A 55,935-nucleotide genomic window follows, 5' to 3' on the forward strand; every position below is an offset into this window, starting at 1 on the left:
GTGCTGCGGGCTGGGATCGAGTGCTGGCGTCTGTTGGCGGCCGGTGACGGTTCCTGCTCGGGGGCGCCGATGTGCAGACGACGGCCGCGGCAAGGAGCTTGCGGTGGGAGTGGGACGTCATGGGAGCCTCCTCGCGGATTCCCCGAAGCTCCCACCAGGGTCGCCCCCCGCGCGCGTGGCCGCTACTTCTCGTCAGGAAGCGCCCTTCATCAGCTGCTCCATGTCGACGACCTGGTCGGCCGGCGGGGGCGTGGCGGTGACCGGCTTGTCGTAGTCGCTCAGGGTGACCGTGCCGGGCTCCTTGCCGCCGGTCTCGACGACGCGGAGGACGTACGGCTTGGCGGCGTCCTTGGCCACGTACATGGTGGTGGTCTCGCCCTTCTCCCCCTTCTTCGTCAGCACGGCGGCCGGCTTGCCGTCGACGTCGGCGTCGGCGCCGCGGGTCATGCCCTTGCGCGGGGTCTCCTCGTCCATGTCCTTGACGATGGTCTTGAGGTCGCAGAAGGCGGCGGGGTCGTCCTCGCCGGTCCCGGCGGGCATCTTCAGCCAGCGGCCCTTGAGCAGCACGGACATGGCGCCACTCTCCTCCGCCGACGCGCCGTCCTCGCCGCCGGTGGCGCGCCAGAAGGCGTCGTCGCCCTTCATGTAGCTGACGCCGCCGGTGCCGACGACCTCGGCCTTGCCGCCCTTGGCGGCCTGCATCGTGCCCTTGCACGAGCCCTTGGCGTCGACGGAGAAGTCGATCGTCATCTGCTCGCCGTCGGTCGTGCCGGTGCTGTTCATCCGGAAGGCGGTGGCCGCCTTCGTCGTCTCGACAGCCTTGTCCGCGATGGCGTCGGCCGTGAGACCCGCGAAGGGGTCGGCGGCCTTGTCGTCGCCCGTGGAACAGCCCGTGACACCGGCGACCACGGCCACACAGACCGTCGCCGCCGCCCAGAGCTTCCTGTTGGCCCTCATCCGCGTACTCCTCAGCGTCATTCACAGCTTGTCTTCACGCCGCCCTTACAGGGACGACGCGAGAGAGTGACCAGGAAGGACGGGCAAAGGATGTACGAAAAGGAACGTGAGCCTCCCCACACCGCGCACCGCACGGGCGGCGGAGGTGTCAGTCGACGACCTGGCGGCCCTCGGGCCGGGCGCTGCACGAGGCCCGGAAGGAGCAGGTCGTGCAGTGCTGGCCCGTGGTGGGCGTGAAGCGTTCGTCGAGGACCCGGCCGGCGGCGTTGGCGAGCAGCTCACCGACCCACTCCCCGGCCAGCGGCTGCTGCGCCTGGACCTTCGGGAGGGCGTCCCCGCCCTCCTTCTGCGGGGCGGCCTGCCGCAGCTGTACGAGTTCGGCGCCGCCCGGCTCCGGCCGGTGGCCGTCGAAGACCTCGTCGAGGGCGCCCTCCCGGACGGCGAGCTGGTAGACGGCGAGCTGCGGGTGGTGGGCGACCTCGTCCTTGGTGGGGGCCGACTTGCCGGTCTTGAAGTCGACGACGTACGCGCGCCCGTGTTCGTCGGTCTCGACGCGGTCCATGGAGCCCCGGATGCGGACCTCGTACTCCCCCGCCTCCAGGGTCACGTCGAAGGCGTGCTCCGAGGCGGCGGGGGTGCGGCCGCCTCGGTCCATGACGTGCCAGCTGAGGAAGCGTTCCAGGGCCACGCGCGCGTGGCTCTTCTCCTGGGCCGACTTCCAGGGGGCGTCGAAGGCGAGGGCGTCCCAGACGGAGTCCAGGCGTGCCATGAGGACGTCGAGGTCGGCGGGGGTACGGCCGGAGGCGACCTCGTCGGCGAGGACGTGGACGACGTTGCCGAAGCCCTGGGCGGCGGTGGCGGGGGCCGCGGCCTTGACCTCGCGGCCCAGGAACCACTGGAGGGAACAGGTCGAGACCAGGTTCTCGAGGGAGCTCGGCGAGAGGGCCACGGGCAGGTCGCGGTCGCGCAGCGGGACCGTGCTCCGTGTCGGCTCGAACAGGCCCCACCAGCGGTCCGGGTGCGCGGCCGGGACCAGTGGATGTCCGTCCTCGTCGGTGAGCGCGGCGAGCCGGGCCAGGCGGTGGGCGGCCGCGTCGCGGAGCGCGGGCGAGGCCGCCGGGTCGACGGTGGTGGCGCGCAGCTCGGCGACGAGGGCGGAGACGGCGAGGGGGCGGCGGGGGCGGCCGGGCACGTCCTTCGGCTCGGCGCCGAACTCGGTGAGGAAACGGGACGGCTGGTCGCCGTCCTCGGCGGGGGCCTTCACCGCGGTGACGACGAGCCGCTCACGCGCGCGCGTGGCGGCGACGTAGAAGAGACGGCGTTCCTCCGCGAGGAGGGCGCCGGGGGTGAGGGGCTCGGCGAGGCCGTCGCGGCCGATGCGGTCGGCCTCCAGGAGGGAGCCGCGGCGGCGCAGGTCGGGCCAGAGGCGCTCCTGGACGCCGGCGACGACGACGAGGCTCCATTCGAGGCCCTTGGAGCGGTGGGCGGTCATCAGGCGGACGGCGTCGGGGCGGGTGTGGCGGCGGGTGAGGGTGTCGGCGGCGATGTCCTGGGCGTCGAGTTCTTCGAGGAAGTTGAGGACACCGCGGCCGCCGACGCGTTCCTCGGCGCGGGCGGCGGTCTCGAACAGGGCGCAGACGGCGTCGAGGTCGCGGTCGGCGTTGCGGCCGGCGGGACCGCCGCGGAGGGCGGCGCGTTCGAGGCGGCCGGGCCAGGGGGTGCCGCTCCAGAGCACCCAGAGGGCCTCCTCGGCGGTGCCGCCGGCGGCGAGCCGGGTGCGGGTCTCACGGAGCAGGTCGCCGAGCCTCTTCGCGCCGCGGGCGTACGCGGGGTCGTGGGCGACGAGGCGTTCGGGCTCGGCGAGGGCGCGGGCGAGGAGGACGTCGGAGGGGGGCGGGACCTTGTTGCCTGCGGCGCGTTCCTCGTCGCGGAGGGCCCGCCCGAGGCGGCGCAGATCGGCCGGGTCCACGCCGGCGAGGGGGGAGGCGAGGAGTTCCAGGGCGGTCTCGGTGGGGAGCCAGGCGGTGGGGTCCGGACCGTGTTCCGAAGGTGCGGCTTCGTCGGGGGTTGTGCCCACCCGTTCCGCCCCGGCGGAACGCATGCCCACAACGGGGTCCGCGCCCGACACCGCTCGCAGCGCCAGCAGCAGGGGGGCTACCGCCGGTTCGTGGCGTAGCGGTGTGTCCGCCGCGTCCGTCTCCACCGGGACGCCCGCCGAGGTGAGGGCTCGGCGGAGGGGCGGGAGGGAGGAGGCGGCGCGGGTGAGGACGGCCATGTCCTGCCAGGGGACGCCGTCCTCCAGGTGGGCGCGGCGCAGCAGGTCGGCGATGTTCTCGGCCTCCGCCGACGCCGTCGGGTACGTGTACGCCTCCGCCCCGCCCCCGTCCCGTACCGCCGTCAGGTCGCGGTGGGCGCGGACCTTGTCGGCGGGGAGCCGGGGCATCGGCATGCGCTGGGCGAGCAGCCGGGTCGCGCCGAGGAGGCCTGCTCCGGAGCGGCGGGCGGTGCGCAGGACACGGACGTCCGCGCCGCCGAAGGAGGAGGGGAAGTCGAGGATGCCGTTCACGTCGGCGCCCCGGAAGGCGTAGATGGACTGGTCCGGGTCGCCGAAGGCGACCACCGTGCGGGGCCCGCCGCCGGCGAGCGCGTGCAGGAGCCGGACCTGGGCCGGGTCGGTGTCCTGGTACTCGTCGACGTAGATCGCGTCGTACGCGGGCAGGCTGACGTTCCCGGCGAGCAGCACGGCCCGGTGGACGAGCTCCGTGTAGTCGAGGACGCCCTGGAGGTCGAGGACGTCGAGGTACTCGGCGAGGAAGCCGGCCGCCGCCTTCCAGTCCGGGCGGCCGACCCGCTCGGCGAAGCGGGCGAGCGCGTCCGGTCCGAGGCCCAGCTCGCGGGAGCGGGCGAGGACGGCCCGTACCTCGTCGGCGAAGCCGCGGGTGGTGAGGCAGGCGCGGAGTTCGTCGGGCCAGCGGATGTTTCCGAGGCCGTTCTTCTCCAGGTCGATGTGGCCGGCGAGCAGCTCTCGTACGGCGAGGTCCTGCTCGGGCCCGGAGAGCAGCCGCAGCGGTTCGGCGAAGAGTTCCGCGTCCTGGTGGGCGCGGATCAGGGCGTAGCAGTACGAGTGGAAGGTGGTGGCCTGCGGCGGGCGGCGGCCGCCGAGCCGGGCGGCCATGCGGTCGCGGAGTTCGACGGCGGCCTTGCGGCTGAAGGTGAGGACGAGGAGGCGTTCGAGGTCGGCGCCGTTCTCCATGCGGGCGGCGACGGCCTCGACGAGGGTCGTCGTCTTGCCGGTGCCGGGTCCGGCGAGGACGAGAAGCGGTCCGCCGGAGTGGTCAACCACTTCCCGTTGGGCTGCGTCCAGCTGAGGGGGATCCATCGGGGCCGGCGTGGTACGCACCAGTCGGTACGCGCCCGGGGTCCGCTGCCGTCCCGAACCCGGGTACGGCTGTCCCTGGTGCGACGGCGTACGCCGGGTGGTGGAGGAGGTACTCACGTGGGTCGCCGGTCCTGGTGGGAGTGGTGGTGCGGGTGAGACGGCCGTCCGCCGCGGCCGGCCTCCGCGTGCGGCGGCCCGGCGCCTCGGGAGACGCGCACGTCGACGTTACGCGAAACGGGCCGTCGCCGAGCCGTACTCCGTGCCCCGATCCGTACCGCACGGCCTCCGTCGGGCGCGGCGCGTGCCCCGTCCGGCCCGTGCTCCCCGGGACGGGGCGCTCAGGTGTGAGTTCCGTCCCAGCGGGCCCGCCGCATGTCGATCCTCGGGACGTGCCCCTCGGTCGCCGGGCCGGCCTCGCGCAGCGGGGTGCCCTCCTCGCGGTAGTGGCCGAGGGCCCTCAGTTCGTGCCCGGGCAGCAGCGTGCCGTCCGCGCGGACCACCCGCCACCAGGGCGCGGTCCCGCCGTACAGGGCCATCACCCGGCCCACCTGGCGCGGCCCGCCCTCGCCCAGCCACTCGGCGACGTCGCCGTAGGTCATCACGCGGCCGGGCGGGATCCCGTCGGCGACGTCGAGTACCCGCTCCGCGTACTCGGGCAGTTCCCCAGTCTCCCCCACAGGCACCTCCATGCTCATCCGCCCCATCGTGCCTCACCCCACCGACATGGCCCTGATGCCTCCGCGCGGCGGCTCTTCGTGCCACCATCGTGCGGGCGGTGACTGGTGATACGAGATCAAGAGCGACAAATACAAGAACGAGAACGACAAGACGCGCATGCAGAGACGGACATGGTGATGGGCCAGGACATCCAGCCTCCGGAGGAGGCTCAGCCCGACGTGCCCGAGCGGGTCTCCGGCGACGAGCCGCTGCTCGCCGCCCGCGTCCACCGGCCCTCCGACCTGATGCGGCTGCTCTCCGGTCTCCTCGCCATCGGGCTCGTCATCGCCGTCGCCGCGTTCGCCCACGCGACGACCTCGGGCCTGGAGCAGGACATCAACGAGGGCGCCGGTGGCGCCCCGGACGTCTTCGTCAAGATCGCCGGTCTCGTCTCCTCCATCGCGGTCCTGCTCGTCCCCGTCGCCTTCGCCATCGAGCGGCTGATCAAACGCGACGGACTGCGCATCGCGGACGGCGTCCTCGCGGCCGTCCTCGCGCACGGCGTCACCCTCGCCACCGACCTCTGGGTCGCCCAGGCCGCGCCCGGCACCATCCGGGACGCGCTGACCCAGCCCCAGTCCGGCGGCGGGCTCACCGACCCGGTGCACAACTACCTGGCCCCGGTCATCGCGTACATGACCGCCGTCGGCATGGCCCGCCGACCACGCTGGCGGGTGTCGCTCTGGGTGGTGCTGCTGCTCGACGCGTTCACGATGCTGGTGGCCGGCTACACCACCGCGCTCTCGATCATCCTGACCGTCCTGATCGGCTGGACGGTGGCGTACGGCACGCTGTACGCGGTCGGCTCCCCCAACGTCCGGCCCACCGGCCAGACCCTCCTCGCCGGCCTGCGCCGGGTCGGCTTCCGGCCGGTGACGGCGCTGCGCGCGGAGGGCGTGCCCGACTCGGCGGACAGCGCGGACCGGGGCCGCCGGTACATCGTGACCCTGGAGGACGGACCACCGCTCGACGTCACCGTCGTCGACCGGGAACAGCAGGCGCACGGCTTCTTCTACCGCGCGTGGCGGCGGATCACCCTGCGGACGATCACCACCCGCCGCTCGATCGTGTCGCTGCGGCAGGCCCTGGAGCAGGAGGCGCTCCTCGCGTACGCGGCGATCGCCGCCGGGGCGAACGCGCCGAAGCTGATCGCCACCTCGGAGCTCGGCCCGGACGCCGTGATGCTCGTGTACGAGCACATCGGCGGCCGGAGCCTGGACTCGCTCGACGACCACGAGATCACCGACGAGCTGGTCCGCAGCGCGTTCCGGCAGGTGCGGGCGCTCCAGTCGCGCCGGATCGCGCACCGCAGGCTCACGGGCGACGCGATCCTGGTGGATCGTTCCGGCAGGGTGATCCTGACCGATCTGCGCGGCGGCGAGATCGCCGCCGGCGACCTGGTCCTGCGGATGGACATCGCGCAGCTGCTGACCACCCTCGGGCTGCGGGTCGGAGCCGAGCGGGCGGTCGCCGCGGCCGTCGCGGTACTCGGCCCCGACACCGTCGCCGACTGTCTGCCGCTGCTCCAGCCCATCGCGCTGAGCCGCTCCACGCGCGCGACGCTCCGGAAACTGGCCAGGGAGAGGTCGGCCAGGGAGCGGGAGGCCGTGGTCGCCGCCTCGGAGGCGGCCAAGCACGAGCGGGAGCTGGCGAAGGCGCACCCCGCGGAGGCCGCCGCGGATCCCACGGTCGTACGCGCCGAGATCAAGGCCGGGACCAAGGCCGGGTCCAAGACCGAGCCCAAGGGTGGGACCAAGGCCGAGAAGAAGGCGGACAAGAAGGCCGAGAAGCGGGCCCTCGACACGGCGCTCGACGAGGCCCGCGAGGAGGACCTGCTGGCCCAGATCCGCCAGCAGGTGCTGCTCATCCGCCCGCAGGCGCCCGTGGAACCGGTCCGCCTGGAGCGGATCAAGCCGCGGACCCTGGTCAGCCTCATCGCCGGCGCCGTCGCCGCGTACTTCCTGCTCTCGCAGGTCGCCAGTACACCCCTGTCGACGGTCAGCGAGGCGGACTGGCGGTGGGTGGCGGCCGCCGTGCTGTTCTCCGCCGTCAGCTATGTGGCGGCGGCGATGAGCCTGCTCGGCTTCGTCCCGGAGCGGGTCGGGTTCTGGCGGACGGTGGTGGCGCAGGTCGCCGGCTCGTTCGTGAAGATCGTCGCCCCGGCGGCGGTCGGCGGCGTCGCCCTGAACACCCGCTTCCTCCAGCGGGCGGGCGTACGGCCGGGGCTCGCGGTGGCGAGCGTCGGCGCCTCGCAGCTGTTCGGTCTCGGGGCGCACATCCTGCTCCTCCTCTCCTTCGGCTATCTGACGGGCACGGAGAAGTCGCAGTCGTTCACCCCGTCGAGGACGGTCATCGCCGGTCTGCTCACGGTCGCGGTGCTCGTCCTGGTGGTGACGGCGATCCCGTTCATGCGGAAGTTCGTGTCGACGCGGCTGCGGTCGCTCTTCGCCGGTGTGGTGCCGCGCATGCTGGACGTGCTCCAGCGGCCGATGAAGCTGATCACGGGCATCGGCGGGATGCTGCTGCTCACCGGCGCGTTCGTGCTCTGCCTCGACGCCTCGATCCGGGCCTTCGGCCACGGCCACCCGTCGATCAGCTACGCGAGCGTGGCGGTCGTCTTCCTCGCGGGCAACGCCCTCGGCTCGGCGGCGCCGACGCCGGGCGGTGTCGGCGCGGTCGAGGGCGCGCTGACCCTCGGTCTGGTGGCGGTGGGCCTGCCGATCGAGGTCGCGACCCCGGCGGTCCTGCTGTACCGCCTGCTGACGCTGTGGATCCCGGTGCTGCCGGGCTGGATCTGCTTCAACTGGCTGACGAAGCGCGAGGCGCTGTAGCCGGCCGAGGACCAGCAAAGGCGTGGTGACCAGTCGCCATGCTGACGCTGCCGTCCCGCTCGCCACCCGCATGGCCCCCCGTCCCGCGCGGGGGCCGTGGCGGCGGCCCACGATGGTCCCATGCCCCTCTCCGCCGCCCAGCGCGCCGCTCTGCTGACCGCCACCACCGTGCTGCTCGCCGCCGGGTGCTCGGACGGGGGAGACGAGGGGGCGGATACGACGAGGCCGAGCGGCTCGGCGGGGCTCGCGGCCCTGACGGCGCAGCGACTGGACTGGGCGCCGTGCCCGCCGCCCTCCGTCGCCGAGGGCGGCGGTGAGGCGCCCTCCCCGCTCCCCGGCGGCGCCGCCTGGGAGTGCTCCTTCCTCCAGACGCCGCTGGACTGGTCGGCGCCGGAGGGCGAGACCATCGAGCTCGCCCTCATCCGGGCCCGTGCCCGTGACAAGGACCGGCGGATCGGTTCGCTCGTCTTCAACTTCGGCGGGCCCGGCGGCTCCGGCCTCACCGGCCTTCCCGGCTTCGCCAAGCAGTACGAGACCCTGCGCGGCCGCTACGACCTGGTCTCCTTCGACCCGCGCGGGGTGGGCCGCAGCGACCCCGTCGAGTGCGCGACCGACAAGGAGCTCGACGCCTACTACGCCCTGGACTTCACGCCCGACGACGAGGCCGAGGAGCGGACGCTCTCCGACGCGCAGAAGAAGTACACGGCCGGCTGCGAGAAGGACTCCGGCCGAGCCCTGCCGCACGTCGGCACCGAGAACGCCGCCCGGGACATGGACCTGATGCGCCAGGTCCTCGGGGACGACAAGCTCCACTACGTCGGCATCTCGTACGGCACGGAACTCGGCGGTGTCTACGCCCATCTGTTCCCCGACAACGTCGGCCGGGCCGTCTTCGACGCCGTGGTCGACCCGGACGCCGGCGTCGAGGACGGCGCGCTCGGCCAGGCGAAGGGCTTCCAGCTCGCCCTGGACAACTTCGCCCGGGACTGTGTGGACCGCGGCGACGAGTGCGCCCTGCCCGGCACGAGCGTCGCCCAGATCGAGTCCTTCGTCACGGACCTCCTCGCGGCGCTCGACAAGGACCCGATCCCCGGCATCGGCGACCGCGAACTCACCCAGACGCAGGCCACCAACGGCATCGCGCAGGCCCTGTACTCGAAGGAGCTCTGGACCTATCTGGAGCAGGGGCTCGAAGCGGCCGACGGCGGCGACGGGGCGTTGCTCCTCTCGCTCTCCGACTCCATGAACGGGCGCCGCCAGAACGGCTCGTACAGCAACATCCAGGCCGCCAACGCCGCCATCAACTGCGTGGACTTCAAGGAGCGCTACACCCTCGGCCAGGCGAAGGAGCGGCTCGGCCAGTTCCGCGAGGCCTCCCCCGTCTTCGGCGACTTCATGGGCTGGGCCCTGTCCAGCTGCTCGCAGTGGCCGGTGGCCGGGACCTGGGAGCACCCGGACGTCTCCGCGCCCGGTTCGGCGCCGATCCTGGTCGTCGGCAACACCGGCGACCCCGCCACCCCGTACGAGGGCGCCCGGTCGATGGTGAACGCGCTGGGCCAGGGTGTCGGTGTGGAGCTGACGTACGAGGGCGAGGGCCACGGCGCCTACACCAGCGGCAGCGCGTGCGTGAAGAAGGCGGTCGACGCGTACCTCCTGGACGGCAAGGTCCCGGCCTCGGGGACGGTCTGCAAGTAGGACACCCGGCCCGCCTAGGATGGCCGCCTTGCCGGGATTCTGGGGGGTACACATGTCCATACGCGTACGCATGACGGTGCTGGCCGTGACCGGGGTGCTGGTGGCGGGCTGCACGAGCACAGAGGGCGGGGAGAGCGGGGACGCCAAGCCGCCGACCACCGCCCCCGGCTCCCCCTCGCCCTCCGCCCCCGCCACGGCCACCGCGAAGGCCCTGCCCACGGTCCCGGGCCCCCTCACCGGCCAGCGCCTCACCTGGAAGCGCTGCCCGGCCCCCGAGGGCGGGCAGAAGCCGGGCGCGCAGTGGCGCTGCGCCACGGTGACGGTGCCGGTGGACTACGCGAAGCCGGACGGCGCCACCCTCCCGGTCGCGCTGATCCGCAAGGAGGCCACCGACGAGCGGGGCCGCATCGGTTCGCTCCTCTTCAACTTCGGCGGCCCCGGCGGCTCCGGGGTGGAGACGCTGCCGCAGCTGGAGGACGAGTACCGGAAGCTCGGTGAGCGGTACGACCTGGTCGGCTTCGACCCGCGGGGCGTGGGCCGCAGCGCCGGCGTGGTCTGCCGGACCGACGCCGAACAGGCCGCCGCCGAGGCCGTCGCCGACCTCACCCCGGACTCGGCCGCCGAGGAAGCCGCGTACCTGAAGGACAGCGCCGACTTCGGGGCCGGCTGCGCCCGCCGCTCCGCCCCGCTCCTCCCCCACACCACGACCACCGCCACCGCCCGCGACATGGATGTGATCCGGCAGGTCCTCGGGGACGAGAAGCTCCACTACTTCGGCATCTCGTACGGGACCCAGCTCGGCGGCACGTACGCCCACCTCTTCCCGGGGAACGTGGGCCGGCTCGTCCTCGACGCGGTCGTCGACCCGACCGCCGACTCCGTCGGGCACGCCCGGCACCAGACGGTCGGCTTCCAGCGGGCCCTGGACAACTACCTGAAGAGCACCGGCCAGGACCCGAAGGCCGGCACCGAGCGGATCGCAGGGCTGCTGCGGAAGCTCGACCGCGCGCCGCTGACGGTCGGCGAGCGGCGGCTCACCGAGAGCCTGGCGCTCACGGGCATCGCGGTCACGCTGTACGGCCAGGCCAACTGGCCCCTGCTGACCGAGGCCCTGGCCGAGGCCGAACAGGGGCGCGGCGACGCCCTGCTCCAGCTCGCGGACGCCTACAACGACCGGGACGAGAAGGGCCGTTACTCGACCCAGTCGCACTCCCAGCGGGCCATCTCCTGCGCCGACTCCAGCGAACGCCCGACCGCGGCGCAGGCGAAGGCGCTGCTGCCCGAGTTCCGCCGGCTCTCCCCCGTGTTCGGCGCGATGCTCGCCTGGGACACGGCGGGCTGGTGCGCGGACTGGCCGGTGAAGGGCGAGCGGGCCACCCCGGAGGCGAGCGCACCGGGCGCGGCGCCGGTCCTGGTCGTCGGGACGACGGGCGACCCGGCCACGCCGTACGAGGGCGCGGAGAAGATGGCGAAGGAGCTCGGGGACGGGGTCGGTGTCCTGCTCACCAACAAGGGTGAGGGCCACGGCGCCTACGGCACCTCGGCGTGCGTGACGCGGACGGTCGACGCGTACCTCCTGAAGGGCACGGTCCCGAAGTACGGCACGACCTGTTCGTGACGGGAACGCGGAAGGGCCCGGACCTCGCGCCGAGGTCCGGGCCCTTCCGTGAGTCGTCCGGCGGGTCTAGTAGACCGGCTTCTCGGGCTCGATCTGGTGGACCCAGCCGATCACGCCGCCGCCGACGTGCACCGCGTCCGCGAAGCCCGCGGACTTGAGCACCGCGAGGACTTCCGCACTGCGGACACCCGTCTTGCAGTGCAGGACGATCCGCTTGTCCTGCGGGAGGTCCTGGAGGGCGGTGCCCATCAGGAACTCGTTCTTCGGGATCAGGCGCGCGCCGGGGATCGAGACGATCTCGTACTCGTTGACCTCGCGGACATCGATGATGTCGATGTTCTCGCCCTCGTCGATCCACTCCTTGAGCTGCTTCGGAGTGATCGTGGAGCCGAGGGCCGCCTCCTGGGCCTCCTCGGACACGACGCCGCAGAAGGCCTCGTAGTCGATGAGCTCGGTGACGGTCGGGTTCTCGCCGCAGACCGCGCAGTTCGGGTCCTTGCGGACCTTGACCTGGCGGTACTGCATCTCCAGGGCGTCGTAGATCATCAGCCGGCCGACCAGCGGGTCGCCCACGCCGGCCAGGAGCTTGATGGCCTCGGTGACCTGGATGGAGCCGATGGACGCGCAGAGCACGCCGAGGACGCCGCCCTCGGCGCAGGACGGGACCATGCCCGGCGGCGGGGGCTCCGGGTAGAGGCAGCGGTAGCAGGGACCGTGCTCGGACCAGAAGACGGACGCCTGGCCGTCGAAGCGGTAGATCGAACCCCAGACGTACGGCTTGTTGAGCAGCACGGCCGCGTCGTTCACCAGGTAGCGGGTGGCGAAGTTGTCCGTGCCGTCGACGATCAGGTCGTACTGGCTGAAGATGTCCATCACGTTCTCGGCCTCGAGCCGCTCTTCGTGGAGGATCACGTTCACGTACGGGTTGATGCCGAGCACGCTGTCGCGCGCCGAGGCGGCCTTGGAACGGCCGATGTCGGCCTGGCTGTGGATGATCTGGCGCTGGAGGTTCGACTCGTCGACCTCGTCGAACTCCACGATGCCGAGCGTGCCCACGCCGGCGGCGGCCAGGTACATCAGCGCCGGCGAGCCGAGGCCACCGGCGCCGACACACAGCACCTTGGCGTTCTTCAGCCGCTTCTGCCCGTCCATCCCGACGTCCGGGATGATCAGGTGGCGGGAGTACCTGCGGACCTCGTCTACGGTGAGCTCGGCAGCCGGCTCGACCAGGGGTGGCAGCGACACGGGGGCTCCGGTGGTCGGTATGTCAGTACGGTTGTTCTCCCCGTAACACTGCCACGCCCCTTCTCATTCCGAGACACCCGGTCCGATCCGCGAGACGATTTCGTCCCAGTAGCCGGGCAGCGAGTGGAATGGTGCGGTTTGTCCCGGGGCCCCTGTCCGGTCGGTGAAGAAGATCGTCCCGGCCCCCTGCCAGCGGGCGATCCGCAGGGCCTCGTCGAGGTGGGTGCGCGGGACCCCGTGGACGAGGTGGACGAACTTCGTCTCCGTGTACTCGGCGGTCCACTCGGCCACCTGCGACCAGCGGTAGTCCACCCAGGCGCCGGAGAAGGTCACCAGCTGGTCGGCGGTCTCGGCGTACCCCGGGTGGGGATGGGTGCCGTGGCCGAGGACGAGGTGGGCCTCGCCGCCGAGGACCGCCTCCAGGGTCGCGGTGACCCGCCGCACCCCGGCCAGGTCCGCCCGGTCGGCGGGGCAGCGGTCCAGGTAGTAGCCGTCGACCTTGTACCAGTCGAGGAAGCGGTGGGCGTCGGAGACGAGCTCCCCGAACGGCCGGGAGCCGTAGGCCGCGTCCAGGTGTCCGAGGACCCTGACCCCGGCGTTGCGGAGCTTCCCCGCCGCCTCCAGGCAGTGCGGGTCGGGCCGGCTGCCCGGGCCCTCCGCCACGTTGAGCACCGCCCAGTGCAGCGGGGTCCCGGGGCGGGTCAGCTCGCCCCACTCGACGGGGGCGAGCAGCGGGTGGGCGTAGCCGGGGACGCCCACCCCCACGGCCTGGACCGCCCCGGTCGCCGTGCTCGTCGTCAGATGCGACACGCCGCCTCCATCCAGATGTCGGCGAGGGACTCCTCCAGGTTGATCCGGGGCCGCCAGCCGAGCCGGTCGCGGGCGGTGCGGACGTCGGCCTGCTGCCAGGGGCCGCAGCCGTCGGGGTACGGGTAGGGGGCGGAGGCCAGCTGGTCGGCGATGGTCCCCTCGGAGCGGGGGGCGCCGATCATCGGGCGCTGCGGCATGCCGTGCGGGGCGTCCAGCTCGTGCAGGTTGCCGGAGTAGCCCGCGACCCTGGCGAGGACGGCGGCGGCGTCGCGGAGCCGGACGGCGCGGCCGGTGCCGATGTTGACGACGCCCTGGGCGGCGGAGAGCGAGGCCGCGTGGACGGCCCGCGCCACGTCCCGTACGTCGACGAAGTCCCGCTGCACCCCGAGGCCGCTGAGCTTGAGCTCACCGTCCCCGGCCTGCATGGCCCGGCGCATCGCCTCGGCGAGCCGGCCGAGGGGCGAACCCGCGGGCGTGCCGGGGCCCACGGGCGAGAACACCCGGAGCACCACGGCGTCGAGCCCCGAACCCAGGACGAGTTCGGTCGCCGCCAGCTTCGACACCCCGTAGGGGCCGCCGGGGCGCGGCACGGCGTCCTCGGCGGTGGAGGCGCCGGGCTGGCTCGGCCCGTACTCCGAGGCGCAGCCGACCTGGACGAGCCGGGCGCCGCAGCCGCTGCGGCGCAGGGCCTCGCAGACGGTGGCGACGGCGACGGTGTTGTGCCGGGTCAGGTCGCGGGCGCCGCCGCGGGTGGCGCCGGCGCAGTTGACGACGACCCCGGGGTGGACGGCGTCGAGGAAGCGGGTCAGCGCGCCGGGGCTGCCGGAGGCGAGGTCGAAACGCACGTCGGCGTCGTCGCCCCGGCCGAGCGCGGTGAGGTGCACGGCCGGGTCGGCGAGCAGTCGGTCGGCGACGAAGCGCCCGATGAAGCCGTTGGCTCCGAGCAGTAGCACCCTCATCGTGCGGCCCCTTCGTGCCGACCGGCCGTTCCTTGGGGTTGCGGGGTCATGGTCTTCGGTCTCCTTGCGGGGTGGTGGGAGAGGTGACGGGGCACGCCCGCGGCGTCGGCTCCGCGGGTGTGCGGGGGATTCACGGGGCGGTGTGGGCCGAGGCCCGGACGAGGGCGCCGGACGCGTGGGCCAGCAGGCCGAGCGCGGCGGCGCCGCAGACGAGGGTGGGTACGGCCCCGGGGCCCCAGGCGTCGACGACGGCACGCACGGGTGCGGCGAGCGCGTCGAAGCCGGGGACGGGGACGCGGGCGGCGAGGACGCTCGCGAGGGCGAGGGCCTCGGCCGCGCCGGCGGCGGCGAGGGCGGCCGTGGCCGTCTCGGGGAAGCCGTGGACGGTGAGGAGCCGGGCGAACAGCAGGAGCGCGCCGAGGGCCAGGGCCCCGGAGCTGAACCCGGTGAGCCCGAGCAGGACGGTGAGGGCGAGGAGCTGGAGGGTCACGGTGCCGAGGAGCAGCGGCCGGGTGCCGGCGGCGAAGTCGGCGAGTCCCCGGCTGTCGGCGATCCTGCGGCGCGCCCGGTTCGCGAAGAGCTGGGCGCACCAGGCGGCGGGGGCGACGGCGAGGGCGAGGCCGAGGAGGGGGCCCGGGGCCAGGTCCCAAGGGCCTTCGGGGCCGCCGCTGAGCACCTGCGCCAGGAGCCCGTCGCCGCAGACGGCGTACGCCAGCAGCCAGAGGGTCCAGAGACGCGCGGCGGGCACGGCGGCGCCGTCGGGGGCGCGCAGGGGGCCGCGCCGGACGGCGAACAGGAGGGCGCCCGCGAGCAGGAGGGCGCCGGTCGCGCCGACCGCGAGACGTACGGGCCCGTGGGTGACGGCGAGCCCGATGCCGGTGAGCGCGGCGGCGGCGCCGGGGGTGAGGACGGCGAGCACCCACGCGTCGGTACGGGGTGCCACCGGCGCCGGGGGCGGCGCGGACTCGCCGCCGCGGGGCACGCGCGCGTACAGCTCCTCGGCGAGCGAGAAGACGTCCCGGTGCCGGAACCGGGCGGCGGTCCGGTCGGTGAACCCCTGGGCTTCGAGCCCTGCGGCGATCTCCAGCGGGTCGACGGCCCGCGCGCAGAGCTCCCGGTGCCGGTGCATGAGCACCTTCACGGGGTCGGCGTTCCCGCGCCGGGCGCGGGGAGCGGCGGGGGCCGGGTCCGGGGGTAGGTCCGGGTCCGGGGGCAGGGCCGTGTCCGGGGCGGGGGTCGGAGGCGGGGCTATCCCGGAGGGTGGCGGGTCCTCGGGGGCGTGCGGGGCGGGAGTCTCGGTGGCGAGGGGGGTCAGGGCGGGGGTGCCGAGGAGGGCTTCGGAGCGGGCGTCCCAGGCTCCGGGGCTCGTCGGGGCGGCGGAGCCGCGCATGGGGGTGTCTCCTTCAGGCATCGGGGGCTCCTGTCCCGGCGGCCACGGCCTTGGGCGCCCAGCTGCCCGGTACGTGCGCCTCTGCGGGGTGGGCGAAGAGCACGCCGTCCCCGGCGCGGTGGCGTACCGGCGCGTGGGAGAGGAGCTCCAGGTAGATGCCGCGGAACGCGGCGAGGTTCTGTTCGACGGTGAAGAGTTCGAGCGCGCGGGCGCGGGCGGCGGCGCCCAGGCGGTGCCGGCGGTCGGGGTCGCGGAGCAGCGCGAGGCAGGCGTCGGCGAGCGCCCGGGGGTTGCGCGGGGGGACGACGAGGCCGGTGCCGCCGATGATCTCGACGACCGCGCCGACATCGGTCGAGACGGTGGCCCGCGCGCAGAACATCGCTTCGACGAGGCTGGCGGGGAAGCCCTCGACGACGCTGGACAGGACGACGACCGCGCCGGAGGCGTAGGTGTCCTCCAGGGTGGGCGCCTCGGGGCCGCCGAGCTCCTCGAAGGTGACCGGGTTCTCGCCGACGGCGTGCGCCCCGGCGGCCTCGTCGGGGAAGAGCTGCGCCGCGAGCCCCTTGCAGTGCGCGAGGTACGCGCCGGCTCCGGGTTCCCGTACGGGCACGGCGACGATCCTCAGCCGGGCGTCGGGCTGCCGGGCGCGGATCTCCGTGAAGGCGTGCAGCAGGGCGATGAGGTCCTTGGCGGGTTCCACCCGGCCGACCCAGACCAGGGTGGTGGGGTCGCCGCTCTCCTCGTCCTCGCCGACCTCGGCGAAGCGGTCCGCCGCCATGCCGGGGTGGACGGTGCGGATCCGGGCCCGGTCGGCGCCGCACTTCTCCTGCCAGCGGCGGGTGTGGGCGTTGCCGGGGGTGAGGAGCGCGGCCTGCTGGTAGACCTCGGCGGCGAGTCGGCCGTGGAGGGCGGCGAGCAGGGTGCGCAGCGGGGCGGAGCGGTCGGCGCCGGCGGCCGAGAGGTAGTGGGAGCGGAGCGGTACGCCGTACTCGGTGACGAGCAGCGGGGTCCCGAAGAAGCGCCTGGCCAGGAGGCCCGGGAGGGCGGTGGTGCCGCCCGCGGCGGCGTGGCAGAGGTCGGCGGCGCCGAGTGCGTCGTCCGTGTACCAGTCGAGGGAGAGCGGGCGCAGGGCGCGGGCCAGGTGCTCGGCGAAGGCGAGGTGGTCGGGGAGCCCCGCGGCGGCCGCGCCCCGGCGTGCGCCGGGCGCGCGGGAGGCGGATTCGAGGACGCGGACGGCGTCGTCGGAGCGGAGCGCGCCGGTCAGTCCGCCGCGTTCGCGGGCGAGTTCGGCGAGGGCGTAGAGCCCGGTGGCGAAGGCGCTCTCGGCGCGAACCCCGTCCGCGTCCTCCGCGCAGAGGCCGATCGCCAGTTGGTGGAAGGCCTCGGTGAAGCGGCGGCGGTCACGCCGGCCGTAGGCGCGGCGGGTGGCGCGGTCGCCGAAGGCGGTCCGTTCAAGGAGGTTCCTGCCCGCGGGGGACGCGTCGGCGCTCCCGAGGTCCGCGGCCCGCGCGACGCGGGTGTTCGGGGGGAGCGGGCGCGGAGTGCCGGAGCCGCCGAGGGCGTACAGGTCGAACTGGTGCTGCCCGAGTCCGCGCACGAGGCGGTCGCACCAGACTCCGGTCTCACCGTCGGCGTACGGGTAGCCACCCTCGGTGAGCAGTCCGATCCGCACGAGTTCACCCCCGATCTCCCTTGACGGCGGCCACCGTTGGTCCGGCGACTCGCAGCGGGACGAACGTAAGCGGTGACACCGGGGGTGCGACGGACGGTTGTCCGTCGCACCACTGGAAGGGGTGAATGCACGTAACTTTCCCACCCCGGTTGCGTTCTGTCGCGCTAAGCGGCGGAACGGTCACGGAGCGTCAAGCATCGGCCGACGATGCCCGCCGGCCTCAACTTCCCGGATACACCCACGGGTTGGGCCGGCACTTGATCCCTCTGATGTTCAGGGACTTCGTCTGCTGCTGCATCACGGGGGCGAGCGCGCCGGGGGTGTCGCAGTTCACGTGGCCGTGGCCGAGCCGGTGCCCGACCTCGTGGTTGATGAGCATCTGGCGATAGGCGAGCATCGCCTTGGGGCCGAAGGTCTCGGAGCCCTGGGCCCAGCGGAAGGCGTTGATCATCACGCGGTCCGTGGCGGCCGAGTCGCAGGACACGTTGTCGACCGTGGTGTCGAGGCCGGACTTCGCGCACCAGGCACCGGTGGTGCCGGGGCTCGCGAGCGTCAGGACGAAGTCGGTCTCCCCGCCGGAGACGCGCTCGAAGGTCATCGCACCCCGGCCGGCCCAGCTGCGCGGGTCGTTGAGGGTCTTGAACACGGTCGCGGTGAAGAGCTCCTGGTCGAGACCGAGGCCCTTCTCGATGTCGATCCGGTAGCGGACCAGACGCCCCTTGCCCGGTGCCTTCTGGAGACCCGGCACGGCCTCGAACTCGCCGGAGCCCTTCAGCTTCGGGTCGATCGGGTACTGGCGGGTGATCAGCTGCTCGTACGTCGGCGGCGCGGGGGCCACGGGCGCCGGCTTCGCCGGGGCGGCCCGCTCCTCGGAACGGGAGGCGGAGCTGTCCTCCACGGACCGGTCGGCCGGCTGTTCGGCGGCGCGCGGGGCGGCCGGTACCTCTCCCGCGTCGGTGACCTGCCCGGTGACGACGACGGCGAGGACGGTGGCGACGGCGGCGGCCGCGACCCCGGTGAGGGTGCGGCCCATGCCCCCGATGCCGGTCGGCGCGTCCGCGTCGGGCACGTCCTCGTGACGGGGCCCGGGGATGAACGGCGCCTCGGAAGCGCCCTGTTCGGGCTGGGTGGCGCGGCGGTGCGAGCCGCGCCGGGGGCCGTACCGCTCGGGCCCCGGCGCGGAGCCCTCGTCGTGCTGCGGATGCCCGCCCCGTACGGGTGACCCGAAGACGGGCACGCCGTGCGCCGGGGTGCCCGGCGTCCCGTGGGCGGGGGTGTCGCGGACCCCACCGGCGTACGAGGAAGCGGAGGCGGCAGCGCCCCGGGGCGGGGTCCCGTACGTCGGGGTCCCGTGCGCGGGAGTTCCGTACACCGGGGTCCCGTGCGCGGGTGTCCCGTACACCGGAGTCCCGGCCGTCTCCTGGTCGCCGCCCGTCGTCCTGCGGCGGCGCCCGGTCCCCGGCGCGCGCCCGGCCGCCGGGCCGGACACGCCCGCCGGGCCTGCCGGGCCCGATGCGCCCGCTGGCCCCGCCGCTCCCGCCGTGCCCTGTGTCCCCGCCGTCCGTCCGGCCGGCGCCTGCTGCCCGGTGTCGGCCATCGGGGGCGCGGCCCCCTTGCGACTATGTCGTCCCACGCCCCGGTTCAGCTCCCGCCGTGATCGACGATCAGGTCCCGGGCGGCCTGGGCGACCGTCTCGGGGTACTCCATCATCGCCACATGTCCCGCGTCCGGAAGCGTCAGGAGGCGCGAACCGTGGAAGGCGGCGGCCGCCTTCCTGGCCGTACGGAACGATACGAGCTGGTCGCGCCCGCCGTACACGAGCAGTGTCGGCGCGAGGACCCGCTCGGCCTGCCGCCACAACCCGTGCTGGCCGCCGAGCGTGTACGCGTCGACGATGCCGCGCGAGGAGCGGGCCATCGCGTCCCAGAAGTACGGGAGCTCCAGGCGCCGCTCCATCTCCTCGACGGCGTGCTGGAGGCCTTCGTCGGTGACCCGTCCGGGGTCGCCGTAACAGAGTGCGAGGACCCCGCGGACCCGCTGCTCGGCCGTCCAGTCCTTGGTGAGCTTGGCGAAGAACGAGGCGACGCCGGGCACCGCGAGCAGCGCCGTGGGCCAGGCCGAGCGCTGGGCCCGCAGATCGGGCAGGGCCGGCGAGACCAGGGTGAGGGTGCGGACCAGGTCGGGCCGGACGGCGGCGACGCGGGTGGCGACGGCGCCGCCGAGCGAGTTGCCGAAGAGGTGGACCGGGCCGCGCGCCGCCGAGTCCAGGAGCCGGATGACCGCGCGGGCGTGCCCGGTGACCGAGTAGTTGCCGTCGTCGGGCGGCGGCGAGTCGCCGAAGCCGGGCAGGTCGACGGCCTCGCCGTCGACCAGGTCCGCGAGCAGCGGCATGAGGGCGGACCAGTTCAGCGAGGAGCCGCCGAGGCCGTGGACGTACAGCGCGGGCGGGAGACCGGCCCTCGTGCCCGGCCGGGCGCGCACGGTCAGCGTGAGTCCGGGCAGCGACACGGAGCGGAGCTCCTCGCCGTCGGCGATCCGCACGGCGCGGGTGACGCGCGGTTCGGACGGCTCGGCGGCGGGCCGGGTTTCCGGCAGCTCGGTCGACGACATGGCCGCAATATTACGAGACGATCACGCGCCGAGGCGTGTGGGTGCGGTCACACGTGCGTGTGCGGCGGGACGCATGAACTCCTAGGCTCGGGAGAGAGGGCCATCGAGAGGACCGCGACTCGCATGCCGGGAGGCAACGCATGACCGTCGATCCGACCGAGCCGGACACGTTCACCGAGGAAGAGGTCGAGGTGCTGGACGAGGAGATTCCGGAGGCGGACGCCGCCGAACAACACACCGACCTGCAGCAACGCGAGGACGAGCCGCTCACCCATGTCGAGCGCGATTCGGCGAACGAGGCCGACTCGTCCGAACAGGCGCGTGTGGTCGCCCTGGACGAGGACGACTACCGCTGATTTGTTCGGTTTAATCTTGAAGCGACTGTCGACCTGGGCGTCCGGTCCGTGAAATTCTGCGTTCGCACCGCGCACAGCCGGGTTACCCAAAAGTACGATGGCCACGCGCGCGACAGCGCGTATTGATCGAATTTTGGGAGGCCGCGTGAGCGCCATCGAGCAGACAGAGGCAGCACGCCCTCGTGGCACGCGCCTGCCGCGACGTGCCCGACGGAACCAGCTCCTCGGCGCGGCCCAGGAGGTGTTCGTCGCCCAGGGGTACCACTCCGCCGCGATGGACGACATCGCCGAGCGCGCGGGCGTCAGCAAGCCGGTGCTCTACCAGCACTTCCCCGGCAAGCTGGAGCTCTACCTGGCCCTGCTCGACCAGCACTGCGAGTCCCTCCTCCTCGCGGTGCGCACGGCCCTCGCCTCCACCACCGACAACAAGCTGCGCGTCGCGGCCACGATGGACGCCTACTTCGCCTACGTCGAGGACGAGGGCGGCGCCTTCCGGCTGGTCTTCGAGTCCGACCTGACGAACGAGCCGGCCGTACGCGAGCGCGTGGACCGGGTGAGCCTGCAGTGCGCCGAGGCGATCTCCGACGTGATCGCCGAGGACACCGGCCTGTCCAAGGACGAGTCGATGCTGCTCGCCGTGGGCCTCGGCGGCGTCTCCCAGGTCGTCGCCCGCTACTGGCTGTCGAGCGAGTCCGCCATCCCCCGCGACAAGGCGGTCGGACTGCTCACCTCGCTCGCCTGGCGCGGCATCGCCGGCTTCCCGCTCCACCCGGTGGACGGCCAGCTGAGCGCCGAGGGCCACTGAGCGTTCCCGTCGGCTGTTCGCTCCTGGCGTGCGCCCACTGAACCGTGCGGGTCCCCTCACCGGGCTAATGTGTGCAGCGTACGGCGCGGGTATTCGCGCAACGCTGACCGTTCGGAGGGACATAGCCGTGGAGGTCAAGATCGGCGTGCAGCACGCACCCCGGGAGATCGTTCTGGAGAGCGGGCAGTCCGCCGAGGAGGTGGAGCGCGCCGTGGCCGACGCGCTGGCCGGCAAGGCGCAGCTGCTCAGCCTCTCGGACGAGAAGGGCCGCAAGGTCCTGGTCCCGGCCGAGAAGATCGCGTACGTGGAGCTCGGCGAGCCCACCGTGCGCCGGGTGGGCTTCGGCACGCTCTGAGCCCAGGATCTACGGGGAAGGCCCGGCGGACCGTCTCGGTCCACCGGGCCTTTCGCATGCCCGCGGGGGGGGCACGGAGGGACCTACGGGAGGGTTGCGTTCCGGTCGCCACGGGTAGGTAGGGGGCGACCGCACCACCCGCCCCGCAGCCCCCGCGAGGTGATTCGTCTTGTTCCTGGAAGCCCTCGGTTCCGCCCTGCTCGGTTTCGCCCTGGCCTGGGCCGCCGTGCACCGGCTGCCCGACCGCCTCCCCGTCCGGGTGGTCGTCCTCGCCACCGGCACGCTGGGCGGCGTCTTCGGCGCGCTCGTCACCCATGGGGCGCTCGGCCCCGGTCACTTCCTCGCCACCCTCATCGGCGCGGTGGCGGTGGCGGCGGTGCTGCTCTCGCTGCTGATCCGCCCGGCTTCGCGTCGCCGGCTGCGCCGATCAGCGGCGGCGTGAACAGCGCCGCACACCTTCTCCGTACGAACGGGTTCTCCGCTCGGACGGGCCTCAGGCGGCCAGACCGAGCGCGGCCATGCGCTTCGTGTGCGCCTCGGTGATCCGGGAGAACATCCGGCCGACCTCCGCGAGGTCGAATCCGTCCGCCACACCGCCGACCAGCATCGTCGACAGCGCGTCGCGCTCGGCGACCACGCGCTGGGCCTGCGAGAGCGCCTCGCCCATCAGCCGGCGCGCCCAGAGCGCGAGCCGTCCGCCGACCCGCGGGTCCGCGTCGATCGCGGCGCGGACCTTCTCGACGGCGAAGTTGCCGTGGCCGGTGTCGTCGAGCACGGAGAGGACGAGCCCCCGGGTGTCCGAGTCGAGGCGGGCCGCGACCTCCCGGTAGAAGTCACTGGCGATCGAGTCGCCGACGTACGCCTTGACCAGGCCTTCGAGCCAGTCCGACGGCGCGGTCAGACGGTGGAAGTCGTCGAGCGCCTTGGCGAAGGGCTCCATGGCGGCGGTCGGCTCCGCGTCCACGGCCGCGAGGCGGTCCCGCAGCTGCTCGAAGTGGTGGAACTCGGCGGAGGCCATCTTCGCCAGCTCCGCCTTGTCCCCGAGGGTCGGCGCCAGCTTGGCGTCCTCGGCGAGCCGCTCGAAGGCCGCGAGCTCCCCGTAGGCGAGGGCGCCGAGGAGGTCGATCACGGCGGCGCGGTACTGCGGCTCGGCGGCTGCCGTCGCCCAGTCCTTGGCGGCGATCCCGGTGGGCGTGGCGTTGTCAGGCGTCTCCATGGAGCGCAGAATAGCCCGCTCGCGTACCCGGCGAAGGTGCTGGTCAGTCAGTGTGACCGTGCCCTCATCACCATTTCTCCCAACACACATGCGCGATTCCGGGGTACAGTGATAAAGCGCCTGCTGAGTATGCGGACATGCTTTCGCACGTTCGGACGTATCCGGTGGGCCGACGCATGAATGAGGATGCCCGGTCGGTGGCCCGATCGGCTCCGGCCCGACAACCCTTCCGGCGGACCCCCCGCGGAAGGGTCACCCTCAGCGGTTCGACGCTCGAGCGACGGCAGTGGTCCCGTGCCACCCGGCAGTGATCTTCCCGATCCCACCGGAAGTGTCCCGGCACGGTACGACCCCCTTCGTTCGCCTCGCGCCGCGTCTCACAGAAGAGGCAGCACCCTGACTACGACTTTCCGAGACCTCGGAATCCTTCCCGAGACGGCCGAGGCCCTTGAGGCCGTCGGCATCGTCAACCCCTTCCCCATCCAGGAGATGACCCTCCCGGTCGCCCTCACCGGCACCGACGTCATCGGCCAGGCCAAGACCGGCACGGGCAAGACCCTCGGTTTCGGTCTGCCGATCCTGGAGCGCGTGACGGTCCCCTCCGACGTCGAGGCGGGCCGGGCGAAGCCCGAGCAGCTGACCGACGCCCCGCAGGCGCTCGTCGTCGTCCCCACCCGCGAGCTGTGCCAGCAGGTCACCAACGACCTGCTGACCGCCGGCAAGGTGCGTAACGTCCGCGTGCTCGCCATCTACGGCGGCCGGGCGTACGAGCCCCAGGTCGAGGCGCTCAAGAAGGGCGTCGACGTCGTCGTCGGCACCCCCGGCCGCCTGCTCGACCTGGCCGGCCAGCGCAAGCTCGACCTCTCCCACGTCAAGGTCCTCGTCCTGGACGAGGCCGACGAGATGCTCGACCTGGGCTTCCTGCCCGACGTCGAGAAGATCATGAACATGCTGCCGCCGAAGCGTCAGACCATGCTGTTCTCGGCGACCATGCCGGGCGCGGTCATCGGCCTGGCCCGCCGCTACATGTCGCAGCCGACGCACATCCGCGCCACCTCGCCCGACGGCGAGGGCGTGACCGTCGCCAACATCAAGCAGCACGTCTACCGCGCGCACAACATGGACAAGCCGGAGATGGTCTCCCGCATCCTCCAGGCCAACGGCCGCGGGCTCGCGATGATCTTCTGCCGCACGAAGCGCACGGCGGCCGACATCGCCGAGCAGCTGGAGCGTCGCGGCTTCGCCTCCGGCGCGGTCCACGGCGACCTCGGCCAGGGCGCCCGCGAGCAGGCGCTGCGCGCCTTCCGCAACGGCAAGGTCGACGTGCTCGTCTGCACCGACGTCGCCGCCCGCGGCATCGACGTCGAGGGCGTCACCCACGTCATCAACTACCAGTCGCCGGAGGACGAGAAGACGTTCCTCCACCGCGTGGGCCGCACCGGCCGCGCGGGTGCCAAGGGCACGGCCGTGACGCTGGTCGACTGGGACGACATCCCGCGCTGGCAGCTCATCAACAAGGCCCTCGAACTGGACTTCAACGACCCGGTCGAGACGTACTCCTCGTCGCCGCACCTCTACGAGGAGCTGGACATCCCGGCGGGCACCAAGGGCATCCTGCCCCGCGCCGACCGGACCCGTGCGGGTCTGGGCGCGGAGGAGCTGGAGGACCTGGGCGAGCCCGGCGGACGCCGTGCGCGCGGCCCGAAGCCCGACCGCGCCGAGCAGCGGACCGAGGAGCGCCCGGAGCGGACGCGGACCCCGCGTCAGCGCCGGCGCACCCGTGGCGGCGAGTCCGGCGACGCCCCGGCGTCGGCGGCCCCGGCGGTCGAGACGGTGGCGGACGAGGCGCAGGCCGAGTCCGGCCCGCGCACCCCGCGCCGCCGCCGCCGCACCCGCGTCGGTGCCCCTGGCTCGGCGCCGATGCCGCAGGGCGTGCCGGTGGCGCAGGGCGTCCCCGCGGCTCAGTCGGCCCCGGCGACCCAGGCGGCTCCGGCCGCGCAGGTCGCGCAGTCGGCCCCTGCGGCTCCGGTCGCGCAGCCCACTCGGGTCAGCACGTCGGCTCCGGCCGCGCGGTCGGGTCGGGCGGCCAAGGTTGCTCCGGTCGCCTTCGTCGCCCCGGTCGAGGCCGCTCAGGCACCCGCCGCTCAGGCACCCGCCGCTCAGGCACCGGCCGCTCAGGCGCCCGCCGCCGACGCCCCGGTGGCCGAGTCGAAGGCCCCGCGCCGTCGCAGCCGTACCGCCGCCCGTCCGGAGGCCGTGAAGGCCGCGCCCGTCTCCCCGGCCCCCGTGGCCCAGGAGCCGGCTCCGGCCCCGCGCCGCCGTAAGCCGCGGGTGGCCCGGGTCGAGGACACCGTGTCCTTCCAGACGCCCGAGACGGCCGCGGCCGCCCTGCGCGCCGCGTCGGCGTCGGCCGCTCCGGTGGCGGAGGCCGCTCCGGCCGCCGTCGCCGAGGCCCCGGTGGAGGAGCCGAAGAGGGCTCCCCGTCGCCGTACGGCCAAGAAGGACGTCTCCGTCTCCGTCGCGGAGCCGGTCGCCGAGACCGTCGCCACCGCCGCCCCGGTCGTGGCCGAGCCCGTCGCGCCCGTCGTCGTGCCCGCCGCCGAGGTCACCGCCGAGGTGCCCGCGCCGCGCCGTCGCCGGGTGGTGCGGAAGGCCGCCGGTTCGCCGACGGTCAGCGCCCCCGCCGAGACGGTGATCGTCGAGACCGCGCCCGCGCCGGTCGTCGAGGAGGAGCCGAAGAAGACGACCCGTCGCCGGGTGGTCCGCAAGGCCGCCGGTTCGCCGGCCGTCTCCACCGCGGCCGCCGAGACGCTGGTCATCGAGACCCCGGTCGCCGTCGCTCCGGTCGTGGAGGCCGCTCCGGCCCCCGCCGCCGAGGCCCCGGTCGCCGAGGCCCCGGTGGAGGAGCCGAAGAAGGCTCCCCGTCGCCGTACGGCCAAGAAGGCCGCCGCCGAGCCGGTCGCCGAGGCCGTCGCTCAGCCGGTCGCCGAGGCCGTCGCTCAGCCGGTCGCCGAGACCGTCGAGGCTCCGGCCGCCGAGGAGGCCCCCAAGGCTCCCCGTCGCCGCGCGGCCAAGAAGGCCGTCACCGCCGAGGCGCCCGACGCTTCCGAGCCGAAGACGCCGAAGGCTCCGACGCGCCGCCGTACGACGAAGAAGGCCGCCGCCGAGCCGGTCGCCGAGGCCGCCGAGGCCGAGGCTCCGAAGGCCCCGCGCCGTCGCACCACGAAGAAGGCGGCGGCTCAGCCGGAGAGCTGATCCCGTCCGTCCCCACCGCTGCGGCCCGGCCCCTCACCAGGGGCCGGGCCGCAGCGGCGTTCCACCGGCCGCCCGGCGCGCGCCCCTCCGGTTACAGTCCAGATATGAGCAAGCCCCGGTCCCTCGTGCTGCCGCCCCGTACCCGCGCCCGCCCGCTGGTGACCGCGCGCGGTGACTTCGCCGTGCTCGACACGGAGCCGCTGGGCGAGCGGCGCGGGACGGTGCTGCTGCTGCCCGGGTACACCGGCAGCAAGGAGGACTTCCTGGCCCTCCTTGAGCCGCTCAGCGAGGCCGGCTACCGGGCCGTGGCGGTGGACGGGCGCGGTCAGTACGCGTCCCCAGGGCCCCGGGGCCGGGCCGCCTACCGGCGCCGGGCCCTCGCGCTCGACGCGGTGGCGCAGGCGTCGGCGCTCGGAGACGGCCCCGTCCATCTGCTCGGTCACTCGTTCGGCGGCCTGGTGGCCCGAGGGGCCGCGTCGCTCGCCCCGGCCGCCTTCCGTACCCTCACCCTGCTCTCCTCGGGCACCGGCCGGGTCTCCCGGCCGCAGCGGATCCGGATCCGGGTGCTGCGGGTCGCGCTCGCGCTGCTGCCGAAGGAGCGGGTGTGGCAGGCGATGTGCTGGCTGGACAGCCGAGGCGAGGAGCCGGACACGGACGACGCACCGGAGCTCGCGGGCTTCCTGCGGCGGCGCTGGATGCGGACCCGCACCCCCCAACTCGCGTGCGCGGGGCGGCTCCTGCTCGACCGCCGGGACGGTACGGCGGAGCTGACCGCGCTCCGGATGCCGCTGCACATCGCCTACGGCTCGGACGAGATGGTCTGGCCCGTCGGGGACCTCGCCAGGGCGGCCGCCCGTACCGGCGCGCACCACACCGTGGTGGCGGGCGCCGGCCACTCCCCCAACGTGTCGCACCCGCGCGAGCTGACGGACCGGCTGACCGGCTTCTGGGAGCGGCAGGCCGCCCCCGTCGAGGTCAGAACTGCGCCTTGAGGTGCTGCCAGAAACCGTCCCGCAGGGCCCGCCGGAGTGCGGCGTGGCCGCGCAGGGAGCGGCTGAGGAGCCGTTCCGCCTCGACGAGCAGGTCCTGGTCGACGGTCCCGGGGAGGTAGGGCGCGCCCGGCAGGAGTTCGGCGAGCCGGTCGCGTCCTCGCTCTCCGAGCCAGGTCGCCGCGATCTGGGCGCCGACGAAGCGCACCTCCTCGCGGGAGGGCGGCGGCTCGCCCTCGTTCTCGTACGTGGTGACGGGGCGGCGGGTGACGTACGGGCGGCAGAAGTCCAGCTCGAAGGTGCGCTGGCTGTCGACCTCCCAGAGGAGCGCCTCGGCCTGGTTGCGGCCTTCGGCGGCCTCGATGCCCCAGAGGTGGACGCGGGCCCCGTAGCCCTGGGCGGCCTCGACGGCCGAGACGAGGTCCTCGTCGCCGCCGACGAGGGCTGCGTCGCTGATGGCGCGGTGGCGGGCGAGGGACTCCAGGTCCGTGCGGATGAGGGAGTCGACGCCCTTCTGCTGGTTGTTGGCGTTGAGGTTGCCGAGGCGGACCTTGACGTCGGGGAGTTCGGCGATGGCCTGCTGCTCGGGGGTGTGGATACGGCGTCTGGCCCCGTCGTACCAGTAGACGCGGAGGAGTCTGCTGTCGGCGAAGATCGTGCGGGCCTTGTCGATGAAGGCCTCGATGAGGCCTTCCGCGTCGAGGTCGAAGGAGCGCCGGTCCTCGGTTCCCGCAACCAGCAACCCCGCCGCAGCATGGACGTAACCTGCGTCGACGAAGATGGCGTGGGTAGAGGGAGTCTTGGCGACCTCGGCCAGCATCCGCTGGAGGAGCTCGTTGGTGCGCTCCACGCGCGCGTCGAGGGCGCGGAGGCGGGCGTCGGTCTCGGTCACCTGTGGGGTGTCTGCGTCGTTCATACGGGGCTCATTGTCCGCCGTGGGAACCGTGGCCGCCACATCCTCCTACCGGTTAGTAGTTAGCCATCCGAAAATTTTCCTTAGCGTAAGGAATGTTTGCAGGATGCACGTCGTTGGACCAGTACGTAACGCAGTTCTCCACCAGGAGGATCAACTCAGACGAAGGGAGAAGCCCATGCGCTTCGAAATCCTGCGACTCGACGACATCGACGGCACGCCCGTCGACCGCACCGTCGTGGACGCCTCCTCCGTCAATCGGATCGTGCAGCAGGCCGCCTCGATCGGCCAGCGCATCTGGATCCGCCCCGCCGAGACCTCGGCCTCGTAACAGGTCAGGTCCACCCCACGCACCGCGCCCCCGCACGGACTTCGCAAGAGCGGAATCCGTACGGGGGCGCAGTGGCGTCCGGGGGGTGTCCGGGCGGCGGCTCAGGCGTTCTGGATCACCTGGGTGACGCCGTTGATGATCTGCTGCACCGCGATGGCGGAGAGCATCATGCCGGCGAGCCGGGTGACCAGGACCACGCCGCCGTCCTTGATGACCCGGATGATGAGCAGCGAGTACCGCATGGTCAGCCAGAGCACGACGTGCATGGCGACGATGGCGGCCCAGACGGAGACCTGCGCGGCCGCGCCGTCGGCGTTCTGCACGGCGAGGATGACCGAGACGATCGCGCCGGGGCCGGCGAGCAGGGGCATGCCCAGCGGGACGAGGGCGACGTTCACGTCCTTGGTCTGCTTGGGCTCGTCGGTCTTGCCGGTGAGCAGGTCGAGCGCGATGAGCAGCAGCAGGAGACCGCCCGCGATCATCAGCGCCGGGACGGAGACGTGCAGGTAGGCGAGGATCTGCTGGCCCAGGATGCCGAAGACGGTGATGACACCGAAGGCCACGGCGACGGCCTGCCAGGCCATCCGGCGCTGCACCTTGGCGGCGCGGCCGGAGGTGAGCGCGAGGAAGATCGGGGTGATCCCGGGGGGATCCATGATCACGAAGAGGGTCAGGAACAGCGAGCCGAAGACGGCGACGTCGAACACGGTGGGGTGCCTTGCGGGAGAGGTGGAACGGCGGGGTGTCGCCCACACCGCCGGAATACGGGATTCCGGCGACAGGGCAGGGGGCGCGCCGCCGCCGTACGGCAGGGAGCCGTACGCGGGCGCGTGAGGGGTATGCGGGGCGGGCGGACGCACGTCGCACGGGCGGGGCGGCGGGCGCGGTGGCCTGCCGCCGGAGCGGTGGGGCGGCGGGGTACGGGCGATGGGCCCGGCCCGGGACTAGGCGGAGGTTCCCCCGGCGCCGGGGACCGGGAAGGCCCCCGACGCGCGGCGGGTGATCTCGCCGTAGATCTCGGGGTCGGTCGTGTACTCGCCGAGGCGGCAGGTCTTGCGGCTGCCGTGGTAGTCGCTGGAGCCGGTGGTCAGCAGACCGAGTTCCTTCGCGAGTCCGCGCAGCCGCGCGCGGGTCGCCTCGTCGTGGTCCATGTGGTCGACCTCGATGCCGTCGAGTCCGGCCTCGGCGAGCCGGGCTATCGAGGCCTCGGGCAGCACCTGGCCGCGCTTGACGGCGAGCGGGTGCGCGAAGACGGTGACTCCGCCGGCTGCCTTGACCAGGCGGATCGCCTCGACCGGGTCCAGCTCGTGCTTGCCGACGTACGCCCGGCCGCCGTCGGCGAGCCACTCGGGCGTGAACGCCCCCGACACGTCCGGTACGACTCCGAGCGCGACGAGCGCCTCGGCGACGTGCGGGCGGCCCACGGAGCCGTCTCCGGCGATCCGGGCGACCTGCTCCCAGGTGACCGGGACGCCCAGCTCCTGGAGCTTGCCGACCATGGCACGCGCGCGCGGCACCCGGTCGTCCCGGACGAGCTCGCGCTCGGCGAGGAGCGCGGGCTCCAGGGGGTCGAAGAGGTACGCGAGCATGTGCAGGCCGATGCCGTCGACCCGGCAGGACAGCTCGGCCCCGGTGACGAGGGTCAGCCCCTCGGGCAGCGCCGCGATCGCCTCGGCGTGGCCGCGGGTGGTGTCGTGGTCCGTGAGCGCGACGACGTCCAGTCCGGCCGCGGCCGCGTTCCGTACGAGGTCGGCGGGGGTGTCCGTACCGTCGGACGCCGTGGAGTGGGTGTGCAGATCGATGCGCACGACGCGGTACTCCGGGGGCTCGGCACGGACGAGGGACGCTCCAGCATAACGGGCGATTCGAACACGCTTGTACGGGTCCACCGGGCCGACCGCCCCTGACCGGCGGGGCCGTCCGCCCGCCGGACACGCCCTAGCCGAGCAGTCTCGGCGTCAGCGCCCCGCACGGCAGCAGCTCGACCTCGGCGCCCGCGTCCCGCAGGTCCGTGAGGACCAGTTCGTCGTACATCAGGAGGCCGGACTGCTCGGGCCAGACGATGGCCCACAGCCAGAGGCCCCGCGCCTCGCCCGCGAAGACCGCGCGGTCGTGGGGGGTGCCCTTGACGTGCCAGAGCGGGGTGGGCCGTCCGGCGGCGAGCACCTTCGTCTGCGGGGGTTTGTCGATGGCCATGCCGGGGCCGGGGTCGGGGCCGTCGATGCCGGCGTACCGGGCGCCGAGGCCGACTCCGAGTTCCTCCGCGATGAGCAGCAGCTCGCCGAGGCCGCCGAGCGGTCCCGGTCCCGAACAGGCGACGGCGGTCGCGCGTCCGCCGCTGCGGTCGTCACCGGCGTACGCGACTCCGGTGAAGAGCCAGCCGACGGGCAGGGGCCACGGCATCCACACCGGCACCTGGGACCTGTGCACCACGACGCCGAGGGCCTCGACGCTGGGCGGGATCACGGGCTGGAGCGGGTGCACCGGGCCGTGCACGTCGCACTGCCAGGAGTCGGCGAACAGCCCGGGCGCCCTGACCCGGCCACCACACTTCGGACAACTGGGTTCGCCCCTCATAGGGCTCAACGGTCCTACCCCTCGGGCCCGGCGTCAAGGACGGCCACCGATGATCACCCGTCCGGCCCGAGCCGTTCACCCTCGGTCGCCCCTGGCGCACCGGCGATCACTCCAGACCCACGGCCGATCAGCCCAGGCCCAGTCCCAGACCCACGGACCGCGCAGCCCAGTCCCAGACCCACGGCCCGGTCAGCCCGGGGCCCGCAGCCCGGTCAGTCCAGGTTCACCGACCTGCGCAGCGGATCGCGCAGGTCCGTCCCCCGCGCCAGCCAGCGCTCCTCGAGCGCCTGCGCGCCGTGCACCCGCTTCCACGCGGCCTCGTTCGCGGTCATCGGGAGCAGCGGCAGGAAGCACACCGGGTCCATCGGGGCGTCGAGCTCCAGGTCCTCGACGAGACCGCCCGAACCGGCGACCAGGACCGAGCTGAAGGCGGCGCCCGGCCAGAGCGGCTCGCCGACGTCGAGCGAGGCGCCGGCGGCCACGACCACGCCCTCGACCTGGGGGGTGGCGGCGAGGACGGCGAGCGGTCGCAGCACCTTGTCGGTGTCGGCGAGCCCGGCCCGTACCGTCAGGACGAGCTCCGCGCGCGGGCCCTTCACCGGGTCGGCGAGCGCGGCGGTCGGGTCGGCCATCGGCTGCGCCGACATGCCGAGGGTCGCGTACCGCACGAGATCACCGTCGACGAAGCGGAGCACCTCGATCCGGTCCGTGCCGAGGAACGTCACCGCGGCCCGCGCGTCCGGTTCTCCGAGCGCCGTCCGCAGCCGGGCCTCGACCAGAGCAAGAACTTCTCCCATGGGTTGAGCATAAAGCGCGTATGGAACGGGCAAAGGAAGGGATTGACCCTCAGTCGGCTGATAGTCTTGGCCGCTGGTCGGGAGTCCCGAACTCCCGACTACTCGTCACACGTCATCCCTCACGAGGGACCGGCCGGAGGAGGTGGGGCTGCGATGGACCGAAGTCGGTCGGGCAGTACCAGCCGCTCTTCCGCCCCGCACCCGAGCCCGGTGCGTACGACTCTCCGGTGATTCCGGCCCGTACCCCTCCCGTACGGACTCCGCTCCCCGGCATCTCGCACGACGGAAGAGCATCTCGCCTTTGCCTGTCTGTAGCGAACGCCGTCACCGCGATCCCTCGGTGCCGCCCGCTTTGTGGACGACGTAACTCCACGTCCCCATTCCGGGCTGTGCCACGCTCGCCGACGGCCTCTCCGTTAGGAGCACGCCCATGTCGATGATCCGTGACCTGCGCGCAGCCGTCCGCCCGAGCCTGCGGCACCCCCTGCGCAAGACCCCCACCACGTACACCTCGTACGACCCCACCCGCGACCACTCGGCCTCCAGCGCCGTCGTCGACTGCGCCGTCTACCGCGACGGGCAGCGCATCGAGGACAGCGAGTGCCTCACCCCGCGCGGCGCGATGCGCCAGGTGCGGGAGAGCGGCGGCTTCACCTGGATCGGTCTGCACGAGCCGACCGAGGCCGAATTCGCCGGTATCGCCGCCGAGTTCGGGCTGCACCCGCTCGCCGTCGAGGACGCCGTCCACGCCCACCAGCGGCCCAAGCTGGAGCGGTACGACGACACCCTCTTCACCGTCTTCAAGACCATCCACTACGTGGAGCACGCCGAACTCACCGCGACCAGCGAGGTCGTGGAGACCGGCGAGGTCATGTGCTTCACCGGACCCGACTTCGTCATCACCGTCCGGCACGGCGGGCAGGGCTCCCTGCGCAACCTCCGCCACCGCCTCCAGGGCGAGCCCGAGCTGCTCGCCAAAGGCCCCTCGGCCGTGCTGCACGCCATCGCCGACCACGTCGTCGACGGCTACATCGCGGTCGCCGACGCCGTCGAACTCGACATCGACCAGCTGGAGATCGACGTCTTCTCGCCGGCCGCGAAAGGCGCCACGCGCGGTACGGACACCGGCCGGATCTACCAGCTCAAGCGCGAGGTACTGGAGTTCAAGCGGGCCGTCACCCCGCTGCTCCGCCCGATGCAGCTGCTCAGCGAACGGCCGATGCGGCTCGTCGACCCCGACATCCAGAAGTACTTCCGGGACGTCGCCGACCACCTCGCCCGCGTGCAGGAGCAGGTCGTCGGCTTCGACGAGCTCCTCAACTCGATCCTCCAGGCCAACCTGGCGCAGGCGACCGTCGCGCAGAACGAGGACATGCGCAAGATCACCTCGTGGGCGGCGATCGTCGCCGTCCCCACGGCGGTCTGCGGCGTCTACGGCATGAACTTCGACCACATGCCCGAGCTGCACTGGAAGTACGGCTACCCGATGGTGCTGACCGGCATCGTCGCGGTCTGCTTCACCATCCACCGCACCCTCAAGCGCAACGGCTGGCTGTAGGAGGCTGCCGTTAGGCTTCGGGCCATGACCGAAGAGCTCTTCCTCGTCGAGGAGGCCACCAAGAAGTCCGGCCTCGTCTGGGTGCGCGGCACCGGCCCCGCCCGCGCGCTCTGGCACGTCTGGCACGACGGCGCCGCGTGCGTCGTCGGCGACGGCCCCGGCGAGCAGCCGCTGCCGGGCCTCCTCGACGGCGGTACGGCCGAGGTGACGGTCCGCAGCAAGGACAAGGGCGGCCGGCTGGTCGCCTGGACCGCTGCCGTACGCGAACTCGCCCCCGGCACCGAGGAGTGGGACGCGGCCGTCGCCGAGCTCAAGGGCAAGCGGCTCAACGCGCCCGACGGCGAGGCCATGACGGCGCGCTGGGCGCGCGAGTGCCGGGTGCTGCGGCTCGACCCGCGCGAGGCGACCACGGAGCTGCCTGACGGCTCCCTGGCCGCCGTACCGCTGCCCTCGGGGGCCACGACCCGCGACGCGGTGCCGGGCGGGCTCCCGAAGCTGCTGCTGAAGCGCCGGCGCCGGTAGGGCGCCCTACGTCCGGGGCAGCTGCTTGCCGTAGTCGAGGGTCTCCTCCTTGGACGGAGCGGTGAGCGGGAAGTCCTTGTTCCACTCGGAGAGCACCACGACGCCCGCTCCCCCGCCGCGAGCGAACTGCAGCGGGTACGGGGAGCCCTCCAGGGCCACGTCGAGGGTGCCGCCCTCGCCGCCCTCGCCGCCCTTGACCTTGACCGTGCGGACCCCGCCGATCTGGTCCCGGTCGCCCTTGACCTTCTCGCCGTGCAGGCCGATGAGGCCGTCGAGGAGCAGACCCATGTCGGTGAAGCCGCGCAGCTGCTTGTACGCGGGGTCGCCCTGCGGCACCTTCACGTACATGTCGTCGAGCTTGTCGGCGGCCTCGGTGTCCGCCTCCGTCGGCTTGCTGCCGCTCTGGTCGTCGTCCTCGTGCGCCCAGAAGTCCGCGTCGGCCTTCAGGTAGAGCGCGTCGCCGACCCGGAGCAGCTCGAAGGTGCTGTTCTTCGTCGTCACCGAACCGCTGGCGCCGTCCTGCTTGAGCCGCATGTTCAGCTTGAAGGTGTCGCCCTTGCTGACCAGGGTCCCGGCGAGCCGTACCGCCTTCGCCGTGTCGGCGACGGACCGCGCCTTGCCCTCGATCTCGGGCGCGGAGAGCTTCCCGACCCCGTTGGTCCCCTCGTCCGGGTCGGCGGCGCAGGCCGTGAGTCCCACCGTCAGTCCGGCGCAGAGCGCCAGGGGCGTGACAGCCCTGCGGATACGCGATGACGGGGAACGGACGGTCATCTGCGCTGCCTCTCGTGTCGTGGGGGGACGGCGGCGGGCCCGGGGGCCCGTGCGGACTGCGGGGGCCGGGCGGGGAGACTACCGCGTTCCCGGCCCGGCGGAACGGCCGGGTCCGGTGCTGGAGCCGATGGGGGGAACGGCAGCTCGCAGCGTACCCGGGCCGGCTGCCGGACCCGGCGGCAGCCGTACGGGGGCGGTGCCGGGGCGGGGCGGAACGGCGGCGGCAGCCGTACGGGGGCGCCGCCAGGGCGGCGCGGAACGGCTCGGGCTAGCCTGAACCCGGCAGAGCTCTGTTCAGGACTCGAATCGTGCGGCACCGAGGAGGCGCGTGGCATGGCGGCAGGCGCCCCCCGGATCTTCGTCTCCCACCTCGCGGGGGTCCCCGTCTTCGACCCCGTCGGCGACCAGGTCGGCCGGGTCAGCGACCTCGTCGCCATGCTGCGGGTCGGCCGCCGGCCCCCGCGGCTGCTCGGCATGGTCGTGGAGGTCCTCAGCCGCCGCCGGGTGTTCGTCCCCATGACGCGGATCACGGGCGTCCAGTCCGGCCAGGTCATCACCACCGGCGTCGTCAACATGCGCCGCTTCGAGCAGCGCCCCACCGAGCGGCTCGTCCTCGGCGAACTCCTCGACCGGCGGGTCCGGCTCGTCGGCCCCGGCGGGCAGGAGGGCGAGGAGGTCACCGTCCTCGACGTCGCCATCCAGCAGCTGCCCGCCCGCCGCGACTGGGAGATCGACAAGGTCTTCGTCCGGCGCGGCAAGGGCGGGGCGCTGCGCCGCAAGGGCGAGACGCTGACCGTCGAGTGGTCCGGGGTGACCGGCTTCTCCCTGGAGGAGCACGGGCAGGGTGCCGAGAACCTGGTCGCCACCTTCGAGAAGCTTCGCCCCGCCGACCTCGCGAACGCGCTGCACCACCTCTCCCCGAAGCGGCGCGCCGAGGTGGCCGCGGCGCTCGACGACGACCGGCTCGCCGACGTCCTCGAAGAGCTGCCGGAGGACGACCAGATCGAGATCCTCGGCAAGCTGAAGGAGGAGCGCGCGGCCGACGTCCTGGAGGCGATGGACCCGGACGACGCGGCCGACCTGCTGTCCGAGCTGCCCGAGGAGGACCAGGAGCGGCTGCTCACGCTGATGCAGCCGGACGACGCGGCCGACGTACGCCGGCTCCTGGCGTACGAGGAGCGCACGGCGGGCGGTCTGATGACGACCGAGCCGATCGTGCTGCGGCCCGACGCCACGGTCGCGGACGCGCTCGCCCGGGTCCGGCAGCAGGACCTGTCCCCGGCGCTCGCCGCGCAGGTGTACGTGTGCCGGCCGCCGGACGAGACGCCGACCGGCAAGTACCTGGGTACGGTGCACTTCCAGCGGCTGCTCCGCGATCCGCCGTTCACGCTGGTCAGCTCGCTCGTGGACAGCGATCTGCCGCCGCTCGGCCCGGACACCCCGCTGCCGGCCGTCACCAGCTATCTCGCCGCGTACAACATGGTCGCGGCGCCCGTGGTGGACGAGGGCGGTTCGCTGCTCGGGGCGGTCACGGTCGACGACGTGCTCGACCATCTGCTGCCGGAGGACTGGCGGGAGACCGAGTTCCACGAGGAGGGAGCGGGGCATGGCGGCTGAGCGCACGCAGGACAGGGAGCGCGAGCGGGATCGGACGGGTCCCCGCATCCGGCTCGACCTGCCGCGCGAGCGCCGGGCCAGGCTGCTTCCCGAGTACGACCCCGAGGCCTTCGGGCGTCTTTCGGAGCGGATCGCCCGGTTCCTCGGGACGGGCCGGTTCCTCGTCTGGATGACCCTGACGATCATCGTCTGGGTCCTGTGGAACATCTTCGCCCCGGCCCCGCTGAAGTTCGACGAGTACCCGTTCATCTTCCTGACGCTCGCGCTGTCCCTCCAGGCGTCGTACGCGGCGCCGCTGATCCTGCTCGCCCAGAACCGCCAGGACGACCGGGACCGGGTCAATCTCGAACAGGACCGGAAGCAGAACGAGCGGTCGATCGCCGACACCGAGTACCTGACGCGGGAGATCGCGGCGCTGCGGATGGGCCTCGGCGAGGTCGCCACGCGCGACTGGATCCGCTCGGAACTCCAGGACCTGATCAAGGAGCTGGAGGAGCGCCGGGATCTATTCCCGTCCGGTGACTCCCACGGAAGTGACGTACCCGACCGTTGACAGGCCTTTCATGGCCCGGTGGTCGGCGCCGTACCATCGTCGGTATGGCTATGGAAGACGCGGTGCTCGAAGCACTGGCGACGGTGAACGACCCCGAGATCAACAAACCGATCACTGAGCTCGGCATGGTCAAGTCGGTGGAGATCGAACCGGACGGCAGGGTCGCCGTCACGGTCTACCTGACCGTCTCCGGTTGCCCGATGCGCGAGACGATCACCCAGCGGGTGACCGAGGCCGTCTCCGGGGTCGAAGGCGTCACCGGCGTCGACGTCTCGCTCGACGTGATGAGTGACGAGCAGCGCAAGGAGCTGGCGGCGGCGCTGCGCGGGACGACCGCCGAGCGCGAGGTCCCGTTCGCGAAGCCCGGATCGCTGACCCGGGTGTACGCGGTGGCGTCCGGCAAGGGCGGTGTCGGCAAGTCGTCGGTCACCGTGAACCTGGCCGCGGCGATGGCGGCGGACGGGCTGAAGGTCGGTGTCGTCGACGCCGACATCTACGGTCACAGCGTGCCGCGGATGCTGGGCGTGGACGGCAGTCCGACCCAGGTCGAGAACATGATCATGCCGCCGTCGGCGCACGGCGTGAAGGTCATCTCCATCGGCATGTTCACCCCGGGCAACACCCCGGTGGTGTGGCGCGGCCCGATGCTGCACCGCGCGCTCCAGCAGTTCCTCGCGGACGTGTACTGGGGGGACCTGGACGTCCTCCTGCTCGACCTGCCCCCGGGCACCGGCGACATCGCGATCTCGGTCGCGCAGCTCGTGCCCAACGCGGAGATCCTGGTCGTCACCACCCCGCAGCAGGCCGCGGCCGAGGTCGCGGAGCGGGCCGGCTCGATCGCCGTCCAGACGCACCAGAAGATCGTCGGCGTGGTGGAGAACATGGCGGGCCTGCCGTGTCCGCACTGCGACGAGATGGTCGACGTGTTCGGCTCGGGCGGCGGCCAGAAGGTCGCGGACGGCCTGACGCAGACCACGGGCGCGACGGTCCCGGTCCTCGGCTCGATCCCGATCGACGTGCGGCTCCGCGAGGGCGGCGACGACGGCAGGCCGGTCGTCCTGTCCGACCCCGACTCCCCGGCGGGCGCGGCGCTCCGCGCGATCGCCGGCAAGCTCGGCGGCCGCCAGCGCGGCCTCTCGGGCATGAGCCTGGGCATCACACCGCGCAACAAGTTCTGAGAAGAGGGCGCCCCCGCGGGGGCGCCCTTCCTCGTTCCGCGCCCTGCGCCCTACGCGTACGCGTCGAGGTCCTTGATCTGCGAGAACCCGAGCCCGTACGCGCTCATGCCCCGCCCGTACGCCCCGATGTGGACGCCCGCGGCGGACCCTGCGAGGACCCAGCCGAACTCCGTCTCCCGGTAGTGGAAGGGCATCGGCTCCCCGTCCACCGGCAGCGACAGCGTCGACCAGGGCGGTCCTTCGAGGTCGTCGGCGAGCTCGAAGGCCGTCTCGGTCTGCTGGTCCAGCCAGTTGTCCCGCGTCGCGTGGTCGAGCGAGGCGGGCCAGGTGTGGACGAGCAGGCCCGAGCCTGCCAGCCAGGCGGCCGAGGAGACGGTGGTGGCGTCGAGGACGCCCGTCCCGTCACCGGTCCGCCGTACCGGGCTCGCCGCGACCGTCACGACGACCGCGAACCGCTCCTTCTCCGTGGCGCTCGCATCCGACTTTATGGACGGCGTGTCGCCGTGCCCGGTGGACCCGTGCTGCACACTGCCGTCCGCCGCCGTACCGACCTGCATCAGCCAGCGGGGCCCGGTGAACGCCTCGTCGAGGCCGTACCAGGCGAAAGGCGCCGCCAGATAGCCCTCGGCGGTCCGCCGGGCCGTGGGTACGCCCTCCACCCGACTCGTGGTCTCCATCTCGGCCGCCTCCTCGTTCCGTCAACAGAGGGAGGATAGCCACCGCGACGCGTCCGGTCGGTGACAGCCCGTCGTCAGGTCGCGTCGGAGTCGTACGGCGGACGCTCTCCGGCGTCCGGCTTGTCCTGCTTCTTCAGCAGGTCGGGCGAGGACCCGTTGACCGCGGCGGGCGCGGCGGCGGAGGCGGCGGCAGCGGCGCCGTCCCGGCCGTGAACGGCGTCGGCGACGTCGTTCATCTCCTTCTTGAGGTCGAAGCTGCCACGCAGCTCCTTGAGCTCGCGGAGGTCCTCGTTCTGCTCCATCTGCTTGCGCAGGTACGTCTTGGGGTTGAGGTCCTCGAACTCGAAGTCCTTGAAGTCCGGGCCCAGTTCGCTGCGGATGTCCTCCTTCGCGCTGTCCGAGAAGTCACGGACCTTCTTGACGAAGCGCGAGACGTCCTGGATGACCTTCGGGAGCTTGTCCGGCCCGAAGACGAGCACGGCGAGGACCACGAGCGCCACCAGCTCGAGTGCGCCTATGTCGCTGAACACGTAGTAGCTCCTTCATGCCGGTCAAGGGCCCGGTCCACGGTACCCGCCGAAACCGCCGGACGGGTACCTCCCGGTGTCCGCCACATGGCACTCAGGTGCCCTGCGAGGAGCCGAGCGTCAGCGTCTTCGTCAGCTCTTTGCCTCCGCGGGTCAGGGTGAGCTCGAGGCGGTCGCCGGGACGGTGGGCGCGGATCTTCACGATCAGCTCCTCGCCGTTGTGCACCCGCTGGCCGTCGACCTTGGTGATGACGTCGCCGGGCCGGAGCCCCGCCTTGGCCGCCGGGCCGCCGGGTGTGACGGAGGCGGCTCCGTCCTTGCCCTTCTCGCCGACGCGGGCGCCGTCGCCGTTGAACTGCATGTCGAGGCTCACACCGATGACGGGGTGGGAGGCCTTGCCGGTGTTGATGAGTTCCTCGGCGACGCGCTTGCCCTGGTTGATCGGTATGGCGAAGCCGAGGCCGATGGAGCCGGGCTGGGCGCCGGTGCCGCCGTCACCGTCGCCGGAGCCGCCGGCGGCGCGGATCGCGCTGTTGATGCCGATGACCCGGCCCTTGGCGTCGAGGAGCGGGCCGCCGGAGTTGCCCGGGTTGATGGGGGCGTCGGTCTGGAGCGCGTCGACGTAGCTGATGTCGCTGCCGTCGCCCTTCTCGCCGCCGGCGGTGATCGGGCGCTCCTTGGCGCTGATGATCCCGGAGGTGACCGTGTTGGAGAGGTCGAAGGGGGCGCCGATGGCGACGACGGGGTCACCGACGCGGACGTTGTCGGAGTTGCCGAGCGGCAGCGGCTTGAGGCCGGAGACGCCGGTCACCTGGACGACGGCCAGGTCGTACCCGGTGTCCTTGCCGACGATCTTGGCGCGGGCGGTCTCGCCGCTGGAGAAGGTCACCGAGATGTCCTCGGAGGACTGGGCCGAGTCGACGACGTGGTTGTTGGTGAGGATGTGGCCCTTGGTGTCGAGGACGAAGCCGGTGCCGGTGCCGGACGAACCGCCGCCCTTGACGTGCAGGGTGACCACGCCGGGCAGGGCGCCGGCCGCGATCCCCGCCACGCTCTCGGGGGCGCGGTCGGTGTCCCCGGCGTCCGCCTGGGGCAGCTCGACGGTGGTGAGCCCGCCGTTCCGCTCGACGTACGCGCCGATCCCGCCGCCGATGACGCCGGTGACGAGCGCGAAGACGAGCGCTCCCGTGACGGCGAGCCCCTTGCGGGACTTCTTCGCGGGCGCGGGCGGCAGCCCGGCCCCGCCGGCCCCCCAGGGGTCGTACTGCACCCAGGGCGCACCGGCGGCCTGGGGATGGGGCTGGGCGTGCGGGTGGGGCTGCGGGTGCGGCTGGGGGTGCGCCTGGGGCTGTACGGGGGGTACGGGGGCCTGCTGCGGCGGTACGGGCGCCGGGGGGCGCTGTACGGGCGGTGCGGGCGCCCAGGGTCCCGGCTCGCCGTAGGGCGGCGTCCGGTACTCGTCGGGGGCGTGCAGGGGCCCCGGCGCGGGCTGCGCGGCCGCCGGGGGCTCGGGGGGTCCGGCAGGAGCAGGGACGGCGGCGGGCTCGGCGACCGGAGCCTCGGCCGCCGGGGCGGGAGGCTCGCTCTTGGTCAGGAGGACGGCGGGCGCGGCCTCGGGTGCCGCCGCCGTGTCTGTCGCGTCCGCCACATCCGCCGCATCCGTCGCACTCGTGGCGTCGGTCACATCCGTCACCTCCGCCGCGACGGGGGCGGCCGGCGGCTGCGGCGCGGGCAGGGGGAAGTCACCGTCATCGGCACCCCCGGCGGGGTGGTCGGTGACGTCGTCGGTCGGAGGCGGCGAGGGTATCCGCGCCGCCTCCGGTGTGCTCGAAGGCCGGCTCCACCAGTTCGGCTTCCCGTTGTCCATGTTCTCCCCGCAGCCCGCTGACCCGTCCGCGCCCCTGGGTCGGGCGCCCGTGTCCCTGGATTCAACCAGGTCGCGGGTCAGCGGTGGGAGCCGAGCGGCGCGGACATCGGGCTCGGCGCCGGGCTGGGCCCGGGGGCGAAGGCCAGTTGGAGGGCCGGGCCCGTGGGGCGTATGAACGGCGAGAGCGGGAGGAGCGACTGCGGCTCGGACCTCTGGAGCCGTACCGCCGACAGCTGCGCCGCGGCGGAGCGGACCGCGTCCGGGGGCACCGCGCCGGCCGGGACCGTGCCCGCCGGGGCCGCGGGGGCCGTGCCGTAGTTCCCCGTCGCCATCGGCCCGTGCGGAGCGACCGGGCCGTGCGGCATCGCCACCGGGGCGCCGAGGGACAGCGGGGTCGCCGGGACCGGCTGTCCCGCGTCGACGGACTGGGCGCCGGTGCGCTCGCCGGAGCGGGCGCCCCGGGTGACGGCCGTACCGCCGCCGGGCCCGCCCGTGACACCCGCGCGCAGCGGGGTGACCGCGGTGCCCGAGCCCTGGCCGCCGCGCCCGCTCGCGTTCACCGAGGATTCGAGGGGCAGGGTGCCGCCGAGGGCGATCGCCGCGAAGGAGACCGCGCTGGCCGCCGCGAAGGCGAAGCGCCGCCCGCGCCCGGAGGTTCCGCGGTCGCCGACGTCGTGGATACGGAAGCCGGCGCCCGGGGGGTGCGGGGTGACAACGGCAGCCGTGGCGAAGCCGTCGGACTTCAGTCCGCCCGCGTCAAGGAGTTGTTCGAGGGGGCCTCTCGGGCCTCCGGGGGCTCCCGGCTCGCCGGGGCCTCCGGGGAGGCCCTGGAGACGGGCGAGGAAACCCTCCGAGGGCGGCGGGGGCGCGGCGGAGGCGAAGACGCTCTTGAGGGTGCGCTGCGCGTCGGCCTCCGCCTTGCAGCGGGCGCAGGTCGCGAGGTGGGCGAGGACCCGCTCGCGGGCGTCATGGCCCAGCTCGCCGTCGACGAGCGCGGCCAGCCGGTCCCCGAGGTGGTGCTCCGCGGGGGTCGGTGACGAGGGACGTGTGCCGCTCACGCTGTCCCTGCCTCCCATCCGACGGAGGCCAGGGCACGCTCCGCCCGGGCCTCGGGCGAGCGGTGCTTGAGGGCCTTGCGCAGGTGGGAGCGTCCGCGGTGGATCCGGCTGCGGACGGTGCCGAGCTTCACGCCGAGGGTCGCGGCGATCTCCTCGTACGACAGTCCTTCGATGTCGCAGAGGACGACCGCGGCGCGGAACTCGGGCGCGAGGGTGTCCAGGGCCTGCTGCACGTCGGCGTCGAAGTGCGTGTCGTTGAAGACCTGCTGCGGCGAGGGCTCGCGGCTGGGCAACCGCTCGGCGGCGTCGTCGGCGAGCGCGTCGAAGCGGATGCGCTGCTTGCGGCGGACCATGTCGAGGAAGAGGTTGGTGGTGATGCGGTGGAGCCAGCCCTCGAAGGTGCCCGGCGTGTACGTCGACAGCGAGCGGAAGACGCGGACGAAGACCTCTTGGGTCAGGTCCTCGGCGTCGTGCTGATTGCCCGTGAGGCGGTAGGCGAGGCGGTAGACCCGGCCACTGTGCGTGCTGACGATCTCCTCCCATGTGGGAGGGGTCCACGCCTGCGATTCCGCATCCGATGCGAAGGTCGCGGTGGTGGGAGCGGAGTCGGTGGTGCGGAAACGGTCAGCGGTGTCGGTCACGGATTTCGGCTCACCCGCCGACCTGAGAAGACGCCGAAGCACTCCTCCCCGATCCACAGGCGCAGCCGCACCTCCCCTGTCGGCTCTGGTGGTGTCCAGCGGAGCCCCTACCATAGCCACCTCGCCCGTTAGCTCCGGATAAGAATCTTTACGCGAATTTGGGATCCGGTCGCCCGGCTGTCCCCGATCGCTTCCCACCCCTGGTGAACGCACGGTCCCATCTGCGGGTTCCCGCTGACAGCGGATACAGTCACCGTTGCGTCAACTACGGGGACAGGAGAGGGCCATTACCGCCAACCGGCAGACGAGCTGGTCGTTCGCCGACGCCTTCGTCGCCGAGGACGACGCTCTGCGCTGGGCCCGGGAGCGGGCCCGGGAGGCAGGGCAGCCCTCGGTGTCGCCCGGCACCGGTGGCGCGCTGCGCCTGCTCGCCGCGACGGCGGACGCCAAGGCGGTGGCGGAGATCGGGACCGGCACGGGCGTGTCGGGCATCTATCTGCTGCTCGGGATGCGCCCCGACGGCGTCCTGACGACCGTGGACCTCCAGCCGGAGCGCCAGCAGCTCGCCAAGACGGCGTTCCGCGCGGCCGGCTTCGCGGGCAACCGGGCCCGGTTCATCCCCGGCCGCGCCCTCGACGTCCTGCCGCGGCTCGCGGACGGCGGATACGACCTCGTGTTCTGCGACGGCGACCGGCTCGAGTACCTCGACTACCTCGCTGAATCGTTGCGCCTGCTGCGACCGGGCGGTCTCGTCTGCTTCGAAGGTGTCTTCGCGGACGGCCGTACGGTCGACTCGGGGGCCCAGCCGGCGGAGGTCCAGCGGGTCCGCGAGCTGCTGCGCGCGGTGCGGGAGAGCCAGGAGCTCGTCCCCTCCCTGTTGCCGGTGGGCGACGGCCTGCTCTGCGCGGTGCGCCGGGGCTGACAGGCCCGCCCCGCCCCGTACGACCCCGTACGCCCTTTGCGCACCGCCCGTACGACCCCCGGCACAACCCGCCCGTACGGACCCCCGACACACCGCTGCCCCGGTACGGGCAGGCCGTACCGGGGCAGCGGTGGGGAAATCGTGGGGAGAGGGTCAGCCGACGACCTTCTTCAGAGCGTCGCCCAGTGCCTGGGCCTCGTCCGGGGTCAGCTCGACGACAAGCCGACCGCCGCCTTCGAGCGGTACGCGCATGACGATGCCCCGCCCCTCCTTGGTCACCTCGAGCGGGCCGTCACCCGTCCGCGGCTTCATGGCCGCCATGCTTGTTCCCCTTCCTGAAACCAGCTCATTGTCAGCCGGGCAGCTCCATGATGTGGAGCACGCGTCACCGGCTTCGAACACATTGCTTCCAGGTCATTATCCCGCATGGCAGGACCCGATGACCAACATCCAATGGCATCGCTTGCGCAACGCGCTCTCTCAAAACCACACATTTCGGCGATCGTCCTGCGATACTTCGCCGCTCGCCGTCCGGCCGGGCCCCTTTTTTCTTTGACGCAGCTCACATGTGCGGTGCGGGTGATCTCCGCCATGCTGGGCTGGTCAACGACGCGAAGAGGCGAAGGGAACCCGATGGCCGACACGGTCCTGTACGAAGTGAGCGACGGACTCGCCACCATCACGCTCAACCGGCCCGAGGCCATGAACGCCATGAACGTGGCGGCGAAGGTCGCCCTCCGGGACGCGGCGGAGACGGCCGCCGCCGACCCCGCCGTACGGGCGGTGCTGCTCACCGCGGCCGGGGACCGGGCGTTCTGCGTGGGCCAGGACCTGAAGGAGCACGTGGGTCTGCTCATGGCGGACCAGGAGAACGGCACGCGCGCGACCATGAACACGGTCCGCGACCACTACAACCCGATCACCAAGGCGCTCGCGGGGATGCGCAAGCCGGTGGTGGCGGGCGTGAACGGCGTCGCGGCGGGGGCCGGCTTCGGTTTCGCGCTCGCGGCGGACTACCGGGTGGTCGCGGAGACGGCCTCCTTCAACACCTCCTTCGCGGGCGTCGCGCTCACCGCCGACTCGGGCGTGTCCTGGACCCTGCCCCGGCTGATCGGCGCGAGCCGGGCGTCCGACCTGCTGCTCTTCCCGCGCTCGATCAGCGCCCAGGAGGCGTACGAGCTCGGCATCGTGAACCGCCTGGTCCCGGCCGCGGACCTGGCCGCCGAGGCCGAGAAGGTCGCCCGCAAGCTGGCGGAGGGCCCGACGGTGGCGTACGCGGCCCTCAAGGAGTCCCTCGCCTACGGCGCCGACCACTCGCTCGCCGAGGCCCTGGAGAAGGAGGAGGAACTCCAGGCCCTGGCGGGCTCGTCGGAGGACCACACGATCGCGGTCCGCGCCTTCATCGCGAAGGAGAAGCCGAAGTACCTGGGCCGCTGAGCGGAGGCCGCGGGGGGCGGGCCGAAGCGGGGCGGGCGGCCGCTACCGGCCGCCCCGGGCCACGCACCCCGCCACATGGTCGTCGACCAGGCCGCACGCCTGCATCAGGGCGTAGGCCGTGGTGGGGCCGATGAAGCGGAGGCCGCGCTTCTTGAGTGCCTTCGAGAGGGCCGTGGACTCGTCCGTGACCGCCGGGACCTCCGAGACCGTACGCGGGGCGGGGCGGCCCGCGGCGGGGGCGTGGGACCAGATCAGGGTGTCGAGTTCGCCCGGGGACCAGGTGGCGAGCAGGCGCGCGTTGGCGAGGGTCGCGTCGATCTTCGCGCGGTTGCGGATGATGCCCTCGTCGGCGAGGAGCCGCTCGCGGTCCGCCTCGCCGAAGGTGGCGACGGAGGCGATCTTGAAGCCGTCGAAGGCCTGCCGGAAGCCCTCCCGGCGGCGCAGGATCGTGATCCACGACAGACCCGACTGGAACGCCTCCAGGCAGAGCCGCTCGAAGAGCGCGTCGTCGCCGTGGACCGGGCGGCCCCACTCCTCGTCGTGGTACGCCACGTAGTCCTCGGTCGACAGCCCCCAGGGGCAGCGCAGCCGCCCGTCCGGACCCGGGATCGGCCCGCCGGCCGTCATGCCGGCTCGTCCTCTCCGTGACCGGCGGCGGCGGCCGCTCCCGCGAGCGCGTCCTCGAGCTCGGCGATCCGGGCGTCCCGCTCGGCCAGTTCGGCGCCGAGGCGGACCAGGGCGTCGTCGACGTCCGCCATCCGGTAGCCGCGGACCGCGACGGGGAGGCGGAGCGCCTCGACGTCGGCACGGTCGACCGGGCGGGCCGTCGGGAAGGGGTCGACGAGCTGCTCGGGCGCCACCTCGGGCAGCACCTCGCTGTCGCCGCCGCCGACCACGGCGAGCGTCACCGCGGCCACGACCACGACCATCGTGATGAGCAGAAACCAGAACACCTGCGCGCCTCTCCCCGGAGTGGAAATCGTCCCGTGCCGATCGTGCCATGCGTCACTGACAGCTAGGGTCGCAGGCGAACGGACACGAGGGAGGACAAAAGGGATGCTGCGCTTGGGACGGCGTGAATTCGGGCCGCACGAGCCGGTGATCATGGCGATCGTGAACCGGACCCCGGACTCCTTCTACGACCAGGGCGCGACCTTCCGGGACGAGCCGGCGCTCGCCCGGGTCGAGCAGGCCGTGGCCGAGGGGGCGGCGATCATCGACATCGGCGGGGTGAAGGCGGGCCCCGGCGAGGAGGTGACGGCCGAGGAGGAGGCGCGGCGCACGGTCGGTTTCGTCGCGGAGGTCCGCAGGCGCCATCCCGACGTGGTCATCAGCGTGGACACCTGGCGGGCGGAGGTCGGCGCGGCGGTGTGCGAGGCCGGGGCGGACGTCCTGAACGACGCGTGGGGCGGGGTCGACCCGGGGCTCGCCGAGGTGGCCGCCAAGTACGGCGCGGGGCTCGTGTGCACGCACGCGGGTGGCGCCGAGCCGCGGACGCGGCCGCACCGGGTCGCGTACGAGGACGTGATGGCGGACATCCTGCGGGTGACGGTGGGGCTCGCGGAGCGGGCGGTGGCGCTCGGGGTGCGGCGGGACGGGATCATGATCGACCCGGGGCACGACTTCGGTAAGAACACCCGGCACAGCCTGGAGGCGACTCGGCGGCTGGGGGAGATGGCGGGGACGGGGTGGCCGGTGCTGGTGTCCCTGTCGAACAAGGACTTCGTCGGGGAGACGTTGGATCGGCCGGTCAAGGAGCGGGTGCTGGGCACTTTGGCGACGACGGCGGTGTCGGCATGGCTCGGGGCCCAGGTGTACCGGGTGCACGAGGTCGCCGAGACCCGTCAGGTCCTGGACATGGTGGCGTCCATCGCAGGGCATCGGCCGCCGGCGGTCGCGCGGCGCGGGTTGGCGTAGAGCGGCGCCAGGGGGCGCCGGGACACGGCGCCCCCTGGGGGGCCTACTTCCCCGTTTCCTTTGTCACCAGGGTGACCGCTTCCTCCACGTCGTCTGTGACGTGGAAGAGGAGGAGGTCGCGTTCCGAGGCCTTGCCGCCTGCTACGACCGAGTCGCGGAGCCAGTCGACGAGGCCCTTCCAGTACTCCGTGCCGAAGAGGACGATCGGGAAGCGGGTGACCTTCCGGGTCTGGACCAGGGTCAGCGCCTCGAAGAGCTCGTCGAGGGTGCCGAGTCCGCCGGGCAGGACGACGAAGCCCTGCGCGTACTTCACGAACATCGTCTTGCGGACGAAGAAGTAGCGGAAGTTCACGCCGATGTCGACGTGCGGGTTGAGCCCCTGCTCGAAGGGGAGCTCGATGCCGAGGCCCACCGAGACGCCCTTGGCCTCCCTGGCCCCCTTGTTGGCCGCCTCCATGGCGCCCGGGCCGCCGCCCGTGATGACCGCGAAGCCGGCCTCGACGAGCGCCCGGCCGATCCGTACGCCCGCCTCGTACTCGGGCGAGTCCGGCTTCGTGCGGGCCGAGCCGAAGACGCTGATCGCGCTCGGCAGTTCGGCGAGTGCGCCGAAGCCCTCGACGAACTCGGACTGGATGCGCATGACGCGCCAGGGGTCGGTGTGCACCCACTCCGAGTCGCCCTCGGTGTCGAGCAGCCGCTGGTCCGTGGTGCCCGGCTGGATCTGGTCCCGCCGCCTGAGCACCGGACCGAGTCGCTGTTCCTCGGGCTTCGCCATTCCCTCGGGAATGCCCATGGCCTGCTCCCTCCGCCGATCGGCGGTCCACTTCGACCGCCAACTGATCTTCTGGTCCGGTCAGCGTAGGACCACAGAGGTGACGAAACGCGAAATTACGGAAGTCAGGCGGTCAGCCAGTCGCGGAGCCGTGCCTCGCAGTGGTGGATCCGGTCGACGGGAACGTGCTCGTCCCGCTTGTGCGCGTAGATCGGGTCGCCGGGCCCGTAGTTGACGGCGGGCACGCCGAGGGCGCTGAAGCGGGAGACGTCGGTCCAGCCGAACTTGGGCTGGGCGCTGCCGCCGACGGCCTTCATGAAGGCCTCGGCGGCCGGGTGGGAGAGGCCGGGCAGGGCGCCGGGGCTCTCGTCGTCGACGACGACCTCGGCGATGTCGCAGTCGGCGAAGACCTCGCGGACGTGGGCCAGGGCCTCGGCGGGCGAGCGGTCGGGCGCGTACCGGTAGTTGACGGTGACCGTGCAGGCGTCGGGGATGACGTTGGTGGCGACGCCGCCCTGGATCGCCACGGCGTTGAGGCCCTCGTGGTACTCCAGGCCGTCGATGACCGGCTTGCGCGGCTCGTACGAGGCGAGGCGGGCGAGGATCGGGGCGGCGGTGTGGATGGCGTTGGAGCCCATCCAGGAGCGCGCGGAGTGGGCGCGCTCGCCCGCGGTGTGCAGGATGACGCGCAGGGTGCCCTGGCAGCCGCCCTCGACCTGGCCGTCGGAGGGCTCGAGGAGGACGGCGAAGTCGCCTTCCAGCCAGTCGGGGTGCGCGGCGGCGATCTTCCCGAGGCCGTTGAGGTCGGCGGCGACCTCCTCGTTGTCGTAGAAGACGAAGGTGAGGTCGCGGTTGGGCGCGGGGACGGTGGCGGCGATCCGCAGCTGGACGGCGACCCCGGACTTCATGTCGGAGGTGCCGCAGCCCCACAGGATGCCGTCCTCGTCGAGCCGTGAGGGCACGTTGTCGGCGATCGGCACGGTGTCGATGTGGCCGGCGAGGACGACCCGCTCGCCGCGGCCGAGGCGGGTGCGGGCGACGACGTTGTTGCCGTAGCGGTCGACGGTGAGGTGCGGCAGGCCGCGAAGCGCCTGCTCGATGGCGTCCGCGAGCGGCTTCTCGGTCCCGCTGACGGACGGGAAGTCGACGAGGGCGGCGGTGAGCGCGGCCCCGTCCTGGGACAGGTCGAGGGGCGTGTCGAGCGGGGTGATGTCAGCCATGTGCCGACCCTAACGCGGCCTCCAGTACGGTGGGCCCCGTGTCCGAGCCCATCCGCCCCGCCCGTCGCGGCCGCCTCGCCCGTTCCGCGGCCGCCTTCGCCGTGCTCCTCGGCCTCGCCTCGTACGTGGCCGTGCACCAGATGACAGGGAGCAAGGGCACGCCACGCTGCAGTGTGGGCAGTGGCGAGAACCGCTACGAGTTCACGCCCGAGCAGGCGTCGAACGCGGCGACGATCTCGGCCGTGGGCACCACCCGGGGGCTCCCGGAACGTGCGGTGACGATCGCGCTCGCGACGGCGCTCCAGGAGTCGGCGCTGCGGAACATCGAGCACGGCGACCGGGACTCGCTCGGCCTGTTCCAGCAGCGGCCGTCGATGGGCTGGGGGACGCCGGCGCAGATCATGGACCCGGTGTACTCGGCGGGGAAGTTCTACGAGGGCCTGGAGAAGGTCCGGGGGTATTCGCGGCTGCCGCTGACGGTGGCGGCGCAGAAGGTGCAGAAGAGCGGCTTCCCGCAGGCGTACGCGAAGCACGAGCCGGACGCCACGCTGCTCGCGGCGGCGCTGACGGGCCGGGCGCCGGCGGCGCTGACCTGCACGGCGAACGAGACGGAGGGCCGGCCGGGCGATCCGGAGCTCGTGCGTACGGAGCTGGTGCGGGCCTTCGGCGAGAAGGCGGCGCCCCGGGCGGTCACGGGCGGTCCGAGCGCGGGCCGGTCGGCGGCGGAGCCGCCGGTCCTCGTGGTGCCGGTACGGGCCGCGGAGGGGGCGGAGGCGGCGCGCGACGCCGACGGCGCGGACGGCGCGGACGGCGCGGACGAGCGGCGCGGCTGGGAGCTGGCGCAGTGGGCGGTGGCGCGGGCGGACGCGCTGCGCATCACGGAGGTCGTCTACGGCGGCCGGGTGTGGCGGGCCGGCGAGGCCGCTGGCGGCTGGTCGGTGTCCCCGGGAGCGGCCGCCGGGAGCGCCGAGACCGTCCGCATCCGGCTCGCGAGGTAGCCGGAGACGCTCGCGAGGCAGTCGATCACCCGTGCGGTCGTTCACTCGGTGGTGGGACGGGCCGGGTCGGCGCCCGGAGAAATTCACCACCGTTCCGAGCCGCTTTTCACGCCCTGCGCCCCACCCTCCCCCTTCCCTTGCGGGACAAGGGAAGTGACGGTTCGGCAGGCGTCTACGCAATGACGTCTTCGTCCGTTTTCCTCCCCACCCGACAATACGACGCATTACCAACTCTTTACCTTCGACCGCCGCAACCTCTCCCGCCCCAGGGCCGGTTGTCACTGCGTCCGAACGAACCCCTCGCACCTCGTCGAAGGAGCACCATGTCCCTCCCCCTGACCCGTCGGATCGCCCGCGCCGCCCTCCTCATCGCGGCCGGAGCAGCCCCCGTGGTCGGTGCGGCCGGCTCCGCGAGCGCCCTGGACCACAGCCTCGCGCCGACCGGCGCCCTCGGCGGCGTCACCGCCCTGGACGCCGCCGGTGCGGGCACCGCCGTCGACAGCACCTCGCAGGCCGCCACCGGCGTCGTCGGCTCCACCGGCAGCCAGGCCGTCGGCACGGCCGTCCCCGCCGCCGGCAAGACCGTCGGCGCGGCGGGCAAGACCGCCACCCCGGCCGCCCAGGAGCTCGCCGGCGAGACCGCCGGCAGCGCGGGCGAGGTCGTCGGCGAGACCGCCGGCGCCGCGGCCGAGAGCGCGGAGGCCCCGACCGACGGCGCCCTGGGCGGCGGCCTCGGCGACCTGCCGACCGGCCAGACCCTCGGCGGCCTGCCGATCGGCTGATCGCACGCACCACACGCACTGCACGCACCCACGCACGGCAGCGCCGCACGACGGAGGGCCCGGGGAGCAGCTGCTCCCCGGGCCCTCCGCCCTGTTTCGAGGCCGGCCGTCAGCCGAGCCGCTTGACCGCCGCCTCGACGCGCTCGTCCGTGGCCGTGAAGGCCACCCGCACGAACCGCTCCCCCGCCTCGCCGTAGAAGTCGCCGGGCGCCACCAGGACGCCCTTCTCCGCCAGGTACGCCACGGTCTCCCAGCACGGCTCGTCCCGGGTCGCCCACAGGTACAGGCTCGCCTCGCTGTGCTCGATCCGGAAGCCGTGCCCCTCCAGGGCCGCCCGCAGCGCCGCCCGCCGGGCCGCGTACCGCTCCCGCTGCTCGGCCACGTGCGCGTCGTCACCGAGCGCCGCCACCGTCGCCGCCTGGACCGGCGCCGCGGTCATCATGCCGCCGTGCTTGCGGATCTGGAGCAGCTCACCGAGCACCGCCGCGTCGCCCGCGACGAACGCGGCCCGGTAGCCCGCCAGGTTGGAGCGCTTGGACAGCGAGTGGACGGCGACGATCCCCTCGTACGAACCACCGCAGACGTCCGGGTGCAGCACGGAGACCGGGTCGGCCTCCCAGCCCAGCTCCAGGTAGCACTCGTCGGAGAAGACGAGGACGCCGTGCTCCCGCGCCCAGGCCACGATCCGGGTCAGCTCGTCCTTGCCCAGCACCTTGCCGGTCGGGTTCGACGGGGAGTTGAGCCAGAGCAGCTTCAGCCCGGTCGGGTCCAGCCGCGTGGGGTCGTCGTACACGACGGGGGTCGCGCCGCAGAGCCGCGCCCCGACCTCGTACGTCGGGTACGCGAGCCGCGGGTACGCGACCACGTCACCCGCGCCGAGCCCCAGCTGCGTCGGCAGCCACGCCACCAGTTCCTTGGAGCCCACCACCGGCAGCACGTTCTCGTGGGCGAAGTCCACCGCGCCGAGCCGCCGCCCGCACCAGCCGGTGAGCGCGTCCCGCAGCTCCTTCGTCCCCCACACCGTGGGATAGCCCGGCGAGTCCGCCGCCGCGACCAGGGCCTCCTGGATCAGCGCGGGGACCGGGTCGACGGGCGTGCCGACCGAGAGGTCCACGATTCCGTCCGGGTGCGCGAGGGCCGTCTTCTTGTACGGCTCCAGCTTGTCCCAGGGGAAGACGGGCAGGCGCGAAGAGACTGCGCTCACGGGTGGCTCTCACTTCCTCGTACGAACTGGGGAGAGGCGTCGGGAAACGCCTCGGTCCCGCACGGCGGCCGACGCCGTACGGGACCGGATACGACCTGAAGCGGTCGATCAGCCGTTCTGCGGCGGCAGGGCGGCGATGAAGGGGTGGTCACGCTCGATCTCGCCGAGCTTGGAGGCACCACCGGGCGAGCCGAGCTCGTCGAAGAACTCGACGTTCGCCTTGTAGTAGTCCTTCCACTCCTCCGGGGTGTCGTCCTCGTAGAAGATCGCCTCGACCGGGCAGACCGGCTCACAGGCCCCGCAGTCGACGCATTCGTCCGGGTGGATGTACAAGGACCGCTTGCCCTCGTAGATGCAGTCGACGGGGCACTCCTCGATGCACGCCTTGTCCTTCACGTCGACACAAGGCTGCGCGATGACGTAGGTCACGCTGTCGTTCCTCCTCGATAGGGCTGGTCTGCGCGGGAGCGCGGCGTCGTCGATGCCCGCACCTAGTATCTCCGTTCTTGGGGGCGATCCGAACAGGAGGGGCGGAGAAGCTGTGGAATTCACCGGCGGAGGGCGGCTTGAGGTCCGGATCACCAGGGCTGACGTGGGAAAACGTGTCTCCGTTCGGTACGTGACAGAGTCGCCGTCAGCGGGTGGGCGGTTCACCGACGCGGTCGGAGTTCTCACATCATGGGACGAAGCTGTGCTGCTGATCACACGAAAGAGCGGCGAGAGCGTCCGGATCCCGGACTCGGCGCTGGTCGCGGGCAAGGTCGTCCCCGCCGCCCCGGCCCGCCGGCGCGGCCCCTCCGCCACCTTCCACGAACTGGCGCGGGCCACCGCGCGCGCGTGGCAGCCGACCGAGAGCGAAGCCCTCGGCGAATGGACCCTGCGGGCCGCCGACGGCTTCACCCGGCGGGCCAACTCCGCCCTGCCGCTCGGTGATCCGGGACTCCCGGTCGCCGACGCGCTCGCCCACGTACGCGCGTGGTACGCGGCCCGGCAGCTCCCCGCGTACGTGCAGACCTCGACCGGCGCCGAAGGCACCCAGGAGCTGCTCTGCGCCGCGCTCGAACGGCATGGCTGGCGGCGCGAGGTCTCCGCCGAGGTGCGGATCGGGGCGCTCGCCGCGATCGGCGACCTGGACGCCGACGTCTCCGCCGTACGCCTCTCCCGCACCGTCGACGAGCCGTGGCTGCGCCGCTACCAGCGCTTCGGCCGGCCGAGCCCGGCGGTACGGCCGGTGCTCGGCTCGGGACCGAGTGTGTGGTTCGCGTCCGTGGCGGGCACGGAAGGGGTACCGGCGGCGATCGGGCGGTGCGTCGTCGACGGACGCTGGGCCGGCTTCATGGCCGTCGAGGTCGACCCGGCCCAGCGGCGCCGTGGCCTGGCGACGTCCGTCATGACGGCGCTCGCCCGACAGGCCCTCGACGAGGGCGCGTCGGCGGCCTGGCTCCAGGTGGAGGCCGACAACGACGGCGCCCGGGCGCTGTACGACGGCATGGGCTTCGCGCCCCACCACCACTACCACCACTACCGATGGGCGGAGGCGTGACGGACGAGGAACCACCGGACGCACGGGACGGCGAAGAAGCGGGCGGATCGGGCGCGGCAGGTGGGGCGGGCGAGGTGGTCGACTGGCGGCGGGAGTTCGCGGAGGAGGCCCGGACGGAACGGCCCGACCTCGCCCGGCTCTGCCTCCTCATCGGGGCCGTCGCCGATCCCACCGTCACCCGGCACGACCTCGACCAGGCGGAGATCGAACTCGACCGCCTCGCCGGGCTCCTCCCGTACGCGACCCGGATCACCGGCGACTGGGCCGGCGAACTCGCCGCGCTCCTCGGCCGCCACGAGGGCTTCGAGGGCGTCCCCGCCGACTACCAGCGCCTGGAGTCCTCGCTCCTCCACGAGGTGCTGCGGCGCCGCCGCGGCCTGCCCATCCTGCTCTCCGTCGTCTGGATGGAGGTCGCCCGCCGGGCCGGCGCGCCCGTGTACGGCCTCGGGCTCCCCGGCCACTTCGTCGTGGGCTTCGGAGACCCGGCCGACCTGAACCTCGCGGACCCCTTCGCGGGCGGGCGGGCCATGACCGGCGCGGACGCCGAACTCCTGGTGGCGAGCGCGACGGGCGAGGCCCTCGACCGCTCGATGCTCCGCCCCGCCGAACCCGGCGCGATCGTGCTGCGCGTCCTCAACAACATCCGCGCCTGGGCGGCCCCCCGCCCGGAACGCTCCGACGTGGCCCTGTGGGCGGTGGAGCTCTCCCTGCTGCTCCCCTCCCACCCCGCCAGACTGCGCTACGAGCGGGCCGAGCTGCTCGTCCAGCGCGGCGAGTTCCTGGTCGGAGCGGCCGAGATGGAGGCGTACGCGCGGGTGATGGAGGCCGTGGACCCGGAGTCGGCGACGACGATCCGCCGCCGGGCGCGGGCGGCCAGGGCCCGACTGAACTGACGGCGCCCGTGGGTGTCTTGCGGATCACGTGAGGAATCCGGACGGGCGGGCGCCGGCGCGATTAGGATCCCTTCCGCATTCACGGGGGAGGGTGATCACATGCGTCCATGGACGCCGAACGAGCCGTCGCAGGTCGGGCCGTTCCGTACGGTCGCGGTACTGGGGCAGGGCGGGATGGGCCGGGTCCTGCTCGGCGTGGCCGCCGACGGACGGCTCACCGCCGTCAAGCAGGTGCACGCCGACCTCGCCGACGACGAGGGCTTCCGGTCCCGGTTCCGGCGGGAGGTCGACGCCTCGCGCCGGGTCTCCGGCGCCTACACGGCGCCCGTCGTCGACGCCGACCCGGACGCGGCGACACCGTGGCTGGCCTCGCTCTTCCTCCCGGGGCTCCCCCTGAGCGACGTGCTCTCGGCGGGCGTCCTGCCCGAGGAGTCGGTACGGCGGGTGGCCGCCGGCCTCGCCCAGGCGCTGGCCGACATCCACCGCGTGGGACTCGTGCACCGGGACCTGAAGCCGTCCAACGTGATGCTCACCGACGACGGCGTCCGTGTCATTGACTTCGGCATCGCCCGGGCCGGGGACCATCTGACGAAGCTGACGCACACCGGCGCGCTCATCGGCTCCCCCGCCTTCATGGCACCCGAGCAGATCCGGGGCGAGACCCCGGGGCCCGCGGCCGACGTCTTCGCGCTCGGCGCCACCCTGGCCGTGGCCTGTACGGGGAGGACGCCGTTCGCCGGTACCTCCGCCCCCGCCCTGATGTACAGCATCGCCCACGAGGAACCCGACCTCGGCGCCGTACCGCCCGGCCTGCGCGGCCTCCTCACGGCCTGCCTCGCCAAGGACCCGGCCCGGCGGCCCTCCCCGCAGGAGCTGCTCGCCCTCGTCGGCCCGGTCACGCCGTCGGCGCGGCCCTGGCCGGAGGGCGTGCACCGGCGGATCGCGGAGCAGCGGGCGGAGATCGACCGGCTGGTGAGCGCGGTACCGGCGACCGCGCCCGTCCCCCCGGCCGATCCCGCTCCCCTCCCCCGGGTACGGAGCCGGGGCCGCCGGCGCTGGACGGTCGCCGCCGTCACCGCCGGGGTCCTCGCGGTCACCGGGGCGGCGGGGGCGGCGACGGGCTGGGCGGATGACGTGTTCTACATGGTCGTCGACGAGCCCGTACCGACGCCGGGGAACGTGCCGCTGAGCCAGGTGGCGGACGCGTACACGGGCACGCTGCCGTACTGCGCGAAGGCGGGCACGGCGCTGAAGCTGCCCGCCGGGTTCACGTCGTGGCCGTACAAGGACGGTGGCCCTCCGCACACCGGGGACAGCGGGCAGAACAACCAGTGCGTCTGGAACACCCGCTCCGGTGACGAGATCACCATCATCTGGAGCCGATACCTCAGCCGGGCCGGCGGCCCCACCGGCGCGGAACTGGCGAAGGAGCACTACGAGGGCATGTACATGAGGGGCAAGACCCACCGCGGCACGTCGCTCGACTTCGTGGAGGAGTCGCTCTGGTACAAGCCCGACGGTACCTGCGTGCTGTACGGCCGGGACGTGAACATGGAGCTGTTCGTCAAGGTCCAGGGCCCCCACTACCCGCTGGGGACGTGTGAGGCCCTGACCGAGGACCTCGGGCGGCAGGCCATGGGGGTCGTCGCGGCACTGAAGACGAAGGGCGCCCGATGACACGGCCCCTCGGGCCCTCCGACCCGCGCCAGGCCGGCCCGTACCGGCTCCTCGCCGAACTCGGGCGCGGCGGCATGGGCCGCGTCTTCCTCGGCACCGCGCCGGACGGCAGGCTCGCCGCCGT

The 55,935-nt window shown here is 73.2% G+C and carries 53 protein-coding genes (1 of these 53 only partly in view); 24 read left to right on the forward strand and 29 right to left on the reverse strand.

Features of this window, described 5'->3' with window-relative positions; translation table 11 throughout:
* Positions 1–192: 192 nt before the first annotated feature.
* The 3 genes from ABT034_RS20210 to ABT034_RS20220 form a co-directional block, all read right to left on the reverse strand.
* On the reverse strand, positions 193–957 hold the full coding sequence (locus ABT034_RS20210; protein WP_351217010.1) for a hypothetical protein: 765 nt from the start codon (positions 955–957) through the stop codon (positions 193–195).
* Positions 958–1,105: 148 nt separating this feature from the next.
* Entirely contained in the window at positions 1,106–4,453 is a 3,348-nt protein-coding gene (locus ABT034_RS20215) for an ATP-dependent helicase (RefSeq protein WP_351217012.1), read from the reverse strand.
* A 221-nt stretch (positions 4,454–4,674) separates the two neighbouring features.
* Positions 4,675–5,040 (reverse strand): MGMT family protein, encoded by a 366-nt coding sequence (locus tag ABT034_RS20220; RefSeq protein ID WP_150503180.1) that lies wholly within the window; start codon positions 5,038–5,040, stop codon positions 4,675–4,677.
* A gap of 150 nt (positions 5,041–5,190) precedes the next feature.
* Here ABT034_RS20220 and ABT034_RS20225 point away from each other — a divergent pair, with 150 nt between their 5' ends.
* The 3 genes from ABT034_RS20225 to ABT034_RS20235 all read left to right on the forward strand — a co-directional run bounded on the left by ABT034_RS20225 (position 5,191) and on the right by ABT034_RS20235 (position 11,197).
* The gene (locus ABT034_RS20225; RefSeq protein ID WP_351217274.1) at positions 5,191–7,884 is read left to right on the forward strand and encodes a lysylphosphatidylglycerol synthase domain-containing protein; all 2,694 of its coding nucleotides are present in this window, start codon (positions 5,191–5,193) and stop codon (positions 7,882–7,884) included.
* Between the two features lie 120 nt (positions 7,885–8,004).
* Positions 8,005–9,579: an alpha/beta hydrolase gene (locus ABT034_RS20230; RefSeq protein WP_351217014.1), complete on the forward strand. Its 1,575-nt coding sequence runs from the start codon at positions 8,005–8,007 to the stop codon at positions 9,577–9,579.
* 52 nt (positions 9,580–9,631) lie between these two features.
* A complete protein-coding gene (locus ABT034_RS20235) occupies positions 9,632–11,197 on the forward strand; it encodes an alpha/beta hydrolase (protein WP_351217016.1) in 1,566 nt (521 codons plus the stop codon).
* Positions 11,198–11,263: 66 nt separating this feature from the next.
* On the opposite strand, the gene moeZ is transcribed toward ABT034_RS20235, so the two are convergent.
* From moeZ to ABT034_RS20270, 7 genes are all read right to left on the reverse strand, one after another.
* Positions 11,264–12,442, reverse strand: coding sequence for an adenylyltransferase/sulfurtransferase MoeZ (gene moeZ, locus ABT034_RS20240; protein ID WP_351217018.1), 1,179 nt, complete (start codon positions 12,440–12,442; stop codon positions 11,264–11,266).
* Positions 12,443–12,505: 63 nt separating this feature from the next.
* A complete protein-coding gene (locus tag ABT034_RS20245; RefSeq protein ID WP_351217020.1) occupies positions 12,506–13,252 on the reverse strand; it encodes a spherulation-specific family 4 protein in 747 nt (248 codons plus the stop codon).
* On the reverse strand, positions 13,240–14,211 hold the full coding sequence (locus ABT034_RS20250) for an NAD-dependent epimerase/dehydratase family protein (RefSeq protein ID WP_351217022.1): 972 nt from the start codon (positions 14,209–14,211) through the stop codon (positions 13,240–13,242). The genes ABT034_RS20245 and ABT034_RS20250 overlap by 13 nt, the downstream gene beginning before the upstream one ends.
* 130 nt (positions 14,212–14,341) lie before the next feature.
* Positions 14,342–15,622, reverse strand: coding sequence for a hypothetical protein (locus ABT034_RS20255; RefSeq protein WP_351217024.1), 1,281 nt, complete (start codon positions 15,620–15,622; stop codon positions 14,342–14,344).
* Entirely contained in the window at positions 15,615–17,273 is a 1,659-nt protein-coding gene (locus ABT034_RS20260; protein ID WP_351217026.1) for a DUF3492 domain-containing protein, read from the reverse strand. The genes ABT034_RS20255 and ABT034_RS20260 overlap by 8 nt, the downstream gene beginning before the upstream one ends.
* 220 nt (positions 17,274–17,493) lie before the next feature.
* Positions 17,494–18,870 (reverse strand): DUF3152 domain-containing protein, encoded by a 1,377-nt coding sequence (locus tag ABT034_RS20265; protein WP_351217028.1) that lies wholly within the window; start codon positions 18,868–18,870, stop codon positions 17,494–17,496.
* A 44-nt stretch (positions 18,871–18,914) separates the two neighbouring features.
* Positions 18,915–19,883: an alpha/beta fold hydrolase gene (locus ABT034_RS20270; protein WP_351217030.1), complete on the reverse strand. Its 969-nt coding sequence runs from the start codon at positions 19,881–19,883 to the stop codon at positions 18,915–18,917.
* 140 nt (positions 19,884–20,023) lie between these two features.
* On the opposite strand from ABT034_RS20270, the gene ABT034_RS20275 reads away from it, so the two are divergent.
* From ABT034_RS20275 to ABT034_RS20290, 4 genes are all read left to right on the forward strand, one after another.
* Entirely contained in the window at positions 20,024–20,239 is a 216-nt protein-coding gene (locus ABT034_RS20275; RefSeq protein ID WP_351217032.1) for an Rv3202a family protein, read from the forward strand.
* A gap of 145 nt (positions 20,240–20,384) precedes the next feature.
* On the forward strand, positions 20,385–21,044 hold the full coding sequence (locus tag ABT034_RS20280) for a TetR/AcrR family transcriptional regulator (RefSeq protein ID WP_073809023.1): 660 nt from the start codon (positions 20,385–20,387) through the stop codon (positions 21,042–21,044).
* Between the two features lie 127 nt (positions 21,045–21,171).
* Complete coding sequence (locus tag ABT034_RS20285; RefSeq protein WP_351217034.1) at positions 21,172–21,399, forward strand: DUF3107 domain-containing protein; 228 nt, start codon at positions 21,172–21,174, stop codon at positions 21,397–21,399.
* A gap of 169 nt (positions 21,400–21,568) precedes the next feature.
* Entirely contained in the window at positions 21,569–21,841 is a 273-nt protein-coding gene (locus tag ABT034_RS20290; protein ID WP_351217036.1) for a hypothetical protein, read from the forward strand.
* A 51-nt stretch (positions 21,842–21,892) separates the two neighbouring features.
* Here the strand turns inward: ABT034_RS20290 and ABT034_RS20295 are convergent, their stop codons facing one another.
* Positions 21,893–22,615 carry a ferritin-like fold-containing protein gene (locus tag ABT034_RS20295; RefSeq protein ID WP_351217038.1) on the reverse strand — a complete coding sequence of 241 codons (723 nt, stop codon included), beginning with the start codon at positions 22,613–22,615 and terminating at the stop codon, positions 21,893–21,895.
* 489 nt (positions 22,616–23,104) lie between these two features.
* On the opposite strand from ABT034_RS20295, the gene ABT034_RS20300 reads away from it, so the two are divergent.
* Positions 23,105–25,870 carry a DEAD/DEAH box helicase gene (locus ABT034_RS20300; RefSeq protein WP_351217040.1) on the forward strand — a complete coding sequence of 922 codons (2,766 nt, stop codon included), beginning with the start codon at positions 23,105–23,107 and terminating at the stop codon, positions 25,868–25,870.
* A 104-nt stretch (positions 25,871–25,974) separates the two neighbouring features.
* Positions 25,975–26,862 (forward strand): alpha/beta fold hydrolase, encoded by an 888-nt coding sequence (locus ABT034_RS20305; RefSeq protein ID WP_351217042.1) that lies wholly within the window; start codon positions 25,975–25,977, stop codon positions 26,860–26,862.
* Here the strand turns inward: ABT034_RS20305 and ABT034_RS20310 are convergent.
* Positions 26,846–27,775 carry an NYN domain-containing protein gene (locus ABT034_RS20310; protein WP_351217044.1) on the reverse strand — a complete coding sequence of 310 codons (930 nt, stop codon included), beginning with the start codon at positions 27,773–27,775 and terminating at the stop codon, positions 26,846–26,848. The genes ABT034_RS20305 and ABT034_RS20310 overlap by 17 nt on opposite strands.
* A gap of 175 nt (positions 27,776–27,950) precedes the next feature.
* Between ABT034_RS20310 and ABT034_RS20315 the strand changes: the two genes are divergently transcribed.
* Positions 27,951–28,103 (forward strand): DUF8834 family protein, encoded by a 153-nt coding sequence (locus ABT034_RS20315; RefSeq protein WP_158990168.1) that lies wholly within the window; start codon positions 27,951–27,953, stop codon positions 28,101–28,103.
* 101 nt (positions 28,104–28,204) lie between these two features.
* Here the strand turns inward: ABT034_RS20315 and ABT034_RS20320 are convergent, their stop codons facing one another.
* From ABT034_RS20320 to ABT034_RS20335, 4 genes are all read right to left on the reverse strand, one after another.
* Positions 28,205–28,810, reverse strand: coding sequence for a MarC family protein (locus ABT034_RS20320; protein ID WP_351217047.1), 606 nt, complete (start codon positions 28,808–28,810; stop codon positions 28,205–28,207).
* 237 nt (positions 28,811–29,047) lie between these two features.
* A complete protein-coding gene (locus ABT034_RS20325) occupies positions 29,048–29,911 on the reverse strand; it encodes a PHP domain-containing protein (RefSeq protein WP_351217049.1) in 864 nt (287 codons plus the stop codon).
* A gap of 130 nt (positions 29,912–30,041) precedes the next feature.
* On the reverse strand, positions 30,042–30,680 hold the full coding sequence (locus ABT034_RS20330) for a DUF6758 family protein (RefSeq protein ID WP_351217051.1): 639 nt from the start codon (positions 30,678–30,680) through the stop codon (positions 30,042–30,044).
* Between the two features lie 212 nt (positions 30,681–30,892).
* The gene (locus tag ABT034_RS20335; RefSeq protein WP_351217053.1) at positions 30,893–31,477 is read right to left on the reverse strand and encodes a suppressor of fused domain protein; all 585 of its coding nucleotides are present in this window, start codon (positions 31,475–31,477) and stop codon (positions 30,893–30,895) included.
* Between the two features lie 430 nt (positions 31,478–31,907).
* On the opposite strand from ABT034_RS20335, the gene ABT034_RS20340 reads away from it, so the two are divergent.
* Positions 31,908–33,035, forward strand: coding sequence for a magnesium and cobalt transport protein CorA (locus tag ABT034_RS20340; protein WP_351217055.1), 1,128 nt, complete (start codon positions 31,908–31,910; stop codon positions 33,033–33,035).
* 24 nt (positions 33,036–33,059) lie between these two features.
* Positions 33,060–33,557, forward strand: coding sequence for a hypothetical protein (locus ABT034_RS20345; protein WP_351217057.1), 498 nt, complete (start codon positions 33,060–33,062; stop codon positions 33,555–33,557).
* A 6-nt stretch (positions 33,558–33,563) separates the two neighbouring features.
* Here the strand turns inward: ABT034_RS20345 and ABT034_RS20350 are convergent, their stop codons facing one another.
* Positions 33,564–34,328: a hypothetical protein gene (locus ABT034_RS20350; protein ID WP_351217059.1), complete on the reverse strand. Its 765-nt coding sequence runs from the start codon at positions 34,326–34,328 to the stop codon at positions 33,564–33,566.
* A 333-nt stretch (positions 34,329–34,661) separates the two neighbouring features.
* Here ABT034_RS20350 and ABT034_RS20355 point away from each other — a divergent pair, with 333 nt between their 5' ends.
* From ABT034_RS20355 to ABT034_RS20365, 3 genes are read left to right on the forward strand one after another with little or no spacing between them, the layout of a single operon-like run.
* The gene (locus ABT034_RS20355) at positions 34,662–35,945 is read left to right on the forward strand and encodes a magnesium transporter MgtE N-terminal domain-containing protein (protein ID WP_351217061.1); all 1,284 of its coding nucleotides are present in this window, start codon (positions 34,662–34,664) and stop codon (positions 35,943–35,945) included.
* The gene (locus ABT034_RS20360) at positions 35,935–36,498 is read left to right on the forward strand and encodes a DUF1003 domain-containing protein (RefSeq protein WP_351217063.1); all 564 of its coding nucleotides are present in this window, start codon (positions 35,935–35,937) and stop codon (positions 36,496–36,498) included. The genes ABT034_RS20355 and ABT034_RS20360 overlap by 11 nt, the downstream gene beginning before the upstream one ends.
* A gap of 44 nt (positions 36,499–36,542) precedes the next feature.
* On the forward strand, positions 36,543–37,676 hold the full coding sequence (locus ABT034_RS20365; protein ID WP_351217065.1) for an Mrp/NBP35 family ATP-binding protein: 1,134 nt from the start codon (positions 36,543–36,545) through the stop codon (positions 37,674–37,676).
* 50 nt (positions 37,677–37,726) lie between these two features.
* Here the strand turns inward: ABT034_RS20365 and ABT034_RS20370 are convergent, their stop codons facing one another.
* From ABT034_RS20370 to sigE, 5 genes are all read right to left on the reverse strand, one after another.
* Positions 37,727–38,353, reverse strand: a complete 627-nt coding sequence (locus ABT034_RS20370) for a hypothetical protein (protein ID WP_351217067.1) — start codon at positions 38,351–38,353, stop codon at positions 37,727–37,729.
* Positions 38,354–38,427: 74 nt separating this feature from the next.
* On the reverse strand, positions 38,428–38,883 hold the full coding sequence (locus ABT034_RS20375) for a sec-independent translocase (RefSeq protein ID WP_351217069.1): 456 nt from the start codon (positions 38,881–38,883) through the stop codon (positions 38,428–38,430).
* Positions 38,884–38,974: 91 nt separating this feature from the next.
* Positions 38,975–40,747, reverse strand: a complete 1,773-nt coding sequence (locus ABT034_RS20380) for a S1C family serine protease (RefSeq protein ID WP_351217071.1) — start codon at positions 40,745–40,747, stop codon at positions 38,975–38,977.
* Between the two features lie 77 nt (positions 40,748–40,824).
* Positions 40,825–41,805: an anti-sigma factor family protein gene (locus ABT034_RS20385; protein ID WP_351217073.1), complete on the reverse strand. Its 981-nt coding sequence runs from the start codon at positions 41,803–41,805 to the stop codon at positions 40,825–40,827.
* A complete protein-coding gene (gene sigE, locus ABT034_RS20390; protein WP_078623434.1) occupies positions 41,802–42,560 on the reverse strand; it encodes an RNA polymerase sigma factor SigE in 759 nt (252 codons plus the stop codon). The genes ABT034_RS20385 and sigE overlap by 4 nt, the downstream gene beginning before the upstream one ends.
* A 142-nt stretch (positions 42,561–42,702) precedes the next feature.
* Between sigE and ABT034_RS20395 the strand changes: the two genes are divergently transcribed.
* Positions 42,703–43,368: an O-methyltransferase gene (locus ABT034_RS20395; RefSeq protein WP_351217075.1), complete on the forward strand. Its 666-nt coding sequence runs from the start codon at positions 42,703–42,705 to the stop codon at positions 43,366–43,368.
* A 153-nt stretch (positions 43,369–43,521) separates the two neighbouring features.
* Here the strand turns inward: ABT034_RS20395 and ABT034_RS20400 are convergent, their stop codons facing one another.
* The gene (locus ABT034_RS20400) at positions 43,522–43,689 is read right to left on the reverse strand and encodes a DUF3117 domain-containing protein (RefSeq protein ID WP_235484109.1); all 168 of its coding nucleotides are present in this window, start codon (positions 43,687–43,689) and stop codon (positions 43,522–43,524) included.
* Between the two features lie 312 nt (positions 43,690–44,001).
* On the opposite strand from ABT034_RS20400, the gene chcB reads away from it, so the two are divergent.
* On the forward strand, positions 44,002–44,805 hold the full coding sequence (gene chcB / locus ABT034_RS20405) for a 2-cyclohexenylcarbonyl CoA isomerase (RefSeq protein WP_351217077.1): 804 nt from the start codon (positions 44,002–44,004) through the stop codon (positions 44,803–44,805).
* A 42-nt stretch (positions 44,806–44,847) separates the two neighbouring features.
* Here the strand turns inward: chcB and ABT034_RS20410 are convergent, their stop codons facing one another.
* Together ABT034_RS20410 and ABT034_RS20415 are read right to left on the reverse strand one after the other, a co-directional pair.
* Positions 44,848–45,432: a DNA-3-methyladenine glycosylase I gene (locus ABT034_RS20410; protein WP_351217079.1), complete on the reverse strand. Its 585-nt coding sequence runs from the start codon at positions 45,430–45,432 to the stop codon at positions 44,848–44,850.
* The gene (locus tag ABT034_RS20415; RefSeq protein WP_351217081.1) at positions 45,429–45,758 is read right to left on the reverse strand and encodes a hypothetical protein; all 330 of its coding nucleotides are present in this window, start codon (positions 45,756–45,758) and stop codon (positions 45,429–45,431) included. The genes ABT034_RS20410 and ABT034_RS20415 overlap by 4 nt, the downstream gene beginning before the upstream one ends.
* A 103-nt stretch (positions 45,759–45,861) precedes the next feature.
* Between ABT034_RS20415 and folP the strand changes: the two genes are divergently transcribed.
* The gene (gene folP, locus ABT034_RS20420; protein WP_351217083.1) at positions 45,862–46,722 is read left to right on the forward strand and encodes a dihydropteroate synthase; all 861 of its coding nucleotides are present in this window, start codon (positions 45,862–45,864) and stop codon (positions 46,720–46,722) included.
* A 43-nt stretch (positions 46,723–46,765) separates the two neighbouring features.
* Here folP and ABT034_RS20425 read toward each other — a convergent pair whose 3' ends face one another.
* A complete protein-coding gene (locus ABT034_RS20425) occupies positions 46,766–47,515 on the reverse strand; it encodes an LOG family protein (protein ID WP_073809088.1) in 750 nt (249 codons plus the stop codon).
* Positions 47,516–47,619: 104 nt separating this feature from the next.
* A complete protein-coding gene (gene dapE / locus ABT034_RS20430; RefSeq protein ID WP_351217086.1) occupies positions 47,620–48,714 on the reverse strand; it encodes a succinyl-diaminopimelate desuccinylase in 1,095 nt (364 codons plus the stop codon).
* A gap of 29 nt (positions 48,715–48,743) precedes the next feature.
* Between dapE and ABT034_RS20435 the strand changes: the two genes are divergently transcribed.
* Together ABT034_RS20435 and ABT034_RS20440 are read left to right on the forward strand one after the other, a co-directional pair.
* Complete coding sequence (locus tag ABT034_RS20435; protein WP_351217088.1) at positions 48,744–49,712, forward strand: VldE C-terminal domain-containing protein; 969 nt, start codon at positions 48,744–48,746, stop codon at positions 49,710–49,712.
* A gap of 323 nt (positions 49,713–50,035) precedes the next feature.
* Positions 50,036–50,494: an ATP-binding protein gene (locus tag ABT034_RS20440; RefSeq protein ID WP_351217090.1), complete on the forward strand. Its 459-nt coding sequence runs from the start codon at positions 50,036–50,038 to the stop codon at positions 50,492–50,494.
* Positions 50,495–50,603: 109 nt separating this feature from the next.
* On the opposite strand, the gene ABT034_RS20445 is transcribed toward ABT034_RS20440, so the two are convergent.
* On the reverse strand, positions 50,604–51,698 hold the full coding sequence (locus ABT034_RS20445; protein WP_351217092.1) for a bifunctional succinyldiaminopimelate transaminase/glutamate-prephenate aminotransferase: 1,095 nt from the start codon (positions 51,696–51,698) through the stop codon (positions 50,604–50,606).
* A gap of 108 nt (positions 51,699–51,806) precedes the next feature.
* On the reverse strand, positions 51,807–52,127 hold the full coding sequence (gene fdxA, locus ABT034_RS20450) for a ferredoxin (RefSeq protein WP_015035968.1): 321 nt from the start codon (positions 52,125–52,127) through the stop codon (positions 51,807–51,809).
* Between the two features lie 112 nt (positions 52,128–52,239).
* Between fdxA and ABT034_RS20455 the strand changes: the two genes are divergently transcribed.
* The 4 genes from ABT034_RS20455 to ABT034_RS20470 form a co-directional block, all read left to right on the forward strand.
* Positions 52,240–53,241: a GNAT family N-acetyltransferase gene (locus ABT034_RS20455; RefSeq protein ID WP_351217094.1), complete on the forward strand. Its 1,002-nt coding sequence runs from the start codon at positions 52,240–52,242 to the stop codon at positions 53,239–53,241.
* On the forward strand, positions 53,238–54,134 hold the full coding sequence (locus ABT034_RS20460) for a transglutaminase family protein (RefSeq protein ID WP_351217096.1): 897 nt from the start codon (positions 53,238–53,240) through the stop codon (positions 54,132–54,134). Before ABT034_RS20455 ends, ABT034_RS20460 begins: the two co-directional genes overlap by 4 nt.
* Before the next feature lie 99 nt (positions 54,135–54,233).
* Positions 54,234–55,811 carry a serine/threonine-protein kinase gene (locus ABT034_RS20465; protein WP_351217098.1) on the forward strand — a complete coding sequence of 526 codons (1,578 nt, stop codon included), beginning with the start codon at positions 54,234–54,236 and terminating at the stop codon, positions 55,809–55,811.
* Positions 55,808–55,935 carry the 5' end (the start) of a protein kinase domain-containing protein gene (locus tag ABT034_RS20470; RefSeq protein ID WP_351217100.1) on the forward strand. The gene runs 1,453 nt beyond the window's last position, so only the first 128 of its 1,581 coding nucleotides appear in the window; the start codon lies at positions 55,808–55,810; its stop codon lies off the right edge, out of view. Before ABT034_RS20465 ends, ABT034_RS20470 begins: the two co-directional genes overlap by 4 nt.

The sequence above is a fragment of the Streptomyces sp. NPDC002773 genome, assembly GCF_040295605.1.
Lineage (GTDB): Bacteria > Actinomycetota > Actinomycetes > Streptomycetales > Streptomycetaceae > Streptomyces.

Bases quoted from the DNA above. Each gene is read 5' to 3' on its own strand.
- ABT034_RS20335 (WP_351217053.1), bottom strand. From the start codon at position 31,477: ATGGGAGAAGTTCTTGCTCTGGTCGAGGCCCGGCTGCGGACGGCGCTC.
- dapE (WP_351217086.1), bottom strand. From the start codon at position 48,714: ATGGCTGACATCACCCCGCTCGACACGCCCCTCGACCTGTCCCAGGAC.
- ABT034_RS20300 (WP_351217040.1), top strand. From the start codon at position 23,105: ATGACCCTCCCGGTCGCCCTCACCGGCACCGACGTCATCGGCCAGGCC.
- ABT034_RS20230 (WP_351217014.1), top strand. From the start codon at position 8,005: ATGCCCCTCTCCGCCGCCCAGCGCGCCGCTCTGCTGACCGCCACCACC.
- ABT034_RS20270 (WP_351217030.1), bottom strand. From the start codon at position 19,883: ATGTCGTCGACCGAGCTGCCGGAAACCCGGCCCGCCGCCGAGCCGTCC.
- ABT034_RS20250 (WP_351217022.1), bottom strand. From the start codon at position 14,211: ATGAGGGTGCTACTGCTCGGAGCCAACGGCTTCATCGGGCGCTTCGTC.
- ABT034_RS20425 (WP_073809088.1), bottom strand. From the start codon at position 47,515: ATGGGCATTCCCGAGGGAATGGCGAAGCCCGAGGAACAGCGACTCGGT.
- ABT034_RS20315 (WP_158990168.1), top strand. From the start codon at position 27,951: ATGCGCTTCGAAATCCTGCGACTCGACGACATCGACGGCACGCCCGTC.
- folP (WP_351217083.1), top strand. From the start codon at position 45,862: ATGCTGCGCTTGGGACGGCGTGAATTCGGGCCGCACGAGCCGGTGATC.
- ABT034_RS20310 (WP_351217044.1), bottom strand. From the start codon at position 27,775: ATGAACGACGCAGACACCCCACAGGTGACCGAGACCGACGCCCGCCTC.
- ABT034_RS20295 (WP_351217038.1), bottom strand. From the start codon at position 22,615: ATGGAGACGCCTGACAACGCCACGCCCACCGGGATCGCCGCCAAGGAC.
- ABT034_RS20210 (WP_351217010.1), bottom strand. From the start codon at position 957: ATGAGGGCCAACAGGAAGCTCTGGGCGGCGGCGACGGTCTGTGTGGCC.
- ABT034_RS20380 (WP_351217071.1), bottom strand. From the start codon at position 40,747: ATGGACAACGGGAAGCCGAACTGGTGGAGCCGGCCTTCGAGCACACCG.
- ABT034_RS20265 (WP_351217028.1), bottom strand. From the start codon at position 18,870: ATGGCCGACACCGGGCAGCAGGCGCCGGCCGGACGGACGGCGGGGACA.
- chcB (WP_351217077.1), top strand. From the start codon at position 44,002: ATGGCCGACACGGTCCTGTACGAAGTGAGCGACGGACTCGCCACCATC.
- ABT034_RS20220 (WP_150503180.1), bottom strand. From the start codon at position 5,040: ATGGGGCGGATGAGCATGGAGGTGCCTGTGGGGGAGACTGGGGAACTG.
- ABT034_RS20360 (WP_351217063.1), top strand. From the start codon at position 35,935: ATGGCGGCTGAGCGCACGCAGGACAGGGAGCGCGAGCGGGATCGGACG.
- ABT034_RS20370 (WP_351217067.1), bottom strand. From the start codon at position 38,353: ATGGAGACCACGAGTCGGGTGGAGGGCGTACCCACGGCCCGGCGGACC.
- ABT034_RS20440 (WP_351217090.1), top strand. From the start codon at position 50,036: ATGTCCCTCCCCCTGACCCGTCGGATCGCCCGCGCCGCCCTCCTCATC.
- ABT034_RS20330 (WP_351217051.1), bottom strand. From the start codon at position 30,680: ATGAGGGGCGAACCCAGTTGTCCGAAGTGTGGTGGCCGGGTCAGGGCG.
- ABT034_RS20345 (WP_351217057.1), top strand. From the start codon at position 33,060: ATGACCGAAGAGCTCTTCCTCGTCGAGGAGGCCACCAAGAAGTCCGGC.
- ABT034_RS20365 (WP_351217065.1), top strand. From the start codon at position 36,543: ATGGCTATGGAAGACGCGGTGCTCGAAGCACTGGCGACGGTGAACGAC.
- ABT034_RS20235 (WP_351217016.1), top strand. From the start codon at position 9,632: ATGTCCATACGCGTACGCATGACGGTGCTGGCCGTGACCGGGGTGCTG.
- ABT034_RS20355 (WP_351217061.1), top strand. From the start codon at position 34,662: ATGGCGGCAGGCGCCCCCCGGATCTTCGTCTCCCACCTCGCGGGGGTC.
- ABT034_RS20350 (WP_351217059.1), bottom strand. From the start codon at position 34,328: ATGACCGTCCGTTCCCCGTCATCGCGTATCCGCAGGGCTGTCACGCCC.
- ABT034_RS20400 (WP_235484109.1), bottom strand. From the start codon at position 43,689: ATGGCGGCCATGAAGCCGCGGACGGGTGACGGCCCGCTCGAGGTGACC.
- ABT034_RS20465 (WP_351217098.1), top strand. From the start codon at position 54,234: ATGCGTCCATGGACGCCGAACGAGCCGTCGCAGGTCGGGCCGTTCCGT.
- ABT034_RS20410 (WP_351217079.1), bottom strand. From the start codon at position 45,432: ATGACGGCCGGCGGGCCGATCCCGGGTCCGGACGGGCGGCTGCGCTGC.
- ABT034_RS20340 (WP_351217055.1), top strand. From the start codon at position 31,908: ATGTCGATGATCCGTGACCTGCGCGCAGCCGTCCGCCCGAGCCTGCGG.
- ABT034_RS20275 (WP_351217032.1), top strand. From the start codon at position 20,024: ATGACCGTCGATCCGACCGAGCCGGACACGTTCACCGAGGAAGAGGTC.
- ABT034_RS20255 (WP_351217024.1), bottom strand. From the start codon at position 15,622: ATGCCTGAAGGAGACACCCCCATGCGCGGCTCCGCCGCCCCGACGAGC.
- ABT034_RS20225 (WP_351217274.1), top strand. From the start codon at position 5,191: ATGGGCCAGGACATCCAGCCTCCGGAGGAGGCTCAGCCCGACGTGCCC.
- sigE (WP_078623434.1), bottom strand. From the start codon at position 42,560: ATGGTAGGGGCTCCGCTGGACACCACCAGAGCCGACAGGGGAGGTGCG.
- ABT034_RS20305 (WP_351217042.1), top strand. From the start codon at position 25,975: ATGAGCAAGCCCCGGTCCCTCGTGCTGCCGCCCCGTACCCGCGCCCGC.